This is a genomic window from Streptomyces lasiicapitis, from assembly GCF_014646335.1.
GTDB lineage: Bacteria > Actinomycetota > Actinomycetes > Streptomycetales > Streptomycetaceae > Streptomyces > Streptomyces lasiicapitis.
Genome location: NZ_BMNG01000029.1, coordinates 1 through 57,671 on the forward strand (window position 1 = coordinate 1; position 57,671 = coordinate 57,671).

Annotated in this window: 46 protein-coding genes, 6 tRNA genes and 1 riboswitch (1 of these 53 running past the window's edge); of the genes, 17 read left to right on the forward strand and 35 right to left on the reverse strand. The window is 71.9% G+C overall.

Annotated elements, in window-relative coordinates; all coding sequences use genetic code 11:
• Positions 1-434: 434 nt before the first annotated feature.
• Positions 435-983 (reverse strand): MarR family winged helix-turn-helix transcriptional regulator, encoded by a 549-nt coding sequence (locus IEY91_RS40150; protein WP_164323356.1) that lies wholly within the window; start codon positions 981-983, stop codon positions 435-437.
• A gap of 115 nt (positions 984-1,098) precedes the next feature.
• Between IEY91_RS40150 and IEY91_RS40155 the strand changes: the two genes are divergently transcribed.
• On the forward strand, positions 1,099-2,376 hold the full coding sequence (locus IEY91_RS40155; RefSeq protein ID WP_189177773.1) for an MFS transporter: 1,278 nt from the start codon (positions 1,099-1,101) through the stop codon (positions 2,374-2,376).
• Between the two features lie 21 nt (positions 2,377-2,397).
• Here the strand turns inward: IEY91_RS40155 and IEY91_RS40160 are convergent, their stop codons facing one another.
• Entirely contained in the window at positions 2,398-4,056 is a 1,659-nt protein-coding gene (locus IEY91_RS40160; protein WP_164323355.1) for an ATP-binding SpoIIE family protein phosphatase, read from the reverse strand.
• Positions 4,057-4,299: 243 nt separating this feature from the next.
• Complete coding sequence (locus tag IEY91_RS40165; protein WP_189177735.1) at positions 4,300-5,655, reverse strand: NAD(P)/FAD-dependent oxidoreductase; 1,356 nt, start codon at positions 5,653-5,655, stop codon at positions 4,300-4,302.
• A gap of 373 nt (positions 5,656-6,028) precedes the next feature.
• Here IEY91_RS40165 and IEY91_RS40170 point away from each other — a divergent pair, with 373 nt between their 5' ends.
• The gene (locus tag IEY91_RS40170) at positions 6,029-6,838 is read left to right on the forward strand and encodes a TetR/AcrR family transcriptional regulator (protein WP_189177736.1); all 810 of its coding nucleotides are present in this window, start codon (positions 6,029-6,031) and stop codon (positions 6,836-6,838) included.
• 219 nt (positions 6,839-7,057) lie between these two features.
• A complete protein-coding gene (locus IEY91_RS40175) occupies positions 7,058-9,082 on the forward strand; it encodes a sigma-70 family RNA polymerase sigma factor (protein ID WP_189177737.1) in 2,025 nt (674 codons plus the stop codon).
• A gap of 129 nt (positions 9,083-9,211) precedes the next feature.
• On the opposite strand, the gene IEY91_RS40180 is transcribed toward IEY91_RS40175, so the two are convergent.
• Both IEY91_RS40180 and IEY91_RS40185 read right to left on the reverse strand, forming a co-directional pair.
• The gene (locus IEY91_RS40180; protein WP_189177738.1) at positions 9,212-12,655 is read right to left on the reverse strand and encodes an AfsR/SARP family transcriptional regulator; all 3,444 of its coding nucleotides are present in this window, start codon (positions 12,653-12,655) and stop codon (positions 9,212-9,214) included.
• A gap of 677 nt (positions 12,656-13,332) precedes the next feature.
• Positions 13,333-15,432, reverse strand: coding sequence for an asparagine synthase-related protein (locus IEY91_RS40185; RefSeq protein WP_189177739.1), 2,100 nt, complete (start codon positions 15,430-15,432; stop codon positions 13,333-13,335).
• Between the two features lie 732 nt (positions 15,433-16,164).
• Here IEY91_RS40185 and IEY91_RS40190 point away from each other — a divergent pair.
• The 4 genes from IEY91_RS40190 to IEY91_RS40205 all read left to right on the forward strand — a co-directional run bounded on the left by IEY91_RS40190 (position 16,165) and on the right by IEY91_RS40205 (position 21,469).
• A complete protein-coding gene (locus IEY91_RS40190) occupies positions 16,165-17,610 on the forward strand; it encodes an NsdA family TPR-like regulatory protein (RefSeq protein WP_164323343.1) in 1,446 nt (481 codons plus the stop codon).
• A 225-nt stretch (positions 17,611-17,835) separates the two neighbouring features.
• Positions 17,836-19,041 carry an L-2-hydroxyglutarate dehydrogenase gene (lhgD, locus tag IEY91_RS40195; RefSeq protein WP_189177740.1) on the forward strand — a complete coding sequence of 402 codons (1,206 nt, stop codon included), beginning with the start codon at positions 17,836-17,838 and terminating at the stop codon, positions 19,039-19,041.
• Positions 19,042-19,212: 171 nt separating this feature from the next.
• Positions 19,213-20,034 (forward strand): tRNA (guanosine(46)-N7)-methyltransferase TrmB, encoded by an 822-nt coding sequence (trmB, locus tag IEY91_RS40200; protein WP_229697724.1) that lies wholly within the window; start codon positions 19,213-19,215, stop codon positions 20,032-20,034.
• 43 nt (positions 20,035-20,077) lie between these two features.
• A complete protein-coding gene (locus tag IEY91_RS40205) occupies positions 20,078-21,469 on the forward strand; it encodes a PrsW family intramembrane metalloprotease (RefSeq protein ID WP_164323338.1) in 1,392 nt (463 codons plus the stop codon).
• A 13-nt stretch (positions 21,470-21,482) separates the two neighbouring features.
• Here the strand turns inward: IEY91_RS40205 and IEY91_RS40210 are convergent, their stop codons facing one another.
• The 8 genes from IEY91_RS40210 to IEY91_RS40245 form a co-directional block, all read right to left on the reverse strand.
• Entirely contained in the window at positions 21,483-22,427 is a 945-nt protein-coding gene (locus IEY91_RS40210) for an aldo/keto reductase (protein ID WP_164323337.1), read from the reverse strand.
• Between the two features lie 117 nt (positions 22,428-22,544).
• On the reverse strand, positions 22,545-23,660 hold the full coding sequence (locus IEY91_RS40215) for a M23 family metallopeptidase (protein WP_189177742.1): 1,116 nt from the start codon (positions 23,658-23,660) through the stop codon (positions 22,545-22,547).
• An 11-nt stretch (positions 23,661-23,671) separates the two neighbouring features.
• A riboswitch (cyclic di-AMP (ydaO/yuaA leader) is annotated at positions 23,672-23,807 on the reverse strand.
• A gap of 230 nt (positions 23,808-24,037) precedes the next feature.
• Positions 24,038-25,168, reverse strand: coding sequence for a PP2C family protein-serine/threonine phosphatase (locus IEY91_RS40220; protein ID WP_229697725.1), 1,131 nt, complete (start codon positions 25,166-25,168; stop codon positions 24,038-24,040).
• Between the two features lie 469 nt (positions 25,169-25,637).
• Positions 25,638-26,906 carry an MFS transporter gene (locus tag IEY91_RS40225; protein ID WP_164323333.1) on the reverse strand — a complete coding sequence of 423 codons (1,269 nt, stop codon included), beginning with the start codon at positions 26,904-26,906 and terminating at the stop codon, positions 25,638-25,640.
• A complete protein-coding gene (locus IEY91_RS40230) occupies positions 26,903-28,087 on the reverse strand; it encodes a PLP-dependent cysteine synthase family protein (RefSeq protein ID WP_229697727.1) in 1,185 nt (394 codons plus the stop codon). The genes IEY91_RS40225 and IEY91_RS40230 overlap by 4 nt, the downstream gene beginning before the upstream one ends.
• 74 nt (positions 28,088-28,161) lie before the next feature.
• Positions 28,162-28,539 carry a hypothetical protein gene (locus tag IEY91_RS40235; RefSeq protein WP_164323330.1) on the reverse strand — a complete coding sequence of 126 codons (378 nt, stop codon included), beginning with the start codon at positions 28,537-28,539 and terminating at the stop codon, positions 28,162-28,164.
• 151 nt (positions 28,540-28,690) lie between these two features.
• Positions 28,691-28,764: transfer RNA gene (locus IEY91_RS40240), tRNA-Met, on the reverse strand.
• 47 nt (positions 28,765-28,811) lie between these two features.
• Complete coding sequence (locus tag IEY91_RS40245; protein WP_189177743.1) at positions 28,812-30,071, reverse strand: alginate lyase family protein; 1,260 nt, start codon at positions 30,069-30,071, stop codon at positions 28,812-28,814.
• A 140-nt stretch (positions 30,072-30,211) separates the two neighbouring features.
• Here IEY91_RS40245 and IEY91_RS40250 point away from each other — a divergent pair, with 140 nt between their 5' ends.
• Entirely contained in the window at positions 30,212-30,685 is a 474-nt protein-coding gene (locus IEY91_RS40250; RefSeq protein ID WP_164323328.1) for an SSI family serine proteinase inhibitor, read from the forward strand.
• Positions 30,686-30,715: 30 nt separating this feature from the next.
• Here the strand turns inward: IEY91_RS40250 and IEY91_RS40255 are convergent, their stop codons facing one another.
• The 10 genes from IEY91_RS40255 to IEY91_RS40300 form a co-directional block, all read right to left on the reverse strand.
• On the reverse strand, positions 30,716-31,141 hold the full coding sequence (locus IEY91_RS40255; RefSeq protein WP_189177744.1) for an ATP-binding protein: 426 nt from the start codon (positions 31,139-31,141) through the stop codon (positions 30,716-30,718).
• Positions 31,141-32,022, reverse strand: a complete 882-nt coding sequence (locus tag IEY91_RS40260) for an MEDS and STAS domain-containing protein (RefSeq protein WP_189177745.1) — start codon at positions 32,020-32,022, stop codon at positions 31,141-31,143. The genes IEY91_RS40255 and IEY91_RS40260 overlap by 1 nt, the downstream gene beginning before the upstream one ends.
• Before the next feature lie 216 nt (positions 32,023-32,238).
• Positions 32,239-32,544 (reverse strand): cupin domain-containing protein, encoded by a 306-nt coding sequence (locus IEY91_RS40265; RefSeq protein WP_189177746.1) that lies wholly within the window; start codon positions 32,542-32,544, stop codon positions 32,239-32,241.
• 243 nt (positions 32,545-32,787) lie between these two features.
• Positions 32,788-32,860 (reverse strand) — tRNA-Lys (locus IEY91_RS40270).
• Positions 32,861-33,005: 145 nt separating this feature from the next.
• Complete coding sequence (locus tag IEY91_RS40275) at positions 33,006-33,521, reverse strand: SRPBCC family protein (RefSeq protein ID WP_189177747.1); 516 nt, start codon at positions 33,519-33,521, stop codon at positions 33,006-33,008.
• Positions 33,518-33,919 (reverse strand): ArsR/SmtB family transcription factor, encoded by a 402-nt coding sequence (locus IEY91_RS40280; protein ID WP_373288128.1) that lies wholly within the window; start codon positions 33,917-33,919, stop codon positions 33,518-33,520. Before IEY91_RS40280 ends, IEY91_RS40275 begins: the two co-directional genes overlap by 4 nt.
• A complete protein-coding gene (locus IEY91_RS40285) occupies positions 33,916-34,389 on the reverse strand; it encodes an SRPBCC domain-containing protein (RefSeq protein ID WP_164323318.1) in 474 nt (157 codons plus the stop codon). Before IEY91_RS40285 ends, IEY91_RS40280 begins: the two co-directional genes overlap by 4 nt.
• A gap of 180 nt (positions 34,390-34,569) precedes the next feature.
• Positions 34,570-36,984 carry a DEAD/DEAH box helicase gene (locus IEY91_RS40290; RefSeq protein WP_189177748.1) on the reverse strand — a complete coding sequence of 805 codons (2,415 nt, stop codon included), beginning with the start codon at positions 36,982-36,984 and terminating at the stop codon, positions 34,570-34,572.
• 304 nt (positions 36,985-37,288) lie between these two features.
• Positions 37,289-37,858 carry a hypothetical protein gene (locus tag IEY91_RS40295; protein ID WP_189177749.1) on the reverse strand — a complete coding sequence of 190 codons (570 nt, stop codon included), beginning with the start codon at positions 37,856-37,858 and terminating at the stop codon, positions 37,289-37,291.
• A 152-nt stretch (positions 37,859-38,010) separates the two neighbouring features.
• The gene (locus tag IEY91_RS40300) at positions 38,011-38,361 is read right to left on the reverse strand and encodes a metallopeptidase family protein (RefSeq protein WP_189177750.1); all 351 of its coding nucleotides are present in this window, start codon (positions 38,359-38,361) and stop codon (positions 38,011-38,013) included.
• Between the two features lie 81 nt (positions 38,362-38,442).
• Here IEY91_RS40300 and IEY91_RS40305 point away from each other — a divergent pair, with 81 nt between their 5' ends.
• From IEY91_RS40305 to IEY91_RS40320, 4 genes are all read left to right on the forward strand, one after another.
• The gene (locus tag IEY91_RS40305) at positions 38,443-40,002 is read left to right on the forward strand and encodes a metallophosphoesterase family protein (protein WP_189177751.1); all 1,560 of its coding nucleotides are present in this window, start codon (positions 38,443-38,445) and stop codon (positions 40,000-40,002) included.
• A gap of 82 nt (positions 40,003-40,084) precedes the next feature.
• Positions 40,085-40,157: transfer RNA gene (locus IEY91_RS40310), tRNA-Glu, on the forward strand.
• Between the two features lie 38 nt (positions 40,158-40,195).
• Positions 40,196-40,270: transfer RNA gene (locus IEY91_RS40315), tRNA-Asp, on the forward strand.
• Between the two features lie 28 nt (positions 40,271-40,298).
• A tRNA-Phe gene (locus IEY91_RS40320) sits at positions 40,299-40,372 on the forward strand.
• A 46-nt stretch (positions 40,373-40,418) separates the two neighbouring features.
• Here the strand turns inward: IEY91_RS40320 and IEY91_RS40325 are convergent.
• Genes IEY91_RS40325 through IEY91_RS40335 form a run of 3 tightly spaced genes read right to left on the reverse strand, consistent with a single transcriptional unit; the run spans position 40,419 to position 42,596 of the window.
• Positions 40,419-41,267 carry a cytochrome c biogenesis CcdA family protein gene (locus IEY91_RS40325; RefSeq protein WP_189177752.1) on the reverse strand — a complete coding sequence of 283 codons (849 nt, stop codon included), beginning with the start codon at positions 41,265-41,267 and terminating at the stop codon, positions 40,419-40,421.
• Positions 41,264-42,103 carry a DsbA family protein gene (locus IEY91_RS40330; RefSeq protein WP_189177753.1) on the reverse strand — a complete coding sequence of 280 codons (840 nt, stop codon included), beginning with the start codon at positions 42,101-42,103 and terminating at the stop codon, positions 41,264-41,266. Before IEY91_RS40330 ends, IEY91_RS40325 begins: the two co-directional genes overlap by 4 nt.
• A gap of 58 nt (positions 42,104-42,161) precedes the next feature.
• The gene (locus tag IEY91_RS40335; RefSeq protein ID WP_189177754.1) at positions 42,162-42,596 is read right to left on the reverse strand and encodes a hypothetical protein; all 435 of its coding nucleotides are present in this window, start codon (positions 42,594-42,596) and stop codon (positions 42,162-42,164) included.
• Between the two features lie 83 nt (positions 42,597-42,679).
• Between IEY91_RS40335 and hrpA the strand changes: the two genes are divergently transcribed.
• The 3 genes from hrpA (at position 42,680) to IEY91_RS40350 (ending at position 47,244) form a co-directional block, all read left to right on the forward strand.
• Positions 42,680-46,624 (forward strand): ATP-dependent RNA helicase HrpA, encoded by a 3,945-nt coding sequence (gene hrpA / locus IEY91_RS40340; RefSeq protein WP_189177755.1) that lies wholly within the window; start codon positions 42,680-42,682, stop codon positions 46,622-46,624.
• Between the two features lie 109 nt (positions 46,625-46,733).
• Positions 46,734-46,808, forward strand: a tRNA-Asp gene (locus IEY91_RS40345).
• 208 nt (positions 46,809-47,016) lie between these two features.
• Positions 47,017-47,244, forward strand: coding sequence for a DUF6274 family protein (locus tag IEY91_RS40350; protein ID WP_189177756.1), 228 nt, complete (start codon positions 47,017-47,019; stop codon positions 47,242-47,244).
• Between the two features lie 560 nt (positions 47,245-47,804).
• Here IEY91_RS40350 and bldC read toward each other — a convergent pair.
• A complete protein-coding gene (bldC, locus tag IEY91_RS40355; protein WP_003949541.1) occupies positions 47,805-48,011 on the reverse strand; it encodes a developmental transcriptional regulator BldC in 207 nt (68 codons plus the stop codon).
• A gap of 528 nt (positions 48,012-48,539) precedes the next feature.
• Complete coding sequence (locus IEY91_RS40360) at positions 48,540-49,466, reverse strand: DUF8083 family protein (protein ID WP_164323300.1); 927 nt, start codon at positions 49,464-49,466, stop codon at positions 48,540-48,542.
• 249 nt (positions 49,467-49,715) lie between these two features.
• Between IEY91_RS40360 and IEY91_RS40365 the strand changes: the two genes are divergently transcribed.
• Together IEY91_RS40365 and IEY91_RS40370 are read left to right on the forward strand one after the other, a co-directional pair.
• Positions 49,716-50,798, forward strand: a complete 1,083-nt coding sequence (locus IEY91_RS40365; protein ID WP_189177757.1) for a Leu/Phe/Val dehydrogenase — start codon at positions 49,716-49,718, stop codon at positions 50,796-50,798.
• Between the two features lie 300 nt (positions 50,799-51,098).
• Entirely contained in the window at positions 51,099-51,353 is a 255-nt protein-coding gene (locus tag IEY91_RS40370; protein WP_189177758.1) for a DUF3073 domain-containing protein, read from the forward strand.
• Between the two features lie 141 nt (positions 51,354-51,494).
• Here IEY91_RS40370 and purM read toward each other — a convergent pair whose 3' ends face one another.
• The 7 genes from purM to IEY91_RS40405 form a co-directional block, all read right to left on the reverse strand.
• Positions 51,495-52,568 carry a phosphoribosylformylglycinamidine cyclo-ligase gene (gene purM / locus IEY91_RS40375; RefSeq protein WP_189177759.1) on the reverse strand — a complete coding sequence of 358 codons (1,074 nt, stop codon included), beginning with the start codon at positions 52,566-52,568 and terminating at the stop codon, positions 51,495-51,497.
• 31 nt (positions 52,569-52,599) lie between these two features.
• Positions 52,600-54,126, reverse strand: a complete 1,527-nt coding sequence (purF, locus tag IEY91_RS40380; protein ID WP_189177760.1) for an amidophosphoribosyltransferase — start codon at positions 54,124-54,126, stop codon at positions 52,600-52,602.
• Between the two features lie 172 nt (positions 54,127-54,298).
• Positions 54,299-55,111: an META domain-containing protein gene (locus IEY91_RS40385; protein WP_229697728.1), complete on the reverse strand. Its 813-nt coding sequence runs from the start codon at positions 55,109-55,111 to the stop codon at positions 54,299-54,301.
• A 57-nt stretch (positions 55,112-55,168) separates the two neighbouring features.
• Positions 55,169-55,966 carry a maleylpyruvate isomerase family mycothiol-dependent enzyme gene (locus IEY91_RS40390; RefSeq protein WP_189177762.1) on the reverse strand — a complete coding sequence of 266 codons (798 nt, stop codon included), beginning with the start codon at positions 55,964-55,966 and terminating at the stop codon, positions 55,169-55,171.
• Positions 55,967-55,975: 9 nt separating this feature from the next.
• A complete protein-coding gene (locus IEY91_RS40395; protein WP_189177763.1) occupies positions 55,976-56,665 on the reverse strand; it encodes a TetR/AcrR family transcriptional regulator in 690 nt (229 codons plus the stop codon).
• A 41-nt stretch (positions 56,666-56,706) separates the two neighbouring features.
• Positions 56,707-57,582: a M23 family metallopeptidase gene (locus IEY91_RS40400; protein WP_229697730.1), complete on the reverse strand. Its 876-nt coding sequence runs from the start codon at positions 57,580-57,582 to the stop codon at positions 56,707-56,709.
• Between the two features lie 24 nt (positions 57,583-57,606).
• Positions 57,607-57,671: the 3' portion of an ArsR/SmtB family transcription factor gene (locus IEY91_RS40405; protein ID WP_189177764.1), read on the reverse strand. It continues 481 nt past the right edge of the window; only the last 65 of its 546 coding nucleotides appear in the window; the start codon falls outside the window, past its right edge; its stop codon occupies positions 57,607-57,609.

The window sequence follows — 57,671 nt, forward strand, 5'->3', positions numbered from 1 at the left end:
TTCTTTTGTTCTTGCGTTTCCGACTCTATCAGACTCTTTCCGGCTTCCCGGTCCGTTCCGATTTCCTCGGTGCTTTCCGGCCTTTCGGCCTTCCGGCGGTGTTGACTCTACCAGATCCTTTCGGGCCTGATTCCCAGTCAACCGGGGTGTCTTCCGGGCTGTTGGGCCCTTCCGACGTCTCAAACTTTAGCGGATTCTCCCGGCAGTTCCTAATCGGCCGTTTCCGGTCGCGACAAGATCACGGAAATGAATTCGGGCGTGCCGAAATCAATCCCAGTGGGAGTTCGTGCAGGTGGTTTGAGTGGCCGCCTGAGCGGCGGGAGTTGTTGTCGCAGAACCGTTACGGCTCGGCGGCAACCCGGAGAACCTTACGGATCGGGCAGGTGACTGTCAACCCCCGCCTGTCGGCGGAGGTGAGGCGGCCGGCGGCCCCGTCAGTCGAGGTCGGTGAGGCGGCCGCCCGCGTCCGGCTGGGCGTGCTCCACACGGCGTAGAAGACGAGTGAGCACCTCGCCGAGGACACCGCGCTCCGCCGGAGTGAGGTCCTGGAGCAGATCGTCCTCGAAGACCGTGGCGAGGCGCATCGCCTCCAGCCACTTCTCGCGGCCCTCCGCCGTGAGCTCGACGATGACGCGGACGCGGTTGGACTCGTCGCGGTCACGGGTGACGAGGCCCTCGCTGACCATGCGGTCGATGCGGTGCGTCATCGCGGCGGGCGTGAGGCCGAGGCGCTTGGCCAGGTCGCCGGGGCCCATTTGGTACGGAGGGCCGGACAGCACGAGGGCCTTGAGGACCTCCCACTCCGCGTTGCTGATGCCGAGCGTCGCGGTCTGGCGGCCGTAGGCGACGTGCATCCGGCGGTTGAGCCGGCCCAGGGCCGAGACGATCTTCTCGACCTGGGGGTCGAGGTCCTGGAACTCCCGCTGGTAGGCGGCGATCTGCTCTTCGAGGGTCGGCTCCGAGGGGCCGGGGGTATCGCCCATGGCCGCAGTATGGCACGGGTGGGGTTGCCCTTGAAGTCCTTCGATGTGTATTGTTTAGATCCTAACTTTAGCTTCGAAGTCTTCACTCCTAAGGCAGGTGAAAGTGACCAAGGCGATGGGCGCTGCGACGATGCGCCGGATCCACGTGGGCAACGCGCTGAGTGCGTTCGGTCTGGGCTTCACCGTCCCCTTCTTGTACGTGTACGTGGCGCAGGTGCGAGACCTGGGCGCCGTGACGGCGGGCCTCGTGCTCGCCGCGTTCGCCGTGGCCGCGCTCATCGTGCTGCCGTTCTCGGGCCGGGCCATCGACCGGCGCGGGCCCCTTCCCGTACTCATGGCCGCGCTGCTCACCGCCGCCGTCGGCGCGCTGAGCCTGGGCTTCTCGTCGAGCGCGCCGTTCGTGCTGCTCTCCGCCGGGGCGCTCGGCGCCGGTCAGGCCGTGATGCAGCCCGCGCTCGCCACGATGATCGTGGAGTGCTCCACGCCGGGCACCCGCTCGCGCGCCTTCGCCACCCAGTTCTTCCTGCAGAACCTGGGCCTCGGCGTCGGCGGGCTCATCGGCGGCCAGATCGTGAAGCACGAGCGGCCGAGCGACTTCACGCTGCTCTTCGCCATCGAGACCGTGATCTTCCTGGTGCTCATCGGGGTCATGCTGACGGCACGGATACCCCGCTCGCCGCGCATCACCGACGCCACCCCGCAGTCCGGCGGCACCATCAGGGACGTATTCCGCAACCGCGTGATGCTGCAGCTCTGTGTCCTCGGGTTCGTGCTGTTCTTCGCCTGCTACGGCCAGTTCGAGTCGGGCCTTTCGGCGTACGGCGTCGAGGCCGCCGGGATCTCCCCGTCGACGCTCGGCATCGCCCTGGCCGCCAACACCGGCGCCATCGTGATCGCGCAGTTCGCGGTCCTGCGGTTCGTCGAGCGCCGCAAGCGCTCGCAGGTCATCGCCGCCGTCGGCCTCATCTGGGCCGTGGCGTGGATAGCCGCCGGGTACGCGGGCCTCGGGCACGGCAGCCAGGCCATGGCGACCGCCGCGTTCATCTCGACGTACGCGCTCTTCGGGCTCGGCGAGACGATGCTCGCGCCGACCGTCGCGCCGCTGGTCGCCGATCTGGCCCCGGAGTCCATGGTCGGGCGCTACAACTCGGCCTTCGCGCTGGTCAAGCAGCTCGCCCTCGCGGTCGGCCCGGCCGTGGGCGGGCCGATGGGCGCCACGCTGCACGCTCCGTACATCGTGACGTTCCTGCTCTTCTCGCTCGGCATCACGGTGCTCGCGCTGCGTCTCGGCAAGCACCTCAGCCCGGCGCAGAACCACCCGCACCTGCAGAAGAGCCGCGTGGTGGCCCAGGGGACACCGGACTCCACGGAGCCCGTGACCGCACACTCCTGAGCGCGCGTAGTCGTTGACGCACTACGCGCGCGGGAGCGCGAACTCGCACCAGACCGCCTTGCCGCCCCCGGGCGTGCGCCGGGAGCCCCAGTTCGAGGCGATCGTGGCGACGATGGCGATGCCCCGGCCCGCCTCGTCGGCGGGCTCGGCGCGGCGGCGCCGGGGCAGGTGGTCGTCGCCGTCGGTGACCTCGATGATCAGGCGGCGGTCGGTGCGGCGCAGTCGCAGCCGCATCGGCGGGGTGCCGTGCTGCAGGGAGTTGGCGACCAGCTCGCTGGCGGCGAGGACGCCCAGGTCGTGCAGCTCGGGCGGAAAGCGCCAGCTCGCGAGGACGCCGGTGGCGAAGGCACGCGCGCGCGGCGCGGCCTCCACGCCGCCGAGCAGCTCCAGGGCCGCGTTGCGGAACAGGTCCGCGTGCACGCCCGTGCGGGACGGCTGCTGGAGGACAAGGACGGCGACGTCGTCGTCGTGGTCGGCGGTGACGCCCAGGGCCCGGATGAGGCGGTCGCAGACCACTTGGGGCGTGCCGGTGGCCCCGGCGAGGGCACGCTCCAGGGCGGCGACGCCTTCGTCGATGTCCTCGCTGCGGCGCTCGACCAGGCCGTCGGTGTAGAGCACGGCGGTGGAGCCGGGGCCGAGCGGGACGGAGCCGGAGGCGTGCAGCCAGCCGCCGGTGCCGAGCGGCGGGCCCGTGGGCTCCTCCGCGCGGTGGATGGTGCCGTTCTCGTCGCGTACGAGGATCGGCAGGTGGCCCGCCGACGCGTACACGAGGCTGCCCTCGTTCGGGTCGTGCACCGCGTACGCACAAGTGGCGATCTGGCTGGCGTCGATCTCCGCGGCGAGGCCGTCGAGGAGCTGCAGGACCTCGTGCGGCGGCAGGTCGAGGCGGGCGTACGCGCGCACGGCCGTGCGCAGCTGGCCCATGACCGCGGCCGCGCGGACGCCCCGCCCCATGACGTCGCCGATGACCAGGGCGGTGCGGCCGCCGCCGAGGGTGATCACGTCGTACCAGTCGCCGCCGACCGCGGCGTCCGTGCCGCCCGGTTGGTACGTGGCGGCGATGCGCAGGTCGTCGGGCTGCTCCAACTCCTGGGGCAGGAGTGAGCGTTGGAGGGTGACGGCCGTCTCGCGCAGGGTGCGCTCGCTGGCGCGCAGGCGCTCGGCGGCTTCGGCGTGGTCGGTGACGTCGGCGGCGAAGACGAGCACGCCGCCGCCGGGAGTGTCCCCCACAGGGCCGCCGAGGGGCAGCGAGACGGGCGTGCACGTGAAGGTGTACGAGCGGCCGCCGGGCGCCTTGCGGGACTTGACCGTGCGCGGCTTGGAGCTGCGCAGGACCTGGTCCAGGAGCGGCAGCAGGCCGACCTCGCCCAGCTCGGGCAGCGCCTCGCGCGCGGGGGCGCCGAGGGGGCGGGTGCCGAACGCGGTGGTGTACGCGTCGTTGACGTACGCGATGCGGTGGTCGGGGCCGTGCACGAGCGCGACGAGGGCCGGGATGCGGTCGAGCACCTCGCGGGCCGGCAGTTCGTCGACGCCGGCGGCAGGCGTGTCCGCGAGGCGCTCGGCGCGGGCCGCGGGGACGGAGCTCTCGCCCCGCTGTGCCGGGGATCCGCCGGTCTCGGTGCGCGCCGCTGCGCGGCGCTGTGTTCCGGGGAGCCGGGCGCTCCAGCGCGTGAAGTTCACTGCGGTAGGCCTCGTGGTGTCGCTTCTGGATCGGGCGGGGGTGTGCGGCCGGGGGTCCGGCCGGTGGCGCGGCGGCTGTGGCGCCGCCTCCCGGGAAGACACAGCATGGCGTGGAGCGGACTTCTCTCTTGGGTGTGCCCGTCTTGGGTGTGCCCGCCCATCATGGTCACACGACCAGTCTGGCCGACAGGACTGACATCCGTCAGACGCCGGACCCGCCCGGGGAGTTCCGGCCGGAGGTCATCAGGACTCCTTCGGGCGCTCGCCTCCGGCTGCGAGTTCGAACTCCGCGCGGGGGTGTTCGAGCGACCCCAGGGAGACGATCTCGCGTTTGAACAGGCCGGACAGGATCCATTCGGCGAGCACACGGGACTTGCGGTTGACGGTGGGCACCCGGCTGAGGTGGTAGACGCGGTGCATGAACCAGGCAGGGTAGCCCTTCAGCTTGCGTCCGTAGACGTGCGCGACACCTTTGTGCAGTCCCAGGGACGCCACGGAGCCGACGTATTTGTGCGCGTACTTCTGGAGGGGCTGTTTCCGGACGGTCGCGGCGATGTTGTCCCCGAGAACCTTGGCCTGGCGCACGGCGTGCTGGGCGTTGGGCGCGCACTCCTTGCCGGGTTCTTCGGCGGTGACGTCGGGGACGGCGGCCGCGTCGCCCGCTCCCCACGCGTGCGGGGCGCCGTAGACGGAGAGTTCGGCGGTGCACTTCAGGCGGCCGCGTTCGTTCAGGGGCAGGCCGGTGGCGGCGAGCAGGGGGTGCGGCTTGACGCCGGCGGTCCAGACGACCGTGCGGGTGGGGAAGCGGGCGCCGTCGCTGAGGACCGCCACCCGGTCCTCGCAGGAGTCGAGGCGGGTCTCCAGGCGTACGTCGATGTTGCGTTTGCGGAGCTGGCTGACGGTGTACTTGCCCATCTCCTCGCCGACCTCGGGCAGGATCCGCCCGGAGGCCTCGACGAGGATCCACTTCATGTCGTCGGCCTTGACGTTGTGGTAGTACCGCGAGGCGTAGCGGGCCATGTCCTCCAACTCGCCGAGTGCCTCCACGCCCGCGTAACCGCCGCCTACGAAGACGAAGGTCAGGGCGGCGTCGCGGACGGCCGGGTCGCGGGTGGAGGAGGCGATGTCCATCTGCTCGATGACGTGGTTGCGCAGCCCGATGGCTTCCTCGACGGTCTTGAAGCCGATGCCGTGGTCGGCGAGACCGGGGACGGGCAGGGTGCGGGAGATGGAGCCGGGTGCCAGGACCAGTTCGTCGTACGTGATGTCGAGGGCGCCGGTGTTCTCCTCCACGGTGGCGAGGGTGGTGAACTTCGCGGTGCGCTTGGCGTGGTCGACCGACCGGACCTCGCCGACGATCACCCGGCAGTGCTCGAGCACGCGGCGCAGCGGTACGACGACGTGGCGCGGGGAGATCGAGCCGGCCGCGGCTTCGGGCAGGAACGGCTGATAGGTCATATACGGATCGGGTGAGATCACCACGATCTCCACCTCGCCCCGCTTCAGCTCCGGCTTGAGTTTCCGCTGGAGGCGCAGCGCGGTGTACATCCCGACGTAGCCACCACCGACAACGAGAATGCGCACAGGTTCCGTCACCATCCCATGACGCACCCGCACTTCGTGTTTGTCCACAGGCTCGACAATTTGTATGACAGGAAGTGAGTGGTGCCGCCGTGCCGTGCCGAAAACAGGCAGGGCAGAATGTACGCAGGTCAGAGGGGGGTGGCGGGGTGCTGCCGTGGGGTGCAATCGGGTGGGAACCGGTGCGTACTCCGATCGGGGGGCGCTCCGTGCGGAACCCACCTCTTCTGAATTGACTCTGGCTCAACTATGTTCGTGTGACGTCGGGGTGTCGGGGGATGCGCTCGTCGAGTCCGGTTTGCCGGACTCGTGCAGGGGCTCGCTCTCGCACGCCGGTCATCGATGGCGGGGAGTGTCTCCGGGGGGAGACGTCATTACCGGGGGAACGTATATGCACATTCAGGACTCTCACTGGACATCCGCGACCGCGTCGGCATCCGCCGTCGCAACGGGCGGAAACGGCCGCGAGATGGTGGACGGACCGCGTTCGGCACCGCTGCGCGTGGACGCGCAGCGCAATCTCGAACACGTCCTTCGCGCGGCCCGTGAGGTATTCGGAGAGCTGGGGTACGGCGCGCCGATGGAGGACGTGGCACGGCGCGCCCGCGTCGGGGTCGGCACGGTCTACCGCCGCTTCCCCAGCAAGGACGTACTGGTGCGGCGGATAGCCGAGGAGGAGACCTCCCGGCTGACGGAACAGGCACGTGCGGCGCTCGGCCAGGAGGACGAGCCGTGGTCGGCGCTCTCGCGCTTCCTGCGGACGTCCGTGGCCTCGGGCGCGGGGCGGCTGCTGCCGCCGCAGGTACTGCGCGTGCGGGCCGAAGGGGCCGACGAGGACGGGCCGGCGGGCGCGGAGGAGGCACGGGTGCCGCAGCAGCGGCAGGTGTCTCCGGTGGCCGCCGTGGCCTCCGTGCACGCGGTGTCTCCGCTGTCCTCGCCCGAGCTGCGGCTCGTCGAGCAGCGGACGGCGCCGGCGGAGGAGAGCGACGACGCGGGTGCCGCGGCGCTGCTCGAAGTCGTGGGGCGGCTCGTGGAGCGGGCGCGGGCGGCCGGTGAGCTGCGCGCGGACGTGACGGTGTCGGACGTGCTGCTCGTGATAGCCACGGCGGCTCCCTCGCTGCCGGACGCCGCGCAGCAGGCGGCGGCCTCGTCGCGGCTGCTCGACATCCTCCTCGAGGGGCTCCGCTCGCGGCCCGCGTAACCACGCACACCGCTCACCTGGGTCTTTCGGGATCTTCATGCTCAACTCCCGTGGAATCCACGGGAGTTGAGCATTCCCCGAATGAGTGAACGGTAGTGCTCGATTACGGGAACTCGCCCCGGACGAGTGGTTGCCTGTCGTGACTATTCGGCGGAGCGCGGCTGTGTGGCACTCTTGCCCGGTGTTCGGGTCCGAGTGTGCGTGCGGAGGCTTCCCGCGATGAGTGTTGACGGGCGGGACGAGCCCACCCCCACCGGGGGTGAGTCGAGCGGGCATCCTCCCCGGCAGGTGCCGAACCAAGGCGGTCCGGGGGGCAGCAGCGGGGCCGCGGGGTCCGGTGCCTCGGGAAGTCCCGCGAGCGGCGGGGCCGGTGCGACCGGTCCCGATCCCAGCGTGCCGACGCAGCGCGAGCGCGGCGCTGCCGGTGGCTCCCTCTCGGGTGCGGCCGGCGTGGAAGCCGGGGTGCCCGGTGCCCGGACCGGTTCCGGTGACGGCCCGCCGTCCGACGCCGACCTGATCGAGCGCATGCGCGCGGGCGACGACACCGCGTACGAAGAGCTCTACCGCAGACATGCCGAATCGGTACGCCGCTACGCCCGCACCTGCTGCCGCGACGCCCACACCGCCGACGACCTCACCGCAGAGGTCTTCGCCCGGATGCTCGGAGCCGTACGGTCCGGGCACGGGCCCGAGCACGCGGTGCGCGCCTATCTGCTGACCACGGTGCGGCGCGTCGCCGCCGGCTGGACGAAGTCGGCGAAGCGGGAGCAACTGGTCGACGACTTCGCGGTGTTCGCCGCGCAGGCCGCCCGCGGCTCCGAGGTCTCCGACGACGACACGTTGGACCTGGGCGCGGACGTACGCGCCATGCACGAGGCCGAGCAGTCCCTCGCCATGCAGGCCTTCCGCAGCCTGCCCGAGCGCTGGCAGGCCGTGCTGTGGCACACGGAGGTCGAGGACGAGTCCCCGAGCGACGTCGCCACGCTGTTCGGCCTGGACGCCAACGGCACCCGGGTGCTCGCGAGCCGCGCCCGCGAAGGCCTCAAGCAGGCCTACCTCCAGGCGCATGTGAGCACCACGCTCACCGAGAGCGAGGAGTGCGCGCGCTACGCCGACCGGCTCGGCGCCTACGCCCGCGGCGGCCTGCGCACCCGCGCCGAGCGCGGACTGCGCAAGCACCTGGAGGAGTGCGCCAACTGCCGCCTCGCAGCAGGTCAGATCAAGGAAGTCGCGAGCGGCATCCCCGCGGTCGTGCCGGTGGCCGTCATCGGCTGGTTCGGTGCCGCCGGGTACGCGAAGGTGGCCGCGCTCCTCGGCGGCGGCGTCGCGGGCGCGGGTGCGGCAGGGGCCGCCGGGGCCGCTGCGGGCAGCGGTGGCGCCGCGGGTGCCGGGGCCGGGGGCGCTGCCGCGTCCGAGGGGCTCGGCGCGCCCGCGAAGGCCGGTATCGCGGCGGGCATCGTCGCCGCGGGTGTGGTCGCCGCGGCGATCGCCCTCACCGGGGGCGGCGACAAGAAGGACGAGCCGCCGAAGGCCCAGCCGCCGGTCGCCGAGTCCTTCGTACCGCGCAAGCCGCCGCCCTCCAAGCCCGAGCCGAAACCGGAGCCGCCGGCTCCAAGACCCGAGCCCACCCCCACCCCCACGCCGAAACCGACGCCGAAGCCCACCCCCAAGCCGACGCCGAAGCCCAAGCCGCCACCGGCGAAGCCGCCGGAGAAGCCCAAGCCCAAACCGCCGTCCCCGCCGCCGCCGAAGCCGACACCCACCCCGCCCAAGCCGACGCCGAAGCCGCCGCCCCCGCCGCCGCCCGCGCCCAAGGTCTTCCAGTGGAACCAGCTGGAGTACGGCCTCACCGGCGACGGCACCAAGCCCGAGATGCGGCTCGGCGAGAGCAGTTGGGTGTGGCAGCGCTGGGGCATGTCCATCGACGACAAGCGCTACGGCCACGGCGTGACCGTGCACGGCAGGTCCTCGGTCACCATCGACCTCAACCGCGAGTGCTCCTCCTACGAAGCGCTCGTCGGCGTCGACGACATGACGATGGGGCTCGGCAAGGTGCGGTTCTCCGTGTACGCCGACGGGGCGCGGCTGTGGCGGTCCCCGCTGATCAAGGGCGGCGACTCGGTGGTTCCCGTACGCGTCGGTCTTACCGGCCGCAAGACGATCCGCCTTGTCGTCGAGCCGCACACGCCGTTCGCCTCGACGGCTCTCGCGGACTGGGCGCAGTCGCGGCTTTCCTGCATCTGAGCGCTGCATCTGAGCGGGTGCGGGGGCTCCGCTGAGCGGGTGCGGGGGCTCCGCGTGGGGCCGGGCGGGTCTGCGTGGGGCCGTGTGGGGTCGCCACTCGCCCGGGGCCGGTCGGGCTGACGCGGCCGGTCAGCGGGCCGCGTCCGCCAGTTCCTCCAGGACCTCGTCCATGGTCAGCCCGTCGCCCGCCGCGCGCTGCCGCTCGTACTCACCCTCGCCGAGCGCCGCGCGTGCCTCCTTCACCACGTCTTCGGCCTCGGCCCGCCCCGGCATGGGGCGTTCGTGGCCGGCGCGCCAGCGGGTGGCGAAGGCGAGCAGGCGGCTCGCGCGGGCGTGGTCGCCGGTCTCGCCCATGAGCGTGGCGGCCGCGTCCACCAGGCCCGCGACGACCGTCTCCGAACAGTGGGTGCGCAGCGCCTCCGGCAGCACCTCGGTCAGAACGGCGAGCCCGGCCAGGGGACCGGACTCGGCGGCCGTGACGCGCGCCTCCACATTGCCGAGGCCGGCGGCGAACTGCGGCGGCGGCGTCCCGCGCTCGGCTTCCGCGCGGGCCGCGTCGCACAGGACCCTGGCCCCCACCACGTCACCGTCGTCAAGGACCAGGACGGCGCTCATGAGGTGGACGAAGGCACGGGAGTCCGTGACGCCGTAGCGCTCGGCCTTGGCTCCGGCCTCCTCCAGGCCCTTCGCGGCGAGCTCGCGGTCGCCCTCGCGGAAGGAGATCTCGGCGAGGCGGGCGATGAGGAAGGGGGCTTCGGCGTGCGCGCCCACTTCGTAGGCGAGGCGCAGCGCCTCCTCGTACTCCCGCCGGGCCTCGTCGTGTTGGCTGCGGGCCATCGCCGCCTCGCCCGCCGCGCTGCACACCTGCGCGCGCAGCCACCGGTCGCCCACCCGTCTGCTCAGCACGCGCAGCTCCGCCAGGTCGTCGTCGACCCCGGAGAGGTTGCCCGGCCGGTCGACCGCGGCGTGCACATGGAACATCAGCGTGATCGCGGTCTCCCAGTCGCCTCCGAAGCGGCGGCAGTTGCTGACGGCCAGGTCCAGGTGGGGCATCACGTCCTCGACCCAGTCGGCGAAGTACAGCGTGAACGGCCAGACCAGGCCCGGGAACCGGCCGCTCGCGGGCACAGGACGGGCGAACACGTCCCGCATCCGCACGATGTACTCCCGGTCCAGGCCGTCGCCCACCACTGCCGTGGGCCGGGCCTCCACCGTCAGGAACATGTGCACCATGCGCAGTTGCATGCGCGGCCAGAACGACGGGGCGTCCTCGTCGGCGAGATCCGCGTCCAGGCCCGCGCCCGCCAGGGAGAACACCGACGGACCCGCCTCGGCCGCGGCGGCCACGTCCGGCGGCACCGTGAGGGTCAGCGCCCGGTCGACCCAGTCCGTGCCCTCCCCGCGGTAGTTGCGCAGCCACCAGAACCAGCCCAGGGCCAGGACGAACGCCGTGGCGAGCGGTTCGTCGCGGGACTCCACGGCGCGGTGCAGGGCCGCGCGGAGGTTGTCGAGGTCGGCCTCCAGGCGGTGGATCCACGGCAGTTGCTCGGCCGAGCGGAGCAGGGGCTCGGCCGTCTGAGCGAGCGCGAGGAAGTACGCGGTGTGCCTGCGCTGTGCCTCGGCGCGCGGGCCGGGGGTCTCGGCGGCGCGCTCCGTGGCGTACTCGTGGATGGTCTCCAGCATGCGATAGCGCATCCCTGCGCTCGCGCCGCCGGAACCTGCCCCACCGGGGCTCCGCATGCCCTCCTCCGTGATCTCCATGTCGTACGGAGTGGCGACGACCAGGGACTTGTCGACGAGGGCGCCGACGAGGTCCGCCGCCGGGCCCGTGCAGACGGCCTCGGCGGCCTCCAGGTCCCAGCCGCCCGCGAAGACGGACACCTCGCGCAGGACCGCGCGCTCGGCGTCGTCGAGCAGGTCCCAGGACCAGTCGACCACCGCGCGCAGGGTCTGCTGGCGGGGCAGGACCGTGCGGGCACCGCTGGTGAGCAGGCGGAAGCGGTCGTCCAGGCGGTCGGCGATCTGCCGGGGCGAGAGCAGCCGCAGGCGGGCGGCGGCCAGCTCGATGGCCAGGGGCAGGCCGTCGAGGCGGCGGCAGATCTCCGCGACCGACTCCGCGTCCCGGTACGGGTCGAAGCCGGGGCGCACGGCCTCGGCCCGCTCGGCGAACAGGCGATGTGCCGGGTCCGGTGGGAGGGGCTCGACCGGGCGCACGGCCTCGCCCGGCACGCCCAGGGGTTCGCGGCTGGTCGCGACGATCGTGAGACCCGGGCAGCGGGTGAGGAGGGTCTCCGCCAGCTGGGCGGCGGCATCGATGACGTGTTCACAATTGTCAAGGACCAGGAGCAGGCTGCGCGGAGCGCAGTACTCGACGAGCAGGGCCAGCGGGTCGCTCTGCGGTGCCGTCAGCTCGCTCGTCATCAACACGGTCTCGCGCAGGCCGAGCGCGCTGACGACCGCGCCCGGGACCGCCTCCGGCCGGTCGAGCGGGGCGAGCTCGGCCAGCCATGCGCTCGGATGCCCGGCGGCGGCTTCCTCGGCGAGGCGGGTCTTGCCGGAGCCGCCCGGTCCGGTGAGGGTGACCAGGCGTGCTCTCTGTATGTCCGAACGGATGGCGGCGAGTTCGGGTTCCCGCCCGACGAAGGAAGTCAGCCGGGGACGGAGGTTGCCCTGGCGGGGGGCTGGGCGGGTTCTGGCCGGGGGCGGGGTGTGAGGGCTGGGCGCATTGTCTGTACGGGACTTCGTCGCCGGGGCGGGCTGAGGGTGGTGGGCCGGGGCCCTTCCTGCCGACTTCGGCCCGCTTGCCCGCGCCGGTCCGCCCGGCGTCGCCGAACCCGTAGACACCCCCGACTCCCCCGGCTCCCCCAGCAACTCCGCGTGCAGGGCGCGCAGTTCCGGACCCGGGTCGGTGCCGAGTCCCTCGGCGAGGGTGCGGCGGGCGTCCTCGTACGCGGCGAGGGCGTCCGCGCCGCGACCCGCGTCGCGCAGGGCGCGGATGAGGAGGGCGCGCAGGGCCTCGTCGTACGGCTGGTCGGCGGTGAGCTCCTTCAACTCCGGTACGACGTCGGGGGCCTGGCCGAGGATGAGTTCGGCCTCGACCCGCGCGCGGGTGGCTTCCTGGCGGCGGGCCTCCGGGCGGGTGGCGGCGGTGCGGTCGGGGAGGTCGGCGAGGGCGGGGCCGTGCCACAGGGAGAGGGCCTCGCGCAGGACGCGGGCGGCTGTCGCCGGGTCGTGGCGGTCCAGGGCGGCGGTGCCCTCGCGGGTGAGGTGCTCGAAGCGGTGGAGGTCGACTTCTTCGGGGGCGGCGTTGAGGCGGTAGCCGCCGGGCTCGGAGGCGATGGCGTGTCTGCCGAGTACGCGGCGGAGGCGGCCCACGAGGGCCTGCAGGGCAGCGGGGGCGTCGGCCGGCGGGTCGTCCGCCCAGATGTCGTCGATGAGGGTGTCCACCGCGGTCGTACGGTTCGCTCTCAGCGCCAGCGCCGCGAGGAGCGCCCGCAGGCGGGGGCCTCCTACGGGCAGGGGTGCCCCTTGGTCGTCGTGCGCCTGCGTGGCGCCCAGGATCTGGTACCGCACGGGGTCATTCTGGCCGGTGGGGGCGATTGCGTCGCGGGGTTTCCGCCCGGGGGCGCGGCACCCCCGCCGAACCGGCCCGCGTCCGCGCACGCCCACGCTTCACGTCACGGTGGGCCTGGGGTGTGCCCCTCCCCCCACATTCCGACGCCGTCGACTGGGCTGCCTTTAGGGTCGGGAGCCGCCTCTGGTGGCCCAGCTGCCAACAGCGGGTGGGGGGCCGTGGGCCGTGGCTAGGCAGACTCACGGGAACCGCAGTGGGTGGGGCAAGGGGACAGGCGCAGGGCTCGGACGGCCGCGGGATCCGCAGCGGGCGTACGCCGGACGGCCTTCCGTGGCACCGGAAGCGCAACCTGCCCACAGGGGCGGAGGGCCAAGGCGCCGACGACGCCGAGGCTGCCGTTCCGGCGAACGGGCGGGAGGCCGTGGGAGCCGCAGTCTGCGGGCGCCGGGCGGCCTTCCGTGGCAGCGGGAGCGTGGGCTGCCCGCAGGGGTGGGGGGCGTGGGGTCGGTGCCGGTGTGGAGGTGTTGTTCCGGTGGATGGGTGGGCGGGTGGGAGAGGACCGGCGCGGAGCGGTGGGGTGTTGAGGGTGCGGGGCCCGGCCCGCCGTGACCCCGTGGCGTACCAGCCCTGTGCCAGCGGCCCCGCGTCGTACCAGCCCCGCGCCAGCGGCCCCGCGCTAGCGGCCCGCCCCCAACGCCCCCCGCTGCGGCGCCACCGACCCCGTGGGTACCGCTCGTTGGCGGGCCGGGGTGCCGGTCCAGCAGGTGCCTCGGCGGGCGAGGAGGCGGCGGAGCCAGATCTCGGTGGAGACGAGGTCGGCGAGGCCGTCCAGGGGGAGGGGTTCGCCGTCGGCCGCCGCACGGAGTGCCTTGCGGACGACGCGGGCTTCCACGAGGCCCGCCTGGGCCAGCAGGGGCGTGTCGAAGAGGCCGATCAGCTCGTTCACGGCGACCCGCAGGCCGGTGCGGCTGGCCGCGGCGGCGGAGGCGTGCGAGGGGGCGCCCCAGCCGGGCGGGAGTTCGGTGACCCCGGCGCCTTCGAGGACCGTACGGAGGATGGCGGCCCGCGCCCCGGGCTGCACCCGCAGGGACTCCGGCAGCGCCCGGCAGGCGCGCACCACCTGGTTGTCGAGGAACGGCGCGTGCAGCCGCTGGAAGCGGACCTCGGCGGCCTGCTCCAGGACGCGGAGGTCGGCGGCGTGCCGGAAGAGCGCGGCCCGCGCGCGGAACTCCCCGGGCCGCTGTCCGGGGCCGGGGCCGGGGCGCGTCGTCGTCTCCTGGAGGCGAACCGATACTTCTGCGAGGGCCTCACCGGTCAGCCAGCGCGCGGCCGGCCCCGGTCTGGCCCAGGCCAGGGCGGCGAGGGAGGCCCCCACGGCCCCGCCGGGCTCCTCGAAGCTGCGGTGCAGCAGCCGGTCGGCGAGCGACTGGACGCCCGCGCGGTGCGCGGTACGGGCGAGCTTCCGCGCGGCGCCGTACACGCGCGCGGGCACCATGACGGAGCCCTCGGCCTTGGCGAGGGCGGTCACGGGCCGCACCATGTGCCGTCGCTTGCGGTCCATCAGGAGGTCGGCGAGGCGGGCGGGATGGGCGTCGAGGACCTGCCGCGCGCCGTAGCCGGTGAAGTGGTCGGCGCTGCCCGAGGCGAGCCGCGCGCGGTGGCGCTGGGCGGTGACGATGACGGCGCTCGGCTCGTCGGTCAGCGGCCCGTCGAGGTCGGCGTACGGAAGCGCCTCCTCGCCGGCCGCGACGACGACGTGGTGCAGCCGCGGGTTGGCGGCGATGGCGCCCGCGCGCTCCAGTTCGGCCTCGCGGCCGCCCGAGACCAGGTCGTTGAAGGTGACGGCGACAAGGCGCTCCCCCGCGCCGGTGCCGTGCCCGAGGACGGTACCGGGCATCCCCGGCAGACCGGCGGCAAGGAGAGCGAGGGTTCCCGAAGCGGGCCCTCCGGAGAGGTCGGCTCCGATGCCGGGCACCGGCATGCCCCGCGCGGCACGCCGTTCGGCCGGCCCCATGCCGGGCACGGGCCCGGGGTCGATGTCCGTCCCCGGTACGTGGCGTGGTGCGCGCAGCCGCGCGCGTACCGCTTCGACGAGGGCGTCCCTGACCCCGTCCAGCGCACCGGCCTCGTCGGCCGCGGGCGCCGCGACGGCGAGCGAGGCGACGGGTTCGTATCCGGCGATTTCCCGTGCGCCCGCGCGGAGGATGAGCGCATGCCCCGGGGGCACACGGCGCACGTCCTGGTACGGGGTCGAGTCGTGCAGCGCCTCCGGGACGTCGGGGGCCGCGAGCAGCGCCGCGAGGTGCCCGATGTCCAGGTGGGCCTCGATGAGGTCGGCCAGCGGCAGCGCGGCCGTCGCGTACGCCGTGCCGCCCGCCCAGGGGGTGTAGAACACGGGCCGCGCGCCCGCGAGATCGCCGGCGATCATCACGCGGCGCCCGACCTGGACGACCGCCGTGTAGCTCCCGGGCCAGGCCGTCAGGTGCCGCAGGGCGCCGCCGCGCGAGGCGAACAGGCTGACCCGCAGCTCCTCGTCGCTGGCCCCGCAGGTGCCGAGCACGGCGATGCGGGTCTGGTCGTCGGCCTTCACCGTGCGCACCTCGTCGGCACGCCAGTCGCCGACCGCCCACAGCGGATCCGGGTCGCCCCAAAGGAGTTGGGACCCCACAGGGGTCAGTGTCTCGCCGTCGTCACCGGTGGCACCCGCCGTGCCGACAGCGGCAGCGCCCACAGAGGGCCTCGTGGTGGTACTGCTCCACCCCACCAACCACCGCATCGCCGCCTCCACAGGCTGTGGACAGCCAGTGCACCATGACTGACTGAGGGATTCGGGTCCCATGCTGCCACGAAGGAGGCGCGCGAGAGGGCTCGCGAGGGCGCTCACACCGGCGCGAACGCGCCCTGGGTGATCGGTTGTTGATGCCGCAACGGCGTCAACAAGGGGACGTGGAACGGCTGAAGCACGCTTTCGTGGGGTCGATTTTCGGCCAATTCAGCCGTGGCCGAACACGCGCGACCGCCCCTTGACGCCCCGCGGCACCCACGCACAGCCCGGGAGGCGGCATACGCCTCCCGGACCGGTCCGCCGCCCGCGGGGATGGAGGCGGCGGTGTCCCCCAGCCCGCTGACTCCAGCGCAGCGGGCCGACCCACGCTCAACCATGGAAGCGCCCCCCACATGGCCGGAGAAGAGCGCACGCACAGGCGCACGGCCACACACCGGGAGCACGCCGCGGCACCGCCGTACTCCCGTACGGACAACAATCTCGCCATCCGGAACTGCGCCTCTTAACGCTTGGGATCCGTCGAACTACGCTGGGTGTGCTGATGTTTTCGCGGAGGCATATACCTGGGGGCTCGGCCAAGTGCTCTTGCGGCCGGGGATCGGGGCCGCGGCGCGCGACACGCCGACGGACCGAGCACCCAGCCGCTGTCCCCGGGGGAACACAGCACGAATGCCGCGCGGTCAAGCCACTGCCCGGCAGCCGTCTGTGTCCGAGGGGTGGCGCATGTCCAGGGAGCTACGCGGGCCGAACGAAAAACTCGGCACCGTTCTCGCCCTCGCGGGAATCAGCAACGCGGGACTCGCACGGCGGGTCAACGACCTCGGCGCTCAACGCGGGTTGACGCTTCGGTACGACAAGACCTCGGTGGCCCGGTGGGTCTCCAAGGGCATGGTGCCCCAGGGCGCCGCGCCGCACCTCATCGCGGCCGCCATCGGGCAGAAGCTCGGCCGCCCGGTGCCCCTGCACGAAATCGGCCTCGCCGACGCGGATCCGGCGCCCGAGGTGGGCCTCGCCTTCCCGCGCGACGTGGGGGCGGCCGTGAAGTCGGCCACCGAGCTGTACCGCCTGGATCTGGCGGGCCGCCGCACCGGCGGCGGCATCTGGCAGTCCCTGGCAGGCTCCTTCGCGGTCAGCGCGTACGCCACGCCTGCGTCCCGCTGGCTCATAACCCCGGCCGACAGCTCCGTCGCGCGCGACGCCTCGCACGACGGGCCGCGCGACGTGGCCCACCAGGACGACGGCGGACCGCCGATGAAGGTCGGCCACAGCGACGTGCTGAAACTGCGGGAGGCGGCCGAGGACGCGCGCCGCTGGGACTCCAAGTACGGCGGCGGGGACTGGCGTTCGTCCATGGTCCCCGAATGTCTGCGGGTCGAGGCGGCGCCGCTGCTCCTCGGTTCGTACTCCGACGAGGTCGGGCGCGCCCTCTTCGGAGCCAGCGCCGAACTGACCCGGCTCGCCGGGTGGATGGCCTTCGACACCGGCCAGCAGGAGGCCGCGCAGCGGTACTACATCCAGGCCCTGCGGCTCGCCCGCGCGGCCGCCGACGTGCCTCTGGGGGGGTACGTCCTCGCGTCGATGTCCCTCCAGGCCACCTACCGCGGCTTCGGGGACGAGGGCGTGGACCTGGCCCAGGCGGCGCTCGAACGCAACCGGGGCCTGGCCACGGCGCGCACGATGAGCTTCTTCCGGCTCGTCGAGGCACGCGCGCACGCGCGCGCCAACGACGCGCCCGCCGCCGGTGCGGCGCTGCGGGCCGCCGAGGGCTGGCTGGAGCGGGCCCGTGAGGGCGACCACGACCCGTCGTGGCTCGGCTTCTACGGCTACGACCGCTTCGCCGCGGACGCCGCCGAGTGCTACCGCGACCTGAAGGCGCCCCGCCAGGTGCGGCGCTTCACCGAGCAGGCGCTGTCCCGGCCCACCGAGGAGTTCGTGCGGTCCCACGGCTTACGGCTCGTGGTGTCGGCGGTCGCCGAGCTGGAGTCCGGGAACCTCGACGCGGCGTGCGAGCAGGGGGTGCGGGCCGTGGAGGTCGCCGGACGGATCTCGTCCGCGCGGACCACGGAGTACGTGAAGGACCTCCTGCACCGCCTCGAGCCCTACGGGGACGAGCCTCGGGTCGTCGAGCTGCGGGAGCGGGCGCGGCCGTTGCTGGTCGCCCCGGCGTAGCGGTGCCCGCGGCGGCGCCGCCGGACCGGCCTGTGCCCACGGCGGTGGCCGGCGGGCACCGGTCGCCCCGCGGGCTCCGCTCGAAGGCCGCTCGAAGGCCGCGTAAACCGGTGGGCGGGTGGGAAGCCTGCCGCGGAGCGGCACCGGCGGTTGCCCCGCGGGGAGCGGGCGCACCTCGCGTTGTCAGTGGTGCAGGGCAGTATCGGGGGTGGGAGGTGCGGACTGATGGGTCGGGGTGGAGTGGCGTACGACTGTGACGTGCTCGTGGTCGGCGGGGGGATCGTCGGGCTCGCGGCGGCGTATGCCCTGACCCGTGCCGCGCCCGGCACCCGCGTCACCGTCCTGGAGAAGGAGCCGGGCCCCGCCCGCCACCAGACGGGCCGCAACAGCGGCGTCATCCACAGCGGGATCTACTACCGCCCCGGTTCCCTGAAGGCGCGCTACGCCGTGCGCGGCGCCGCCGAGATGATCAAGTTCTGCGCGGAGTACGGCATCGCGCACGAGGTCACCGGCAAGCTCATCGTCGCCACCGACCGCTCCGAGCTGCCCCGCCTGCACGGCCTCGTCCAGCGCGGCCGGGAGAACGGCATTCCGGTCCGCGAGCTCGGCCCCGCCCAGATGGCGGAGTACGAGCCGTGCGTGCAGGGCCTCGCCGCCATCCACGTCGGCAGCACCGGCATCTGTGACTACGGCGCGGTGGCCGGTCAGCTCGCCCAGGCCTCGGGCGTCGAGGTGCGGTACGGGGCCGAGGTGGTGGCGGTCGACCGGCGGGCGGATCTCGGGGTCGCCGTACGTACGGCCGCCGGGGATGTCGTGCGCGGCAAGGTCCTGGTGAACTGTGCCGGGCTGCACTGTGACCGGGTCGCGCGGCTGACCGGGGACGACCCCGGCATGCGGATCGTGCCGTTCCGGGGGGAGTACTTCACGCTGGCGCGGCCCGGACTCGTGCGCGGCCTGGTGTATCCCGTGCCGGATCCCGCCTTCCCCTTCCTCGGTGTGCACCTCACCCGGGGGGTCGACGGGGGGGTGCACGTCGGGCCCAACGCCGTGCCCGCGCTGGCCCGCGAGGGGTACGACTGGTCGGTGGTCCGTCCACGCGAGCTCGCGGGGACGCTGGCGTGGCCCGGGTCCTGGCAGATAGCCCGGCGGCACTGGCGGTACGGGGCCGGGGAGCTGCGGCGTTCGCTGTCCAAGGGGGCGTTCACCGACGCGGTGCGGAGGCTGCTGCCGGCTGTGCGGGCGGAGGATCTGCTTCCTGCGGCTGCCGGGGTGCGGGCGCAGGCCGTTCTGCGGGACGGGACTCTTGTCGACGACTTCCTCATCCGGGAGGGGGCGCGGGCCGTCCACGTCCTGAACGCGCCCTCGCCTGCGGCGACGGCTTCGCTGCCCATTGGGCGGGAGGTGGCTCGGCGGGTTCTGGGGGTGCTGTGAGGGGCCCTCGCGGGTGGCGCCCCAGGCCCGCCCCTTCCCGTAACCAGGGGCTGCCGCCCCTGGACCCCGCTATCGGCGCTCCGCGCCTCGTCCTCAATCGCCGGACGGGCTGATAGTGCCGACTGCGTGCCGTCGTACAAGTTGGGGCGGGTGACTAAAATCGGGGGCACTGTGTCTGAGAACTCCCGCCCGAAGGGCACCCCCCGCTTCCCCGAAGGTCCCGCCCCCGACCCCGCCGGGTCGAGGTTCGAGCGGCGGATCCGCAGCTTCCAGCCCCGGCGCAGCCGGGTCACCACCGCCCAGGGCGACGCGCTGCGCAGGCTGTGGCCCCAGTGGGGCCTGGACATCGACGGCAAGGAGGTCCTCGACCTCGGCGAACTCTTCGGCCCCGAAGCAGCACCCGGCACCGAAGCCGCAGCCGCCCCCACCCGCGTAGTCCTGGAAATCGGCTTCGGCATGGGCGAAGCCACCGCCCAGATGGCCGCAGCCGACCCGGACACCGGCATCCTCGCCGTGGACGTGCACACCCCGGGCCAGGGCAACCTCCTCGGTCTCGCGGAGCGGAACGGACTGTCCAACATCCGGGTGGCCAACGGCGACGCCATCATCCTGCTGCGCGAAATGCTCACCCCGGAGTCCCTGGACGGCGTCCGCGTGTACTTCCCGGACCCGTGGCCCAAGGCCAGGCACCACAAGCGCCGCCTGATCCAGGCGGAGTTCCTGACCCTCCTCGCCCCCTGCCTCAGGCCGGGCGCGGTGCTGCACTGTGCCACGGACTGGGAGCCGTACGCCGAGCACATGCTGGAGGTCCTGAGCGCGCACCCGGACTTCGAGAACACCCAGGAGGACGGCGGATACGCGCCGCGTCCCGACTTCCGCCCGCTCACCCGCTTCGAGGGCCAGGGCCTCGACAAGGGCCACGTCGTCCACGACCTGCTCTTCCGCCGCGCCGCCACCCTGGCGGAGCGGCCCGAGGACCCGTCGCACCCCTGAGGCACCGTCGCGGTCCGTCCCAACCCTCGTTACTGTCAAAGCCGTGGCCACCAGTCCCGCGTACCCGAACTACCCGGCACCGCCCGCCGGGTCAGCCGGGGCACCCGGGTCCCGGCATCCGCACTGGTGGCAGCGGAAGGCCATCCGGGCGGCCGCGCTGGTCACCCTGCTTGCCCTGTCCGGCCTGGTGATCCTGGCCCTGGTGCGGCAGCAGACCGGCACCGAGGGGTTCCTGGTGGGCCTCGGGCTCGCGACGCTCCCCGTGCCGCTGCTCGTCTCGGCGTTCCGCTGGCTGGACCGGGTGGCGCCGGGCCCCTGGCGGAACCTGCTGTTCGCGTTCGCGTGGGGCGCCTGCGCGGCCGCGCTGATAGCGATCGTGGCGAACAGCTTCGCGACCCGCTGGATAGCCACCGCGACCGCCGACCCGACCAGCGCCGACACGCTCGGCGCGACCGTCATCGCCCCGATCGTCGAGGAGAGCGCGAAGGCGGCGGCCGTCCTGCTCGTCTTCCTCTTCCGCAGAGGCGACTTCACCGGTGTCGTCGACGGCTTCGTCATAGCGGGCGTCACCGCGACCGGCTTCGCCTTCACCGAGAACATCCTCTATCTCGGCAACGCCTTCGGCACCGACCAGCTCAGCGGCGAGAGCGGCCTCGCGTCGGTGACGGCGGCCACCTTCTTCGTACGCGTCGTCATGTCGCCGTTCGCGCATCCCCTGTTCACCGTGCTCACCGGCATCGGCTTCGGCATCGCCGCCCTCAGCGGCGAGCGGCACACGGTGCGGCGCGTGCTCCTGCCGGTCACCGGACTGCTGCTCGCGATGGGCCTGCACGCCTTCTGGAACGGCTCGGCGAGCTTCGGCGAGTACGGCTTCTTCGTCGTGTACGCGACCTTCATGCTGCCGGCGTTCGGACTGCTCACCTGGCTCGCCGTCTGGCTGCGCCAGCGCGAACTGCGCCTGGTCCGTGCCGAACTGCCCGCCTATGTGTCGACCGGCTGGCTCACGGCCGCCGAGCCGTTCGCGCTCGGCTCGATGCACGCGCGGACCCTCGCCCGCGACTACGCCGCCTACCACCTGGGCAAACCGGCGGGCCGGAGCGTGGTCGCGTACGAGACGTACGCGACCAGCCTCGCGCTGCTGCGGCACCGGGCCCGCCGGGGCCGGGCCCGCGCCGACTTCGCCGTCAGGGAGCGGGAGCTGCTCGACGCGCTGTGGGAGCGCCGCGAGGTGGCACGGCCGGCGCTCGCGTACGCGGCGCGGGCGACGGCGCCGGTCGTGGTGCCGCTGCCGTACGCGGCGTACGGCCCGTACACCCCGTACAGCGCGTATGTGCCGCCCTACGCCCACCCGGCGGCGTACGCGCCCCGGCCCACGACCGGCCCCGGCACTCCGGGAACCCCCGCCTACCCCTCGTACAACCCCTACCGCACGTAGAACACGGCCCGCGTCACGCCGAAGCGGCCGTCAGGCGCGCCACCTCGGCGTCCGTCAGCTCCAGGTCCGCCACCGCGAGCAGCGCCGGAAGCTGTTCCACCGTGCGCGCGGAGGCGAGCGGCGCGGCCACCGTCGGCTGGGCGGCGAGCCAGGCGAGGGCGACCGTCGCGACCTCGGCGTCGTGCGCGGCGGCGATCTCGTCGAGGGCGGCGAGGACGCGCTGCCCGCGCTCGGTGCCCAGGTGCGCGCTCGCGCCGCCCGCCCGCGCGCTGTCGACGTCGACACCCGGGCGGTACTTGCCCGTCAGGAAGCCGGTGGCGAGCGCGTAGTACGGGATGGCCGCGAGGCCGGAGCGGGAGGCGACCTGCTGGAGCGGGCCCTCGTAGGTGTCGCGGGAGACGAGGTTGTAGTGCGGCTGGAGCGCCACGTACCGCACGAGGCCCTCGCGGTCGGAGAAGTCCAGGGACTCCTGGAGGCGTTCGGCGGTGATGTTGGACGCGGCGATCGCGCGGACCTTGCCGGAGCGCACCAGCTCGTCGAGGGCGGTGACGAACTCCTCGACGGGCACGGACGGGTCGTCGTAGTGCGTGTAGTACAGGTCTATGTAGTCGGTGCCGAGGCGGCGCAGCGACTCCTCGACACCGGACTTGATGGTGTTCGCCGCGAGGCCCTTGTAGTCGGGGTGGGCGCCGACCTTCGTGGCGATGACGAGGTCGGAGCGGTTGCCGCGGGCGGCGAGCCAGCGGCCGAGGACGGTCTCGGACTCGCCGCCCTTGTTGCCGGGCGCCCACGCCGAGTAGACGTCCGCGGTGTCGACGAAGTTGCCGCCGGCGGCGGTGTACGCGTCGAGGACGGCGAAGGACTGCGCCTCGTCGGCGGTCCAGCCGAAGACATTGCCGCCGAGCGCGAGCGGGAAGACTTCGAGGTCGGAGGAGCCCAGCGGGCGAAGAATGGTCATAAGGGGCTCAACGCGCGCACGGAGGAAGGAATTCCGGCAGCCCTGACGTCGGGGGGTTGTCGCCAGGACCGCCGGAGCAAAAGGGGCGGCCCGTCCTGCGGGACAGCGCCCTGTGGACTACGGGTTGAGGCCCTTGCCCTGCAGCCAGGCCAGCGGGTCGACGTTCGCCCCGCCGCTGGTGTGCACCTCCATGTGGAGGTGCGCTCCCGTGACGTTGCCGGTCGCGCCGACGCGGCCGATGACCTCGCCCGTGGTGACCTTCTGGCCCGCGCTGACGCTGACCGAGGACTGGTGGGCGTACCAGATCTCCGTGCCGTCCTCGAGTTCGAGGATGGTGCGGTAGCCGTACGCGCCCGCCCAGCCGGACTCCTTGACGGTGCCGGAGTGCACGGCCTTCAGCGGCGTGCCGGAGGGGGCGGCGAAGTCCAGGCCGGTGTGCTGGCCGGAGGACCACATGGAGCCGGAGTCGCCGAAGTGCGAGGTGAGGGTGTACGAGGAGACGGGCAGCGAGAAGCTCTTGGCGAGCTTGGCGAGGCGCTCGGCCTCGGCCTTCTTGCGCGCGGCCTCCTCCTTCTTGCGCTTCTCCTCGGCGGCCTTGGCCTTCGCGGCAGCCGTGGCCTTGTCCTGCTGGGCCTTGGCCTGCGCGGCGGCCTTCTTCACGGCCGCGTCCTCGGCCGCCTTGCGGACGGCGTCGTCCGCCTGGTGCTGCTGGTTCTCGGCCTGCTGCATGATGCGGGCGCGCAGGGCCTCGCCGGCGCCGGTGGAGCCCTGCTCGGCGTCGGCCGTGGTGATGCCGGCGGAGCTGAGGGGGGCCGCGGCCGCGGCGGTCGTGGTGTCGTCGCCCGAGCCGCCTGAGCCGTCTGAGTCGTCGGCTATCAGCGAGCCCACGCCCGGCAGCGACTCGGCTTCCGGGAGCTTGTCCGTGACCGCCGACATGTCCGGCATGGAGATGGAGACCGGCGGCTTGCCGCCCTGCGCGGTGGCGATGCCGCCCGCGCCCACGGCCGCGATGACGCCGACGCCGAGGACGGTGGAGCTGCGCGCGAGCCCGCCGCCGCCCTTCTTGTGGACGCGGTGCCGGCCTCGCACCGGGCGCACGGACTCCGCGGTGGGGTTCCACTCCTCCCACGGCTCCTGGGTGGCGTACGCGGCGAACCCCGGGGAACCGTCAGGTCCTTCGGCGGAGTCGTTCGGTACGTAGAGCGCTTCGGGGGCAGGCCGGTTGGACGCCACGGGGGCGCACTCCTTTCCTTCCTTCTCGCCTACCGGGTTAGCTGACGGGTTCGGAGCAGGAAGGTCTCCTACGGGCGTGCTGCGTGCCCGATTCACCCCAATGTGGTGGTTCCCCGGCTCCCTTGCGGGATTAGGCGTGTGCGCACGGAGCCGACTCGAGTGCCGGCTGGGACGACCGCGCTGCGTTATCGAACGTTAATAGACAGCGGTGCCGTATTCCAAGCCGTTCCGGTTGATCGTTAACGCTTACGCTACGAACACAAGGGACATCGGGGGCTGGAACAGGGCGAGTTGAGCGGGCGCCATGACGCACTGCAGCGAAGTGGATCTTCACCATTGCCTGACGGTGTGTCAGTTGTTATGCGGAGGGGTGTGGTTCAGTCACGCGGTGTGAGGGGGCGGCGTACGGCGAGCAGCGCCATGTCGTCCGTGGCGCCGCCGCCGGTGTGCCGGCGGACCTCGTCCACGAGGGTGGCGAGGAGCGCGTCGGGGCCGCTGGGTCCGGGGAAGATCCGGCCGCCGAGCCGGGTGGCGGGGTCGTAGAACTCACCGTGTTCGTCGCGGGCCTCGGAGAGCCCGTCCGTGTGCAGCAGCAGGGTGGTGCCGGGCGGGAACGGGGTCTCGTCGGCGCGGTCCGGCCAGGTGCCGAGGTCGCCCATGCCGAGCGGCAGCGCGTGCTCGGACGGCGTGAGCACGCACAGCCGCCCGTCGCCGCGCAGGAGCAGCGGCTCGGGGTGCCCGCGATTGATGATCCGTACGATGCCGTCGGCGCCGCGCGGGATCTCCGCGAGGACCGCCGTGGTGAACCCCTCGAAGGCGTCGAGCCCGTCGCGCCGCATGCCCTCGCGCGCGAGCGCCCGCTCCAGGCGCTGCGCCACCGCCTCCAGCGAGGCCTCCTGCTCGGCGGCCTCCCGGAAGGCACCGATCACGACGGCGACGGCGGACACCGCGCCCATTCCCTTTCCGCGTACGTCACCGACGACGAGCCGCACGCCGTGCGGGGTGTCCTGCACCGCGTACAGATCCCCGCCGATGAAGGCGTCGGCCTGCGCGGCCTCGTACCGCGCGGCGATGTCGAGGCCGCCGATGCGGGGGTCGGGCTGGGGCAGCACGGCCCGCTGGGTGGCCTCGGCGATGGAGCGCGCGGAGGCGAGGCGGGCGTCGCCGCGGCGCACCACGCGGTTGATGACGACGGCCAGGACGCCGACGGTCAGCATGGTCAGGAGCTCGGTGACGACCTGCACGTCGGCGCCGCCCACGCGGTGGGTCATCCGCAGGGTGAGCACGGCGGCACAGGACGCGGCGGCGACCGCCACGGTCGTACGCAGCCGGAAGAACGGCGCCGCGATCAGCGGGGCGGCGGCGAACAGCGGCGCCGCGGTGAACTCGGGCGGCGTGAGCGCGTCGAAGCAGACGCCTCCGATGAGGAGGAGCGGGGGCAGGACGCGGATCAGGGCACGTTCTCGGGGGAGGGTGCGTTCTCTGGGTACGGGGGATTGCTCGCGCACGAGGGCCCGCGACTCACCGCCCGGATCCCCGTCCCCGTGCGCACCACCCGGCCCCCCACCACGCACAGCAACCACCACCGCTCCATTCGCCCCGCAGTCCCGTCGCACCGCGGTCCCGCCGCGGCCCGGCCGCGGTCCAGCCACGATCCGGCCGCGACCGGGCCGTAGCTCCGCCGCATCCGTGCCACGTCCGGCCGCGGTGCTCCCGCATCCGTGCCGCGTCGCCCACCCAGGCTTCCCGCAGCGGGGCCCCGGGGCGACCTGATGTGGGCCGAGTGGGTGAGCGATGGGCGCGCTGGGCCGCGCCCGGGTGCGTGGGGCCGCGCGGACCGGACGGCCGACGCCCCGGGCGCGAGCGGATTCACCGCACACGCGCCGGGGCGCCGACCGGGAGCGGTCAAGGAGCGGTCAGGCAGCCGCGTACAACACAGCGCCCCACCGCCCCCACTCACACCTCACACCTCACACCTCACCCAGCCCCACCCCCCACCACAGCCACCCGCCCCGCAAGCCGTCCCGACCTGCCCAGCGAGCGCAGCGCCACCGCGCAGCCCGCGCCGAGCACGGCGAGGACGAGCCACGGCACCGCGGGCAGCCCCCGGCTCTCCCCCACGTCGAGCAGCGCGCCCATCGCGAGGTTCCCCGCGGTGATGCCGATGCCGCAGACCGTGTTGTAGAGGCCGTAGTGCGTGGCCACCCACCGCTCGCCCGCGAGCGAGACGACGGTGTCCATCTCGAAGGGGTAGAGCACGGCGTTCGCAGCGGCCAGCGCCGCCGCGCACAGCAGCAGCGCCGTGACACCCGCGTACCCAGGACCGCCCAGCGCGGGCGGCAGGAACGCGGCGCCCATCAGACCGAGCCCGGCGACCAGGCACTGCTCCCGCGTCCACGTCCGCCTGCACCAGTCGGTGATCCGCAACTGCCCGACGAGCGCGACGAGCCCCGACACCACGAACAGCCCGCTGGTCGCGACGGTCGTCGCCGTCCCTTCCCCGAGCAGCCGCTCCACCTCAAGGGGCAGCGCGAGGTACACCTGGAACGACAGGACGTACGACCCGGTCATGGCGAGCGAGAACAGCCAGAACGGCCGGTTGCCGAACACGGCCCGCCACTGCCCGCGCCCCGCGCCCCCGGCGTCCCCGGCATCCGCGTCCTTGCTCCGCCGCACCGGCAGCCGCAGCACCTGCACCACCGAAAGGACCGCGAACAGGGCCGCCGCCACCGCGCAGGTGAGCTTGAAGTCCACGCCGGTCAGGGCGAGTCCGACGAGCGGGCCGACCAGGATGCCGGTCTGGTAGAAGACGTTGAACAGTGCGAACGCCTCCACCCGGCGCTCCGGCGTGCCCGCCTCCTCGGCGACGTACGCGCGTACCGCCGGATTGAACAGCGCCCCCGCGAGCCCGGTCGCCGCCGACGCCACGATCAGCACCGGCAGCGTCTGCGCGAAGGCGAGCGCCGCGAAGCCGCCGGTGCGCAGGGCGCAGCCGGCCACGATCATCGGCTTGTACCCGAGCCGGTCGGCGAGCGCGCCGCCGACCAGGAACATCCCCTGCTGGGAGAGGTTGCGTACGCCGAGCACCAGGCCCACCGCCCAGGCGGCGAGCCCGAGTTGGCCGGAGAGGTGTGCCGCGAGGTACGGCATCAGCATGTAGAAGCCGAGGTTGATGCTGAACTGGTTGACGAAGAGGAGCTGGACGGCGGGTTCGAAGGTGCGCGCGCGGGCCCAGACGCCGGTCACTGGACGGCGCCTTCGACGGGGGCGGCAACGGGGGCAACGACGGGAGCGGCGACGCCTGCGACAGGGGTGACCGTGTCTTCGACGGGAGCGGGGTGACCACCCGCGCCCACCGCGTCCCACCCCACCGAGAGCCCACGCCGCCCGGTCCGCCACCGGCTCCACTCCACGACCCCGTCGCCCGGCCCGGCCACCTCCCCAGGCTCGTCGGGAATCGCGCCGGCCCGCCCGAGCAGCCCGTGCGCACCGCAGTACTCGTCGTTGAACACCGTGTCGAAGTACCGCTGCGGCCCGTCCGGGAACACCGCCGCGATGCGCGTCCCGCGCGGCCGCGTGCGGGCCAGCCACTGCGAGACGAGCGCGACCGCGCCGACGCTCCAGCCGCCGGTGGCGAACTGCCGTTCCGCGAGCCGCCGCGCGGTGCGCACCGCCTCGGCGGGCCCCACCCAGTGGACCTCGTCGAACGCGGCGTGGTCGACGTTGCGCGGGTGGATCGACGAGCCGAGCCCGCGCATGAGCCGGGGCCCGGCGGCGAGCCCGAAGATGGTCGAGGCGACGCTGTCGACGCCGACGAGTTCGAGTCCGGGCAGGGCGGTCGCACGCAGCGTCCGCGCGATCCCGGCGGAGTGCCCGCCCGTTCCGACCGCGCACACGAGCACGTCGAACTGCCCGATCTGCCGGACGAGTTCGGCTGCCAGGGGTTCGTACGCGGTCACGTTGTCGGGGTTGTGGTACTGGTTCGGGCACCACGCGCCCGCGAATTCCGGGCGCCGCATCAGCGCGGCGACCCGGTCCACGCGGGCCTGCTGCCAGCCGCCCACGGTCCCGGGTTCGCGGACGCGGTGGACGCGGGCGCCGTGCGCGGTCAGCATCCGCTCCACGATGGGTTCGAGGCCGGGGTCGGTGACAATGTGCACGGGGTGGCCGTAGTGCACCCCGGCAAGCGCGAGGCCGAGGCCGAGGGTGCCGGAGGTCGACTCGACGATGGGCGCGCCGGGCCGCAACTCCCCGCGGGCGCGGGCGCGTTCGACCATGTGCAGGGCGGCACGGTCCTTGATGCCGCCGAAGTTGAAGCCTTCGAGCTTGGCCCAGTAGCCGCGGCCGCCCTCGGGCGAGGGAGCGTCGATCCAGAGCACGGGAGTGTTGCCCACGGCGGCCGCCGCGGGCTGAAGGTTGCCGATCATGCGGAGATGTCCTTCGGGTGCGTACGTGGATGGGGGGGTGGCATGGGAGTCCGCACCGGGACTCCGAGGCACCCTCAGTTCCGGTCCACCCCGATGGCGACGAGGAGTAGTTGGCCCGATGCTCCGCAACAGGGCCCGGCTCTCGGCGGCGCACACCCGCCGACCACGTCCGTCCCGGCGCCGGACGCCGGCCCGTCGGCCCATTCGCCGCCGCCCTTGCCGCCCGCCCCGTCGGGCCGCTCCCGGTCGACGGGCTGCGCGGCGAGCGCCGCGGGGTGCGCCGTTCCGGCGTGTTCGCCGTGGGCGGGGCCGGGGCAGCCGTGGTGGTGGACGGGCGGGGCGGCGGTGACGGAGTTCGCGGCGGCGAGCCCGTGCGGCCCGTGGCACACACCGGCGAACAACGCGCAGGTGGTGAGCAGCACCACCGACAGCACGTACCGCAGCCGACTCATAGTGATCACAAAGCTACGCAGGGCACGGGAGGCAGCGCAACAACATCTCAGACAGCCTCCGACGAACGTCCGAGAAACGTCCGAGAAACGCCTGAGGCCCGGAATCATCAAGTGATTCCGGGCCTCAGGGTTACTGCGACTACTTCTTCAGTAGCGGGGACAGGATTTGAACCTGCGACCTCTGGGTTATGAGCCCAGCGAGCTACCGAGCTGCTCCACCCCGCGTCGGTAAACTGAACAGTACGCCATGCGGGGCGCAGAAGGCGAATCGGTTAAACACTGTCCGCGTGGGTGAGCGTCTCCCAGGCGACGAACAGGTCGTCGGTGCCCTCGGGCCGCAGGTCGGCGGTGAGCCGCTGGGTCTCGGGCAACTGCATCCCGAGCCGCCCGCGCAGATGGTTGAAGGCGACTTCGGTGTCGGGCCCCAGGTCGCGCTGCACCTTGCCGCCGCAGAGCCAGCCGGGCACGGCGCTCCCCGACTGGTACCGGGAGTGGAACTCCAGGGCGGCCCGCAGCCGGTCCTTCTCCTCGCCGTACAGGTCGACGCCCTGATGCCAGGCGGTCTCCGCGATGTGCGCGGCGGCGGCGAGGGAGTAGCCGGCGTGCTTGAAGTTGCGGCAGGTCTCCTGGGAGAGCCCGTCGGCGAAGGTCTTCTGCCCGAACCAGTACTTCTGGAGCTGCGCGGCGGTGGTGATGTCGCTGCCCGCGGGCGACACCGGCAACTCCCCGTCCGACTCCATATAGAAATAGGCGGGCACGCGTGCACGGAAATGCCGCACGGCCCGCTCGAACGCCTCGTGATCGTCGAGAAACACCGCCATCGCGATCGTGGCGTCGGCCATCACCAGGTCCCAGTTGCCGTTGGAGTCGGTTGATCCGTCCCGGACTTGGGGCAGATAGGCGTTGCGCAGCATCCGCGAGAACCGCAGCAGCTCGCCGTCGCTCCACCCGTCGTACGTGTACCGCACGGCCTCCGCGGCGCGCGCCCAGGAAGAGGCGGCCCAGGCGGTCTGGAGCCCGGCGTTGGCCTCCGTGTGCCGGGTGAGGACGCGGGCCCAGGCGTCCATGATCTGCAGCGCCTTCACGGCGTGGGCGCGGTCGCCGGTGATGTTGTAGAGCAGTGCCTGCGTGTACGCGGCCAGCGCGTCCTCGCGCTCCTCCACGCAGCCCTTCCCGGCCGCCGTGCCGGCCGGACAGGCGACGACGGCGGAGGGCTTGGCGACGTAGTCGTACGAGGCGTACTTGCTGCCCTGCATCTGCCGGAACGCCGCGAACCACGGCTCCTCACGCGCGGCGACGTGCTTACGCGCCCGCACGAGCTGCTCCTTGCTGACGAGCACGCCGGGATGTGTGAACGGCAGATCGGACGCCCGCGCCCGCTTGGCCGCCCGGTCGTCCCCACCGCCCCCACCACACCCGACGGCGCCGAACCCCAGCGCGAGCACGAGCACCAGGGCGACCACTGGCGCGAACACCGGGCGGCCCACGCCACGTACGGAAACTCCCCCACGCCCACCGGCCCCAGCTGCCATGCCGCACCTCCACTGGCAGCGTGCGGGCACCCCGCCGCGGCCGCAGGCTCAACTGGTCCGATCGGGTGACCCCACCGACGTCGCCCGCCCCTCACACAGACCCTCGTACCCCGAACCCACTCCCCTTCGTTGAACCACCCATGAAGCCCACGAAGACCGTCGCGAAGATCGCAGCCACCCTGCTGGCCCTCGGCACGACCGCCGTCCTGACGGGCACCGCGCAGGCATCCGCCCCCACCACCCCGGAACAATCACGAGCCACTCCGGAACAAGCACGGGCCACCCCGGAACAAGCACGCGCGGCCGCGGGCCGCACCGACCTGCGCCTGACCCTGACCCACCCGGAGACCGACACCACCCCCGCCCGCACGACGACCCTCAAGTGCGGCCCCACAGGCGGCACCCACCCGTCCGCCCGCTCCGCGTGCGCGGAACTGGCCGCCCGCCGGGGCACCATCGAACAACCGCCCGCAGGCGGGGTCTGCACCATGGTCTACGCCCCGGTGCTCGCCGAGGCGACCGGCACGTACGACGGCCGCCGGGTCAGCTTCAAGAAGCAGTACGGCAACGACTGCGAACTGCACCAGCACACCGGGGTGGTCTTCGAGTTCTGACGCGCGAACGCCCGGACCCTGCGGCGGTGCTCAGTGAGGCAGGCGCATCGTGAGGGCGACGGTCGTGCCGTTGGTGTCCGCGGAGATGGTGAGGTGGTCGGTGATGAGGGTGGCGATCCACAGGCCGTGCCCTGCCGTGTGGTCGTCGATGCCGGGGGCCAGGGGCGGGATGGCGTCGGCGGTGAAGCCGGGTCCTGAGTCGTGGATGTGGCATTCCAGGTGGCCGTCGGCGCGCTGGAGGGTCAGGGTGCCGCCGCCGCCCGCGTGCTCGATGGCGTTGGTGGCGACCGCGTCGACGGCCACGACGAACTCGCCGCGGCGTGGTTCGGGCAGCCCCTCGCGGTGGGCGTACTGGTCGACGAGCATGCGCAGTCGGGGCAGGTCGCCCTGGGTGAAGGGGCATTCGAGGAGGGGGGCGGCGGGCTGGTCGCCGGAGGCGGAGGCGGGGGCCGGCATCAGCGGCTCACCTCGCTGACACGCAGGCCGGGCAGGGGGCCGACGTCGACCCGGCGCAGTATGCGCGCCACCGTCGGCTGGCAGCGCACCTCGATCCGGTCGTGCGTGGCGGACCCGGCGAGCCGGAGCAGGTCCATCGTGCAGGCGACGCTGAGGAAGCTGAGCCGGGACAGGTCCACCGTCAGCCGCCCGGCGTCCGCGCTGCGTGCGAGACCTTCGCGCAGGGCGGCGACGAACTGCTCCCGGGTGGAGATGTCCGCCTCGCCGGCCAGCCGCACGGCGTCGTCCGTGTGCTCCGTGTGCAGGGCTCCGAGGTGCGGCAGCAGCCGGCACGGGTGCGCCCGGTGCATGGCGGTGAGGACCTCGGGGGCGAACCAGCGGCTGTCGTACGCGCAGATCTCGGTGTACGGGCGGCCGCTGAACAGGTGCTCGGCGTGGGACTCCCGGTACATCATCGTCGCGACATCGGCGTCCAGGTCCGCGACCCAGTGCATGTCGATGTACGTGCGCAGCCCCCGGTAGCCATCTGCCAGGGCCCGGTCGGTCTCCTCCTCGATGCGCTGCCACTGCCGTTCGGGAGTGAAGGTGCGCGCGGGATGGATCAGCGCGCGCATGCTGCTGACCACCAGCTGCCCGCGATCACGGGCGGCGCCGAGGAGCGGCCCCGGCACGTCGAGCCGGTCCCACACCTCGTCCTCGGCCAGCTGCGGGGCGGCGAAGACCATCACCCGCTCGCGCTTGGCCAGCCCCGCCCACGCGAACCCGGCCACCACGTCGCGGCCCGCGTCGTCATCGTCGTACCCGACGAAGGCGTGGTCACCCGCCCGCAGTTGCTGCACCGGGATCGTCCCGGCGGATGCCGCGTCGTCAGCAGCGGCCATCACTCACCCCCATGGCACGTGGGCCGTCCACGGCCCCACACGCTAGCGATCCGCCCCGCGCGGCGAGGGCTCCTGCCGATAGCCGCACTCAGGCGCCCGGATCGCCACCGGTAATGACCGGCCGAGCCCGAAGATGCACGAACTCCGCCCACCGCCCGGCCCCGTGAACTCCCCGCTCGGGCTCGTCAACTCCCTGCTCGGGCTCGTGAACTTCCCTCACCCCTCACGCACTTCCACGATCACCAGAGTGCCCGCGCTGCCCGCCCTGACGGCATGCCGCGCCCCCGCCGGCACCACGGCCATCTCCCCCGCCCCCACCGACACCTCGGCACCGTCCACGGTCAGCTCCATCCGGCCGTCGAGGACGAGCAGCGCCTCAGCGGCCCCGTGCGCCTCCTCCTCGACCGGCATCTCGTCCATCCGGAGCACCTTGACGCAGGCCGTCCCCACCTCACCCAACACCCGCGAACTCCAAGCCTCCGGCAGCCCGGCCGCCGCCCGGAACAGGTCGACCACAGTCATGGCACGCCTCCCGACGGACCCCTCCAGACATGCCGAAGGAGGGCCCGTACATCGCGATCAATGGATGCCCGAAAGCTATCTGGCCTGGGGAAACAAGTGGTCGACCGTTGGGTAAAGCCTCACGGCGAGCGAGCGGCACTCAGACACCCGTCCGGCCCGCCAACGCGACAGCGCCCCACCCGGCCGAACCGAGTGGGGCGCTGAAGAGCAGGTCAGCGAGACTTTCCGCCAACCTGCCGGAGGTAGACCGTGTGGGACTCGAACCCACAACCAATGGATTAAAAGTCCACTGCTCTGCCAATTGAGCTAACGGTCCTCGCCGACACGGCGTCGGCGCACCCATGAGCATAGCCCGCCGGGCCCCGGCTTCCGATCGGGTATCGGATCCGGGTCCGTTCGCGGCCCGGCGGGCTGTGGAGTGGGCGGTGGAGCAGGTGGTGGAGCGGACGGTGGGAGCGGGGCTATCCCTCGTGCGCGTTGTGGCCCGGGTCGGGCAGTGGCCGGCCCGTTTCCAGGAGGGTCTTGAGGCTGGAGACGAGCAGGGGCCAGGCCTGGCTGCACATGCCGTGCAGTGCTCCTTCGGGGGTGAAGTCGTCGTGGACGACGGTCAGCCGGGTCAGCGGCCCCTGCGGGTCGATCGTGAAGGAGACCTTCGTACGCGGCTCGGCAGCGATCCGCGCGCGCACGTCTTCCGGTACGTCGACCGCCCGCGCCCACTCCGGGGTGAAGGTGTGCCAGGTGTAGGCGAGCCGGCGCTGCGGCACGCTCTCCAGGACGACCTGCTCCGGTTCCTCGATCCGCGCTTCGCCCTGCCGCCAGGTCATGGGCGAACCCGGCTTCCAGTCGGAGCCGAAGGTGACACCCCACCAGCGGTCGGTCTGGTCCGGGGCGGTCAGGGCCCGCCAGACCTGCTCGGGGTCGGCTGCCACGTACGTCGTGTAGGCGATGGCCGTGTGGGCTGTGGCTGTGCTGTTCATGGCTGACGGCTTTCCTTCGGTGGGGGCGGAGTCGGTACGGCTTCCGCGCGGCGCTTGAGGTTGTGCAGGCGGCGGTCCCACGTGGACGCCAGCTCGGCCAGATGCCGCGCGCAGGCGTCGAGCGGCCCGGGGCGGACCTCGAAGAGGACGGCCCGTCCGGCCCGCCCGGACGTCACCAGGCCCGCATCGCCCAGGACCTTGAGGTGTTTGAGTACGGCCTGGCGCGACACCGGCAGGCCCTCCGCCAGCTCGGTGGCGCTGGCCCGCCCCGCTGCGGCAAGGCGCTCCAGGAGCAGACGGCGCGTGGGGTCCGACAGGGCGGTGAGAACCGCACCGAGGTCGGTCTCGGGCTCGGGCTCCCCGGCCGCACCCGGGCTGGACTCCCCGCCCACGCTCACGCGCCCTCACGCTCCGCCCGCCGCCGAGCCAGCGACAACTGCTGCGTCCATCCCTCGACGTTGCCCTCGAAGGACCGCTTCCGCTCGTCGAACGGCGCCTTCAGGGAAGCGAATCCGCTCTCGACGACCCGCAGCACCACACCGCCCTCGCCCCGCGCGCTGAGCCGGAACTCCACCCGCGTCGAGTTCCCCTCCACCGGCGCCTGACCGGGATAGCCGCTGGCCCACTCGAAGGCGATGTACGCGGGCGGCTCGGCGGCCACGGTCCGCACCGGGAAGCGCCCGTACTTCGGGTCCACTACGACATCGAGGCCATTCTCCGTACGCACGTCCCGCGCACCGGCCGTGTCTTCGTCGTCTCCGTCGTTCACCCACCAGCCCGGCCTGCTGACCAGCTCCCACACCCGCTCCAGCGGCGCGTGAATGACGATCTCCTGCTCGATCCGATCCGCGAAGTCCGTCGCGTTCATGGTTTGCCTCTCCTTCGTCGCCTCATCCCTGAAGTGCTACCTCTAGGTTGCACCTCGAAGCCCTGTTGTGCAACCCCAGAGTTGCTCCTCATGCATCCGGAAACGACAAAGGCCCGTACGACGCGTGCGTGCGTCGTACGGGCCTTGTCTCAGCAGCTGCTAGCTACGCGAATACTCGCGTCAGCCGTTGCGCTTCCAGCGCGGCTTGTCGTCGCGGCGGCCGAAGGAGCCGCTGCCCGAGCCGGAGCCGGAGCCGCGGTTGTAGGACGGGCGGTCGTGGCCGCCGGCGCGGTGGCCACCGGCCGGGCGGTCGTCGCGGCGGTCACGGTTGAACGGGCGGTCGCTGCCCCGGTGGCCCCCGGTCGGACGGTCGTCACGGCGGAAGCCGCTGCCGCCACGGTCGTCACGGCGCTCGAAGGGACGGCCACCGCGGTCGTCGCGCGCCGGACGGTCGTCACGGCGGAACCCGCTGCCACCGCGGTCGTCACGGTTGAAGGGACGGCCACCGCGGTCGTCGCGACGGTCGTCACGGCGGAAGCCGCTGCCACCGCGGTCGTCACGGTTGAAGGGACGGCCGCCGCGGTCGTCACGGTTGAAGCCGCTGCCACCACGGTCGTCACGGTTGAAGGAACGGCCACCGCGGTCGTCACGGTTGAAGCCGCCACGGTCGTCACGGCGGTCACGGTTGAAGCCGCTGCCGCCACGGTCGTCACGGTTGAAGGGACGGCCACCGCGGTCGTCGCGACGGTCGTCACGGCGGAAGCCGCCACGGTCACCGCGGTCGTCACGGTTGAAGGAGCGGCGCTCCTTCTCGTAGTTGCCACGCTCGTCACGGGCCGGACGACGGTCGTACGACGGACGCTCCTCGCGGGCCGGACGGTCGTCGCGGGCGGGGCGGTCCTCACGGACCGGGCGCTCGGCGCGCTCGGGCGCCTGCTGCTCCGGCACCACGGCGATGGCCTCGGTGCCGGCGTCGGCAGCGGGGGCCTCCGCGGCGGCGGCGGTGGCCTCGGCGACCGCGACAGCCGGGTCCTCGCCACGCTCACGGGCGGCGCGGGCGGTGAGGCGGTCGGCCTCGTCGCGCAGCTCGGCGGCGCGACGCTGGGCGCGCTCCAGCTCCTTGGTGAGGTCGCGGACCTCACGCTCGGCCTGGGTGGCCGCGTTGCCCGCGGAGTCGGCCTGCACCTCGGTCATCGAACGGGCGCCGGTGATCTCGGCGACCTCCGGCTCGAAGGTGCCGCCGCCGTTGATGATGTGGCGCGAGGCGTCGACGCCCGCGTCCTCCATGAGGCGGAAGATCTGGCGGCGCTGGTGCGGCAGGGACAGCGAGACGACCGTGCCGGAGCGGCCCGCGCGAGCGGTACGGCCGGAGCGGTGCAGGTAGTCCTTGTGGTCGCCGGCCGGGTCCACGTTCAGGACCAGGTCGATGCCGTCGACGTGGATGCCGCGGGCGGCGACGTCGGTGGCGACGAGCGCGTTGACGTAGCCGTCCTTGAAGTCGGCGAGGGTCCGCGTACGCGCGCCCTGCGTCATGCCGCCGTGCAGCGCGTCGGCCTTCACACCGGCGTCGCGCAGCTGCTCCGCGATGCGGTCGGCGCCGAGCTGGGTGCGTACGAAGATGATGGTGCGGCCCTTGCGCGCGGCGATCGCGGCGGTGACCGGCGCCTTGTCGCGGGGCTTCACGATCAGGATGTGGTGCGTCATCGTCGTGACGTTGCCCTGGGCGCTGTCGACCTCGTGCGTCACCGGGTTGGTCAGGTAGCGCTTGACCAGCGTGGAGATCTCGTTCTCCATCGTGGCGGAGAACAGCATGCGCTGGCCGCCGGCCGGAACCTGGTCGAGCAGCTCGGTGACCTCGGGCAGGAAGCCCAGGTCGGACATCTGGTCGGCCTCGTCGAGGACGGCGACCTCGACGTTCTCCAGGGAGCAGGCGCCGCGGTTGATGATGTCGCGCAGGCGGCCCGGGGTGGCGACGAGGACGTCGACGCCGCGCTCGAGCGCGTAGATCTGGTTGCCCATCGACGTACCGCCGCAGACGACCTTCATCTTCAGGCCGAGGACGTCGCCGTAGGGCTGGAGGGCGTCGGCCACCTGCATCGCCAGCTCGCGGGTCGGGGTCAGGATGACCGCGCGGGGCTTCTTCTTCTCGGTGTACCCGTCGGCGAGGCGCGCCAGGGCCGGCAGACCGAAGGAGAGGGTCTTGCCGGAGCCGGTGCGGCCGCGGCCGAGGATGTCCTTGCCGGCCAGGGCGTCCGGGATGGTCGCGGCCTGGATCGGGAAGGGGGTGTGCACGCCGTTGCGGGCGAGCTTGCGGACGACGCCGTCGGGGAGGCCGAGGTCGGCGAAGGTGATGCCGCCCTCTTCCTCGGTGGCGTCGGTGACGTCGGCGTCGATGGTGTCGGTGGTGTCTTCGGAGGCGGAGGCCTGGGGGGCCTCGACGGCCTCGGGGGCCTGCTCGGTCGAGTCGACGGCCTCGGCGGCCGGGGTCTCGGCGACGGCGTCGGCCGCCTCGGTCACGGCAGCGGCCGTGGCCTCGACGATCTCGGTCTCGTCCTGGATCTGGGCAGGCTGAACATCAAAACTGGAAACGGACATGCGAAATGCGAAACCTTCCGGAGTCTCGGCACGCGCCCATAACTCCGTGATTTCGCAATGGACCGCCTCTATGCGGTCAGCCACGGCAAGGGAGAGTACGCGCCACGCGGCGCTCTCTTTGGCGGCGCCGGGCAAATGGGATCAAACGATCTACCACCATACGCACCCCCCACCCCAATTGGCAAACGCCCACCATATTGGGGCTGTGCACCCCGCCGGCCACCCCCGCCGACCAGCCCCGGAAGCAGCCCCGGAACAGGCCCCGGAGTCGGCTCCGGAACCAGCCGGACGCCTCCCCGCCCCCCTACGCGGGCCCAGCCTGAGGCGACGGCTCCCCCCGCCCCGCCGGCTCCCCCACCCCGCCGTGCGCGGACGACGACGGCTCGGGCGAGGACGGCTCCGGCGGCGTGGGCGTGGGGGTCGCGGTGGTCGGGTCCGGCGCGGGGGTGGTCCGGGTCGGCCGGGGCCCCGGCCGCGTACGGGTCGGCGTCGGCCGCCCGCCGTCGCTGGTGGGCGAGACGGTCGAGCCGCCGCCCCCGGACCCGCCCGCGGAGGGCTCGCCCCCCGGGGCGGCACCCTTCCCGCGCCCGGCGGCCGCCTGCTTGCCGCCGTCCTTCTTGCCGCCCTTGTGGCCCTTGCCGTCCTTGCCGTCCTCGTCGTCGGCGCCCCGGCGGCCGCCGTCCTGCCGTTCGCCGCGGGCACCGCCGGGCGTGACACTTCCCCCGTCCGGGGCGGCGGCCCCGCTCCGGTCGCCGGCGGACCGCGCGGGGGCGGGCGAGCCGCTCCCGTCGTCGCCGATGCTCATGCAGCCCGCGGTCGCCGCGACGGCCACTACAGCCGCGGCCCACCGGACGGAAACGTACAACTGGCGCACGGCCGAGCACCTCCGAAGGCGCTGGGGGAAGAGACGCCCTGCCCAACTCCCGCGCCCCGCAAGAGGACACGGACCGGCGGCACCCGCACCCGACCCGTGACCCGAGCGCCCCGGAACGCGCCGCCGCCGACCGCGCGGTCAGCAGCCGCCGCTCAGCCGTAGCCCAACGCGTGCAACCGCTCGTCGTCGATCCCGAAGTGATGCGCCACCTCGTGCACCACGGTGATCTCGGTCTCGGCGACGACGTCCTCACGCGACTCGCACATCCGCAGCGTGGGCCCCCGGTAGATGGTGATGCGATCGGGCAGCACCCCCGCGTACCACTCACCGCGATCGGTGAGCGGGGTCCCTTCGTAGAGCCCGAGCAGCTCGGGGTCATCGCTCGCCGGTTCGTCCTCGACGAACACCGCCACGTTGTCCATGAGCCGCGTCAGCTCGGGAGGAATCCGGTCGAGCGCCTCGGCCACCAGTTCCTCGAACTCCTCACGCGTCATCTCCAGCACAAGCCCATTGTCGACCACGTCCCGCCCCGAGGGACTGTCCGCACGGGCATAGCCACGGCCCCGCATGGGCATACGCGCCCAATGGGGCGCGACGTGACGGTCGTTCTGCGGAACCTGCGCGGTCTGCGCAGGACGCCCGCGGCTCTCGTACGCCGCTACCGCGCAGGCCACCCGCCCCCGACCACGGACCTCACAAGAACCCCGCACCCGTTCGGCCGTGCGGTGGGTCTGGTGGCGGTGGTGCTGCTCGGCGCCTGGCTGGGGCTGCTGGTCGTCGGCAGCGTACGTACGTCCGTCGGGCCCATGGACACGCGCATGCAGCTGCGCCCCTCCCTCACCGGCGGCACGAAGATCGACGTGTCGCCGCTCGGCGCCCTGGAGCTGAACTCGCACGTGGCGCCGATCCGCCTGGACGTGGAGGTGGACCGCCTGGACCCGGTGCGCTCGGAGGCGCTCGTCGACCGTCCGGAGCGGATCTCGGGCATGCAGGAGGAGGTGGCGCAGGACGTCGTCAACGGCACGTTCAATCTGGCGGTACGTTCCTGCGCCGCCGTGGTCGCGGGCGCCACGGCACTGGGCCTGGCCGTCTACCGCCGCCCGCGCCGGGCCCTGGCGGCGGGCGGCCTGGCGCTTGCCCTGCTCGCGGCGTCGGGCACGGCGGCGTACGCGACGTGGAACCCCAAATCGGTCCTGGAGCCGAAGTTCTCAGGGCTGCTCAGCAGCGCGCCCTCCGTCGTCGGCAACGCCCGCAACATCGTCAGCGAATTCGACGTCTACCAGCGGGAGTTGGCCCGCCTGGTCACCAATGTGACGAAGCTCTACGACGTGACGTCGACCCTCCCCGCGTACGAACCGGACCCCTCCACCATCCGCCTCCTGCACGTCTCGGACATCCACCTCAACCCGGCGAGCTGGAAGATCATCGCTTCGCTCGTCGAGCAGTACGAGATCGACGTCATCGTCGACTCCGGCGACACGATGGACCACGGCACCACCGCCGAGAACGCGTTCCTGGACCCGATCGAAGACCTGGGGGCGCCGTACGTGTGGGTGCGCGGCAACCACGACTCGTTCGCGACGCAGCGCTACCTGAAGAAGCTCAAGAACACCCACGTGCTCGACGGCGGAAAGCCGGCCGACATCGCTGGCCTGCGCTTCGCCGGCATCGGGGACCCCCAGTTCACACCGGACCGCTCGGTGAAGCAGGAGGGCAACCCGGTGGAGGAGATGGCGGGCATCGACCTCGCCACGTCCCTGCGCGAGCAGGCCGCCAGGGGCACACCGGTCGACATCGCCGTCACCCACAACCCCACGGCCGCACGGCAGACGGACGGAACGGTGCCACTGGTCCTCGCGGGCCACGTCCACCACCAGGAGATGGAGGTCATGGACAAGGGCACGCGGCTGCGCGTCGAGGGCTCCACGGGCGGCAGCGGGCTGCGCGCGGTCGAGGGCGAGCACCCCGACCCGGTGGAGACGTCCGTCCTCTACCTGGACCGCGCCACCAAACGCCTGCAGGCCTGGGACGAGATCAAACTGGGCGGGCTCGGCCTCACGAAGGCCGAGGTCAGCCGCCATCTGCCCAAGGAGAACCAGCCCGGCGCAGAGCCCTCCACACCCCCACCGGCCCCGTCCCGGTAAACCGTTTTGGCGATCCCTCCCCCCATCCCATATGCTTCTCACGTCCCCGACGCGCTGCAAAGCGCCCACGGCGGGCCTCTTAGCCCTCATCGTCTAGTGGCCCAGGACGCCGCCCTTTCAAGGCGGTAGCACGGGTTCGAATCCCGTTGGGGGCACGCAACACTTGTGCGAGACTTGTGCTCGCACAAAGCTTGGTCCTGTGGAGCAGTTTGGAGTGCTCGCCACCCTGTCAAGGTGGAGGCCGCGGGTTCAAATCCCGTCAGGACCGCTTGCGATCTCCGCTCGCGGAATCGCGTGGCTGGGTAGCTCAGTTGGTACGAGCGATCGCCTGAAAAGCGATAGGTCGCCGGTTCGATCCCGGCCCCAGCCACCTCACCGAAGGCCCCGTCCATGTGGACGGGGCCTTCGCCGTGTACCTAAGAGGCGTCGGCCTCGGGTTCCGACGGCGTCGTCGCGGTGCGGCGGCGGGCCAGGAACACCGCGCCCGCCACCACCACGACCCCCACCAGCAGCACCCAGTCCGGCACAGAGTCCGCGACCTGCCCGGCCCACTCCTGCACAGCGAACGAGTCGTCCTCGTTCAGGAGTCCAGGCAGCGCCGCAGCCCCGTCGTACGCCAGGAAAAGCGCCCCGAGCAGCACGAAGAACAACCCCGACAGCACCGACGTCGTATGCAGCTCAAAGCGCCCCACCCGGAACACCCGCCCCCGCAGCCACCGCCGCCGCCCCAGATCGAACCGCTCCCACAACACGGCGAGCACGAACAGCGGCACGGCCATCCCCAGGGCGTACACGGCAAGAAGAGCGCCCCCGTACACGGGGCTGCCGCTCACCGCGGCCACCGTCAGCACACTCCCGAGAATCGGCCCCGCGCAGAACCCCGCGAGCCCGTACACCGCCCCGAGCGCGTACACGGACACCGCCGTGGTCGGCCGGATCCGCCCGGACAGCTCGGCCATGCGCCGCGAGGCGAACCCGAGCCCCACCACCTGCGCGACGCCAAGCGCGATGATCACCCAGCCGGCCCAGAAGACGAGCTGCTCCCGGTGTCCGAAGAAGAACCGCCCGGCCACGGACCCGGCGGCCCCCAGCGGCACCAACGTCGTGGCGAGCCCGGCGTAGAAAATCCCGGTACGGGCGAGCAGCCGCGACTTCGAGTCGATCGAGTAGGCGAAGAAGGCGGGCAGCAGCAACGCGCTACAGGGACTGACGAGAGCGAGCAGTCCCGCCAGAAAGGCAGCGAAGTAACCGACGTCGGGGCTCACTTGCCACCACCCGAGCCACCCTTGCCACCCTTGCCACCGCCGGACCCGCCCTTGCCGCCAGCGGCAGCCGCGGCCTCGATGGCCTGCTCGAACACAGCATCAGGCTGCGCCCCCGCGATGGGCTGCCCATTGATCACGAACGACGGCGTGGACGTGGCCCCGAGCTTGTACCCCTCGTCCTGATCCTTCTTCACGGCGGCCTTCGCCGCGTCACTGCCCGCGTCGTCCATGAACCGCCCGACGTCCCCGACCCCGGCCTCGCGGGCAAGCTCCTTCAGGCGCCCGTCGCCGAACCCCTTCTCCTTGGCGCCGTCGGCGTACGCGGCCTCGTGGAACTGCCAGAACTTCCCCTGCTTCCCGGCGGCCCAGGCCCCGCGGGCGGCCCGCTCGGAGTCCTCGCCGAAGATGGGGAAGTTCCGCCACTCGATGCGCAGCGTCCCGTCGTCGACGTACTTCTTCACCAGCTTCGGCTCGGTGTCCCGGGCGAACTTCCCGCAGAACCCGCACTTGAAGTCGGCGTACTCGACCATGACGACGGGCGCGTCCGCCTTGCCCTGGGCGAGGGGATCCTTGGCGTCGCGCCGGGCGAGCGCCTCCAGCTCGGGGTAGACGCCCGCGCGCGGGGCGGCGGAGGAGGCCCCGTCCCCGGACCCCTTCTCGGCGCGGGCGACGGACGGCTCCTCGGGCTTGGTGGCGGTGTACGAGGCGACACCGAGCAGCGCGGCGACGACGGCCACTCCGGCGACGAGGGCGAGGTTCTTCTTCTTTTTGCTCGCGGACGCGTTCTTGCTCGCGGACGTGCTCTTGTTTGAGGACGTGTTCTTGCCTGCGGACATGCTGATGCACTTCTCCTGTTGCGTACGTATGTGAAGGGACCCCTGGGACAGGGGTCTCCTACACGCGCAGAACGGAGAGATCTATCGGCGAGGGCGGCACAAGCGCGGGCGGCGCGCGGCCGGGCGAGAGGGTGAGGACGGCCTGGTCGGCGATCCAGGAGCAGCCGGAGGCGGCGCGGGTGTCGTAGAGGGCGGGCAGCAGCTCGTACGAGGTGGGGGACCGCGGCGGCGCGGCGGGCCGCTGCCCGTCGCCGTCCTGGCCGCCCTTGCCGCAGCCGGGCACACCCGGCGCGTCGGCGGCCTGCACGAAGAACCCGCCCCCGTCGGCGGCAACCGACGCCTCGACCGACCCGACGGCCCGCGTCCCGGCGGCGTCAGCAACCTGAACCCCGGCCACCCGCGCCGCGGCGGACCCACACAGCACACCGACCCCGAGCACGACGACCAGCACCCCCACCAGGGAGCACCACGCAAGCCGGGCACGGGACCACATGCCCGGAATCGTACGTGCTTCCCCACGCCCCACGGGAAATCGGTTGGCCGTTCCCGAGCGGCGGGTGAGATCCTGGGCCGCGTATGTCTACGCAGCCCGCCCTCACCCTCGACGCCCTCGCCCCCCGCCTGACGGAGCTCTCGCTGCGCGATGAGCACCGCATCGGCAGGCGGCTCGAAGGCGCGCGCCGGATCCGCAAGCCCGAGGCCCGCGCCGCCGTCCTCGCGGAGATCGCGGAGGACGTGGAGAAGGCGGCGGCCAGGATGGCGGGCCGCGCTTCCGGCGTGCCCGCGATCACGTATCCCGAGCAGCTCCCGGTCAGCCAGAAGAAGGACGACATCCTGGAGGCGATCCGCGACCACCAGGTCGTGATCGTCGCGGGTGAGACCGGCTCCGGCAAGACCACCCAGATCCCGAAGATCTGTCTGGAACTGGGCCGGGGCGTGCGCGGCCTGATCGGCCACACCCAGCCCCGCCGCATCGCGGCCCGCACGGTCGCCGAGCGCGTGGCCGAGGAGATGAACACGCCGCTGGGCGAGGCCGTCGGCTGGAAGGTCCGCTTCACCGACCAGGTGAGCCAGAGCGGCACCTACGTGAAGCTGATGACGGACGGCATCCTGCTGGCCGAGATCCAGACGGACCGCGAGCTGCGCGCGTACGACACGATCATCATCGACGAGGCGCACGAGCGCTCCCTCAACATCGACTTCCTGCTGGGCTATCTCGCCCAGCTGCTTCCCAAGCGCCCGGACCTGAAGGTCGTGATCACCTCCGCGACCATCGACCCGGAGCGTTTCTCGCGCCACTTCGGGGACGCCCCGATCGTCGAGGTCAGCGGACGGACGTATCCCGTGGAGGTCCGCTACCGCCCCCTCCTCGAAGACGACACCGACGATCCGGACCGCGACCAGATCACCGCGATCACGGACGCCGTCGAGGAGCTCCAGGGCGAGGGCAAGGGCGACATCCTCGTCTTCCTCTCCGGCGAGCGCGAGATCCGGGACACGGCGGACGCGCTGAACAAGAAGAACTACAAGTTCACCGAGGTCCTGCCCCTGTACGCGCGCCTTTCGCACGCCGAGCAGCACCGCGTCTTCCAGCAGCACACGGGACGAAGAATCGTCCTGGCGACCAACGTCGCCGAGACGTCCCTGACGGTCCCGGGCATCAAGTACGTCATCGACCCGGGCACCGCCCGCATCTCCCGCTACAGCCACCGCACCAAGGTGCAGCGCCTGCCCATCGAGGCGGTCTCGCAGGCCAGCGCCAACCAGCGCAAGGGCCGCTGCGGCCGTACGTCGGACGGCATCTGCATCCGGCTGTACTCCGAGGACGACTTCCTCGCCCGCCCGGAGTTCACGGACGCCGAGATCCTGCGTACGAATCTTGCTTCCGTCATCCTCCAGATGACCGCGGCCGGCCTCGGCGACATCGAGAAGTTCCCGTTCATCGACCCACCGGACCACCGCAACATCCGGGACGGCGTCCAGCTCCTCCAGGAACTGGGCGCGCTCGACCCGGCGCAGAAGGACCCGAAGAAGCGCCTGACGCAGCAGGGCCGCAAGCTCGCCCAGCTCCCCGTGGACCCGCGCCTTGCCCGCATGGTCCTGGAGGCCGACAAGAACGGCTGTGTGCGCGAGGTCATGGTGATCGCCGCCGCGCTCTCCATCCAGGACCCGCGCGAGCGCCCCGCCGACAAGCAGACGCAGGCCGACCAGCAGCACGCCCGCTTCAAGGACGAGACGTCCGACTTCCTGGCGTATCTGAACCTGTGGCGGTACGTGCGCGAGCAGCAGAAGGAGCTCGGCTCCTCCGCGTTCCGCCGCATGTGCAAACGCGAGTATCTGAACTTCCTGCGCATCCGCGAGTGGCAGGACATCTACACGCAGCTGCGTACGGTCGCGAAGCAGATGGACATCCACCTCAACGAGGACGACGCGGCCGAGCAGCACGTGCACGTCTCACTGCTCGCGGGACTTCTCTCCCACGTGGGCATGAAGGACGTGAAGGACGGCGCGAAGAACGAGTATCTGGGCGCCCGCAGCGCCAAGTTCGCGGTCTTCCCGGGCTCCGCTCTCTTCAAGAAGCCCCCGCGCTTCATCATGTCGGCCGAGCTCGTCGAGACGTCCCGCCTGTGGGCCCGCGTCAACGCCAGAATCGAGCCGGAGTGGGTCGAGCCGCTGGCCCAGCACCTGCTGAAGCGCACGTACAGCGAGCCGCACTGGGAGAAGGACCAGGCGGCCGTGATGGCGTACGAGAAGGTGACGCTGTACGGCGTCCCGATCATCAGCGACCGCAAGGTGAACTACGGCCGCATCGACCCCGAGACGAGCCGCGACCTTTTCATTCGCAACGCACTCGTCGAGGGCGACTGGCGTACGCATCACAAGTTCTTCGCCGACAACCGCCGGCTCCTCACCGAGGTCGAGGAGCTGGAGCACCGCGCCCGGCGTCGCGACATCCTCGTCGACGACGAGACGCTGTTCGACTTCTACGACCAGCGGGTGCCCGAAGACGTCGTGTCGGGCGCGCACTTCGACTCGTGGTGGAAGAAGAAGCAGCGTGAGGAGCCCGAGCTGCTCGACTTCGAGCGGTCGATGCTCATCAACGAGCGCGCGGGCGACGTGTCGAAGGACGACTATCCCGACTCGTGGCGCCAGGGGCCGCTGAAGTTCAGGGTGACCTACCAGTTCGAGCCCGGCGCGGACGCGGACGGCGTGACCGTCCACATCCCGCTCCAGGTGCTCAACCAGGTGTCGGCCGACGGCTTCGACTGGCAGATCCCGGGCCTGCGCGAGGAGGTCGTGACCGAGCTGATCCGCTCCCTGCCGAAGCCGATCCGCCGCCACTACGTCCCTGCGCCCAACTACGCCAAGGAGTTCCTGAAGCGGGCCACGCCCCTCCAGGAGCCGCTGCACGTCACGCTGGGGCGCGAGCTGCAGAAGATGGTCGGCGTGCCGCTGGGCGCCGACGACTTCGACCTGAGCCGCGTCCCCGACCACCTGAAGATCACCTTCCGGGTCACCGACGAGCGGCGCCGCAAGCTGGCCGAGGACAAGGACCTGGAGGTCCTGAAGCTCCAGCTCAAGCCGAAGGCCCGCAAGGCCCTGTCGCAGGCCGCCGCCGCGACCGCCGAGCGCTCCGGCGGCGAGTCCGTGGAACGCGCGGGGCTCACCGACTGGACCATCGGCACGCTCTCCCGCGTCTTCGAGACCCGCCGGGCGGGCCAGCCCGTGAAGGCCTACCCCGCCCTCGTCGACGACGGCGACACTGTCTCCGTACGCCTCTTCGACACCGAGGCCGAGCAGACGCAGGCGATGTGGCGCGGCACCCGCCGCCTGATCCTGCGCAACATCCCGGTCAATCCGGCCAAGTTCGCCCAGGACAAGCTCACCAACGCCCAGAAGCTCGCCCTGTCCGCGAACCCGCACGGCTCCATGCAGGCCCTCTTCGACGACTGCGCGCGCGCCGCCGCGGACAAGCTCATCGCGGACTTCGGCGGGCCCGCGTGGGACGAGGAGTCGTACCGCAAGCTGTACGAGAAGGTGCGCGCCGAGATCGTCGACACGACCGTGCACGCCGTCGCGCAGGTCCAGCAGGTCCTCGCCGCCTGGCAGGCCTGTGAGCGGCGCCTGAAGTCCAGCAGGAGCCCCGCGCTCCTGGCGAACCTCACGGACGTCCGCGAGCAGCTCGACGCCCTCATCAAGCCCGGCTTCGTCACGGAGACGGGGCTGCGCCGGCTGCCCGACCTGATGCGCTACATGGTCGCCGCCGACCGCCGGCTCCAGCAGATGCCGACGAACGTCCAGCGGGACACCACGCGCATGGAGAAGGTCCGCGAGATGCGCGACGAGTACGCGTGGCTCCTCGAGCAGTTGCCCCAGGGGCGGCCCGTGCCGCGCGAGGTCCTGGACATCCGCTGGATGATCGAGGAGCTCCGTGTCAGCTACTTCGCGCACGCCCTCGGCACGGCGTACCCGGTCTCGGACAAGCGCATCGTGAAGGCCGTCGACGCCGCGGCTCCCTAGCCGGGAAGGCTGTAACTGTCCGCTCACGCAGCGCGAGTTCGACCAGGGAGCCGACCTCCTGTACAGTCTTTTCTCGCAGCCCAGAGCAACAATCGGAGCTGCGAAACCTGGTCCTGTGGAGCAGTTTGGAGTGCTCGCCACCCTGTCAAGGTGGAGGCCGCGGGTTCAAATCCCGTCAGGACCGCAGTGAAGAGAGCGGGCCGCATCCGATGAGGATGCGGCCCGCTTTCGCGTGCGCTCCGCCAGGAGGCGTGAGGCCCGCACCCGCGAGGGTGCGGGCCTCACTGCGTCGGCGGGCCACGTACCCGCCCCACGCTCCAGGGTTGACGCCGTCACATTCCGCCGGTACCCCAGAAAAGGGAGCGAGCCGCGCGCTCCCGAGGAGGTGGCGCATGCCCACGTACCCCGCATCCGCCCGGCACGAGACGCGCGCCCTGCTGCGCGCCCACCTCGCGGCGGCCACCAGCTACCGCCACCTGACCCGGCACTGCCCCATCTGCCACCAGCTCCTGCGTCTGGCCATGGAGCCCTCCGGCGACGCCCATGAGGCCACAGAGGGCCCGGAGGCGCCCGAGACGGCCCCAGAGCAATGCGAGGACGAAAGTCCCCCCAAGGCATGACCAAAGCCGAGGCGCGGGGCACCCACCCGGTGGGAAGCTGAAGGGTGAGCGGGGGTGTTCTCCCGGTACCGCAGCGCTTCGCCTCCTCTAGCGCACGGGCATCGAGGGCAACAAGCCGCGGCTCGTGTGACGGTAGTCACCGAACAAGTTTCAAGAACCTCGGAACTTACCCCTGCCCTACAACGGGTCAATCTAATATGTGCAATTGCACCACCTGACGCGCCGCCTTGACTCCGCGCGTCGGGGTCCCCGAACGGCTCACGCACAGTCCACCCGACAGGCCCCGACAGGCTCCCCCAGGGATCAACAAGACGGCTCACAGGGGACCCCAACAGCGCGCACCGGCGTGCGCGGGCACAAAAAAATCGCGCTGGACCCGGCGGAGTCCAGCGCGATCAACGACGCACCCAAGTGGCACAGGCGTGGGGCCCGTTGGGGCGGGTCCCGTGTCGTGTGTAGCTATATGTCGGACGTTACGGCCAGGTTGGGGGACCCGGCAGCGGTCGTGCTCATCGTCCGATGTGTACTGCTTACTGCTGCTTAATGCACAAACGCCGTGCTCAGGCCTCGCTGCGCTGCTGCGGGATACCCGCAAGCAGAGCGCGGACCTCAGCCTCGCGGTATCGGCGGTGTCCGCCGAGCGTGCGAATCGACGTGAGCTTGCCAGCCTTGGCCCAGCGCGTGACCGTCTTGGGGTCGACGCGGAACATCGTGGCGACCTCAGCCGGGGTCAGCAGCGGCTCGGCATCAGGGGTGCGAGCGGTCATGAGCGGCCTCCTCGGGAGAACCGAACCTTCTCGGTTCATTCCTCTAAATTCTGCACCTTGACCCGCGTTGCCCGAAATGGCGGACGCGAGTCGAGTCGGTTATAGGACGAACGGCTTGTCCTCGGCACTACAACTACACCATCCGTCCAGCCGCGTCGGCCAAACCGATGGAATTGCCCTCCCAGGTGTCCATCCGCGACGGAAGCCGATGGACCATGCCATAGCGGACAGTCACGCCACCGTGACGATCAGTCACAGAGCGATCAGGAGTCAACAGACCCCCCATAGCGTGCAATGCAGAGCATTCCGCCCATAGTTGGACGGAAGGAGCCCTGTCCGGACTCCTTGTCCTATTTTGGCATGAGGAAGGCCGATCGGCGCAAGGGTCAGTTAAGTGCGGTCCATCACGCTTGAGGCAAAGGCCCGGATCGGGACCTACGTCCCGGCACCGGGACAAGGACTCGGGGCAAGGACTCCGGACAAGGAAGAGAACAGGATGCCTCACCCGGTGGGGGGCCCGTTGCGCCGTCAGTTCGAGAACTGACGCTCCCGGACCGCGCGCCACCGCTCCACGAGCCTCGCATAGGCCTCGCCGGCCCCCGCCCCGTCGCCGTCCCGCAGCGCCGCGATGCCCGCCGCCACGTCCGCCGCCGAGTGGTCCTCGTCGAGCAGCTCCTCCGGCAGCGCGTGCACCAGGCCGCCGTAGTCCAGCTCCACGACCGAACGCGGGTGGAACTCCTCCAGCCACCGCCCGACGTCCGTGAGGCCGTCGATGAGCGCCCCCTCGTCCATCGCATCCCGCAGCGCCTTGAGGCCCCGCGCCACACGGCGCCTCGCCTGCACCATCGGCGTCCGGTACCGCAGCACCGGCGGGCCCACCCCGGACGGCTCCACGGCGGCCTCGGCGCCCGCGCCCGCCTCGACCGCGTCATCGGCGCCGTCGGCCTCGCTCTCGGCTCCGTCTCCGTACCCGCGCTCGAAGCACCGCTCCTCGTCCGACACCAGGACGAACCAGTTCAGCGGCACGTGCCAGGTCGCGGTACGGATCCACGGGCGGGCGTCGGGGTTGCGGGCCAGCCACTGCTCGTAGTCCGAGGCGGCCTGGCGGCGCACCACCGGCGGCAGGACCGCGTCCAGGACCGGCGTCGGCAACTGCCCGGCGAGATCGCCCAGCGCCTGCCAGCCGCGCAGCCGGGTGCGCCAGGGGCACACGCACACCACGCCGTCCGTCTCCAGGACGAACGCGTCGCTGCTCTCGTGCACCGGCACGGGAACGGGCGGCGTGGGCACCAAGTCGGCCAGGGAGCGGCGGAGTTCGTCCTGGTACGAGGGGCGGCCCGGGCGGCGGGCATAGCGCGCCCAGTGGCCCCGCTCGGGCTCGGGGAAGGCCGCGAGGGGCTCATACACACGCAAGTACGACGCGTACGGGACGATCACCGAGGACACCTTGGGCACGGCTCCTCCCCTCCCCCGCGTACCGGCTGGAAAACACTGCAAATCGTGCCATGGCCGAACAGTGCCGCACTCCGTCCTGCACCCCCGGTGCGTGACCCCCTCGTGACCCGGACAGAGTGATGCCGTTCGCCGTACGGCGAACGGGTCCCCTCAGGCTCTACTCTCAGGCTCTACTCTCATGGCAAACGGGGGCCCGCCACCCGCACGGGCACCCGCCCAACCGCCGCTACGTAACCGGGAGTCACCACCGTGACCGATGTAACCGACGGCGTCCTGCACACCCTCTTCCACTCGGATCAGGGGGGCCACGAGCAGGTCGTGCTCTGCCAGGACCGCGCCAGCGGACTCAAGGCCGTCATCGCCATCCACTCCACCGCCCTGGGCCCCGCCCTCGGCGGCACGCGCTTCTACCCCTACGCCACCGAGGAAGAGGCCGTCGCCGACGCGCTGAACCTCGCGCGCGGGATGTCGTACAAGAACGCCATGGCCGGCCTCGACCACGGCGGCGGCAAAGCGGTCATCATCGGTGACCCGGACAAGATCAAGAGCGACGAGCTGCTGCTCGCCTACGGCCGTTTCGTGGCCTCGCTCGGCGGCCGCTACGTGACGGCCTGTGACGTCGGTACGTACGTCGCCGACATGGACGTGGTCGCGCGCGAGTGCCGCTGGACCACCGGGCGTTCCCCGGAGCACGGCGGCGCCGGCGACTCCTCCGTGCTCACCGCCTTCGGCGTCTTCCAGGGCATGCGGGCCTCCGCCCAGCACCTGTGGGGCGACCCCTCGCTGCGCGGCCGCAAGGTCGGCGTCGCGGGCGTCGGCAAGGTCGGCCACATCCTCGTGGAGCACCTGCTGAAGGACGGCGCCGAGGTCGTCGTCACCGATGTGCGCGAGGACTCGATCCTTCGCATCACCAGCAAGCACCCCGAGGTCACCGCGGTCGCCGACACGGCGGCCCTGATCCGCACCGAGGGCCTGGACGTGTACGCGCCCTGCGCGCTCGGCGGCGCCCTCAGCGACGAGTCCGTGCCGGTGCTCACCGCCAGGGTGGTGTGCGGCGCGGCCAACAACCAGCTGGAGCACCCCGGCGTCGAGAAGGACCTCGCCGACCGCGGGATCCTCTACGCGCCGGACTACGTGGTCAACGCGGGCGGCGTCATCCAGGTCGCCGACGAGCTGCACGGCTTCGACTTCGACCGGTGCAAGGCGAAGGCCTCGAAGATCTTCGACACCACGTTGGCGATATTCGCACGTGCGAAGCGAGATGGGATTCCGCCCGCCGCGGCGGCCGACAGGATCGCCGAGCAGCGGATCGCGGAGGCCCGCCGCCACTGATCGTTCCGCCGCCGGACAGCCGCTGGCTGGAGGCCCGCCGACGCCCTCGGGAGACAAGACTCACCCCCGTCGGCGGGTCGTCCGCCAAGAAGAGGTTAAAATCGCGGTTGACCAGCGAGGAAAGGGCACCTTGCCAGTCGTGCGCCTAGGCGCGTCCTGCGGGCGACGTACCGTATGGCCGCAGGAGCAGGTACCGTGGAAGCCCTACGGACCGGTCTCTCCATGGAGAGTCCGTTCTAGATCATGAACGCGTGTCAAGACTCTGGGGCCATGAAGCCCCGATACCGAGGGGGTCGAGCCATGGGGCGCGGCCGGGCCAAGGCCAAGCAGACAAAGGTCGCCCGCCAGCTGAAGTACAACAGCGGCGGGACTGACCTGTCGCGTCTGGCCAACGAGCTGGGCGCTTCGACTTCGCAGCAGCCGCCGAATGGCGAGCCGTTCGAGGACGAGGACGAGGAAGACGACCCGTACGCGCAGTACGCGGATCTCTACAACGACGACGAGGACGAAGAGGACGACCAGTCCGGTCCTTCGTCGCAGCGCCGCGGCGCTTGACCTCGCGGTACTCGTACATCACAGAGGGTTCGCAGTTCGCGCCTTTCCTGTAGTGACCGCACTTCACCCGGTCCGGGGTGGTAACACCGCCGGACCGGGTTTTGTGCTGTCCACAGGCTGTGTTCAGGCTGCGGGCCGTGCCTACTTCGCGTAGTCGCCCGTGAGTTCGGCGCCGCTCGTGTGCGCGCCGCGGTCGGTGATCTCTCCCGCGATCCAGGCGTCCACGCCGCGGTCGGCGAGGACCGTCAGGGCCACGTCGGCGGACTCCTGCGGGACGACAGCGATCATGCCGACGCCCATGTTCAGGGTCTTCTCCAGCTCCAGGCGCTCGACCTGGCCCGCCTTGCCGACCAGGTCGAAGACCGCGCCCGGCGTCCACGTGGAGCGGTCGACGGTGGCGTGCAGGGTGTCGGGGATCACGCGGGCCAGGTTGGCCGCCAGGCCGCCGCCGGTGACGTGGCTGAAGGCGTGCACCTCGGCGGTGCGGATCAGCGCCAGGCAGTCCAGGGAGTAGATCTTCGTGGGCTCCAGGAGCTCCTCGCCGAGCGTCCGGCCGAACTCCTCGACCTGCGCGTCCAGGCTCATCCTGGCGCGGTCGAGGAGCACGTGCCGCACCAGCGAATACCCGTTGGAGTGAAGACCGGAGGACGCCATGGCGATGACCGCGTCACCCTTACGGATGCGATCGGCGCCGAGCACGAGGTCGGCCTCGACCACGCCGGTGCCCGCGCCCGCCACGTCGAAGTCGTCCGGGCCGAGCAGGCCCGGGTGCTCCGCGGTCTCGCCGCCGACGAGCGAGCAGCCCGCGAGGACACAGCCCTCGGCGATGCCCTTCACGATCGCGGCGACGCGCTCCGGGTGGACCTTGCCGACGCAGATGTAGTCGGTCATGAACAGCGGCTCGGCGCCGCACACGACGATGTCGTCGACGACCATGCCGACGAGGTCGTGGCCGATCGTGTCGTACACCCCGAGCTTGCGCGCGAGGTCGACCTTCGTGCCCACGCCGTCCGTGGCGGAGGCGAGCAGCGGGCGGTCGAAGCGCTTGAGGGCGGAGGCGTCGAAGAGGCCGGCGAAGCCACCGAGCCCGCCGAGGCCCGCGACCTCGGGGCGCTGCGTCTTCTTCACCCACTCCTTCATCAGCTCGACAGCGCGGTCGCCCGCTTCGATGTCGACGCCTGCCGAGGCGTAGGAGGCACCAGTTGTCTCAGACATTGCCTGGGATCTTTCGGGTTGATGAATGGGCTCAGGGACGACGGATCGCGTCGGCCGCGGCCGTGGCCGCCGGTCCCGCGGCGAGCTCCGTCTCCAGGAGCTGCTTGCCGAGGAGTTCCGGGTCGGGCAGGTCCATCGGGTACTCGCCGTCGAAGCAGGCGCGGCAGAGGTTCGGCTTGTCGATGGTGGTGGCCTCGATCATGCCGTCGATGGAGATGTACGAGAGCGAGTCGGCGCCGAGCGACGTGCCGATCTCCTCGATGCTCATGCCGTTGGCGATGAGCTCGGCGCGGGTGGCGAAGTCGATGCCGAAGAAGCATGGCCACTTCACGGGCGGCGAGGAGATCCGGATGTGGACCTCGGCTGCGCCCGCCTCGCGGAGCATCTTCACCAGGGCGCGCTGGGTGTTGCCGCGGACGATCGAGTCGTCGACGACCACCAGCTTCTTGCCCTTGATGACTTCCTTGAGGGGGTTCAGCTTCAGGCGGATGCCGAGCTGGCGGATGGTCTGCGAGGGCTGGATGAAGGTCCGGCCGACGTAGGCGTTCTTGACCAGTCCGGCGCCGAAGGGGATGCCGGACGCCTCCGCGTAGCCGATCGCGGCAGGGGTGCCCGACTCCGGGGTCGCTATGACCAGATCGGCCTCGACCGGGGCCTCGGTGGCCAGTTTCCGGCCCATTTCGACCCGCGAGAGGTATACGTTCCGGCCGGCGATGTCGGTGTCGGGGCGGGCCAGGTAGACGTACTCGAAGACACAGCCCTTGGGCTTCGCTTCAGCGAATCGAGACGTTCGCAGGCCGTTCTCGTCGATGGCGATGAACTCGCCCGGCTCGATCTCGCGGACGTAGGCGGCGCCGCAGATGTCGAGCGCCGCGCTCTCGGAGGCGACGACCCAGCCGCGCTCAAGGCGGCCGAGGACCAGCGGGCGGATGCCCTGGGGGTCACGGGCCGCGTACAGCGTGTGCTCGTCCATGTAGACGAGGCTGAAGGCGCCCTGGACCTTGGGAAGCACCACGCCGGCGGCTTCCTCTATGGTCAGCGGCTTGCCGTCGGCGTCCGTCTGGGCGGCGAGCAGGGCCGTGAGCAGGTCGGTGTCGTTGGTGGCCGCCACGCGCGTGGTGCGGCCCTCCTGCTTGGGCAGGTCGGCGACCATCTCGGCGAGCTGCGCCGTGTTGACCAGGTTGCCGTTGTGGCCGAGGGCGATGGAGCCGTGGGCCGTGGCGCGGAAAGTGGGCTGGGCGTTCTCCCAGACGGAGGCGCCCGTCGTGGAGTAGCGGGCGTGACCGACCGCGATGTGTCCTTGGAGCGAGCTGAGAGAGGTCTCGTCGAAGACCTGGGAAACGAGCCCCATGTCCTTGAAGACGAGGATCTGGGAGCCGTTGCTGACCGCGATTCCCGCGGATTCCTGGCCCCGATGCTGGAGGGCGTAGAGCCCGAAGTACGTGAGCTTTGCGACCTCTTCGCCCGGAGCCCAGACACCGAAGACGCCACAAGCGTCCTGGGGGCCTTTCTCGCCGGGAAGCAGATCGTGATTGAGTCGACCGTCACCACGTGGCACGCCACCGAGTGTAGGCGAGATCGACCACTGGTCCGAATTGAAGAAGATTCTGGCGGGGGCGCCCTGGGCGGTGGGGTGTTTTCGGCCCCATATCGCCCAGGCGCTGTCACCGTGGGGCACCGTTCTGTCGCGCTTCGCGCTCGTCCTCAATCGCCGGACGGGCTAAATCCGGCTACTTCGGGGGCTGCGCCGTCGCCGTCGCGACCGTCTTGCCGTCTGCCGCCGTCAGCGTCAGTGTGCGGTGGTCCAGCTCGTACGACACCTTGCCGCCGAAGAGCTTCAGGAGGGCGCGCTCGGTCGGCATGACGTTGCCGGGGCACATCCTGCGGGTGGCTCCGGGGGCGCCCAGCGCGATCTTGCCGTCGCGGGCGTCGGCGTCGGCGGTGACGTGGTTGCAGCCGAGGTTGCCGGTGACCTTGCCGTCCTTGCCGAAGGTGAGCTTGACCTTGTCGTCGAGGGCCTTGGGCAGGGAGGTCGCGGTCTTGCCGTCGCCGACGGAGGTCACGGTCCACTCAGTGCCCTTGAGCGGCGCGGGGGCCTCGGAGCTGAGGGCAACGCGGTCGCCCTTGTCGGTGGTGAGGGTCAGCCGGCCGCCGTCCACGTCGGCCTTGAGCTTGCCGTCCATGGCGCGGACCAGGCTCTTCTCGAAGTCGAGCGCGTCGCAGGCGATCTCGGTGTGGACGCCCGGTTCGAAGTGGACGGTGTCGCCCTCGACGGACACCTTGGCGCCGTATCCGTTGCAGCCGAAGTTGCCGCCGGTGCCGCCCTTGCCGCCGAGCTTCACGTAGGCGCCGTCGGGGGCCTGCTGTTTCTTGCCGTCGACGGTGAGGCTCTCGACGTTCCAGCGGACACCGGTCAGGGCGGACTCGGAGCCGCCACCCTTGCCGGGTCCCGCCTTGTCGGAACCGCCGTCGCCGGAGCCGGACTCGGAGCCGCAGGCAGCGAGCAGCCCGGCGGCGGCGATGACGGTGAGGGTCTGGGTCACACGCTGCTTGTACATGTCATTGTGACGGGGCGGGTCCGACAGCGGTTCCCTTCGCGGTCACGACATGATCGGCAGGAGCCCGCCCAGGTCGGCCCGTTCGCCGCTCGCGCTGACCTGTGCCACGTCCAGCGCCGCCGCCCATGTCGTACGTCCCGTGGCGAGCCGGATCCAGGTCAGCGGGTCGGTCTCGACGACGTTCGGCGGGGTGCCGCGGGTGTGCCGCGGGCCCTCGACGCACTGGACCACGGCGAACGGCGGGACGCGGACCTCGACCGAGCCGCCGGGCGCCTTCGTCGCGAGCGCGTCGGCGAGCAGCCGGGTGCAGGCGGCCAGGGCCTGGCGGTCGTACGGCACGTCCAGGCCGGGCAGCGCGTCGTTCAAGTCGTCGGTGTGGACGACGAGTTCGACGGTGCGGGTGACCATGAAGTCGGCGAGGGTCATGCCGCCGAAGCGCGAGGGCACGAGGCGGGTGTCGGCGGAGCCGGGGAGGGTTTCCGCGAGCCGGTCGACGGCGTGCGCGAAGAGCGCGTCGAGGTCGGTGCCCGCGTCGACGATGCCGTGCACGTCGTCGTCGACCTGTGCCGCCGCCGACGAGGTGCGGAACGGCCAGTCCTGGAGCGGCACTTCGTGCTTGTCCGGCTCGGGCGCGTCCAGATAGCGGGCGACGGAGCCGAGCACCATCGTGAGGTGGGCGGCCAGTTCGCGCACGGTCCAGTCCCCGAGCCGCGTGGGCGCGGCCAGTTGCTGCGGGGTCAGGCCCGCGACGGCCTCCCGCACGGTGCCGAACTGGGTGAGCACGGCGGTGCGGATCTTCGTCGGGTCGTAGCTGCGCATGCGCTTCTTGGCCGGTGGCATAGGGGGAGCCTAGGCCTTGACCGCGTATCCGCTGAGTCCTTTTTCCACCAGGTCGAAGGCGTCCCGGGCAAGGCGTGCGGCGTCGGCGGCGACATGGTCCAGGGGGTCGCCGGCGGCGCGGCGGCGGTGCACTTCGGCGAACACGGCGTTGCGTACGCCGATCAGTTGGGCCGCGGCGACCTCCGCGAGGACGGCGTCGCCGGTCTCCGCGGCGAGGACGGCGGCGAGGGACTGCTGGCGGCGCAGATGAAAGGAGTGCGCGCGGTGCAGCAGCACCGGCGTCTCCGTGATCAGGCGCAGGACCTGGATCGTGCGGGGGCTGTCGCTCAGGCCGACGGACGCGTCCCGCGCCTCGATCAGGTCGAGCAGCTGCCGGCGCAGCGCCTCGGCGGCGGACTCGCCGGGGGCGCGGTCGCGCACGGCGTCGGCGGCGTCCGCGACGTGCTCCTCCATGGGGCCGAGGAGCACGTCCTCCTTCGTACCGAAGTAGTTGAAGACGGTCATCTTGGAGACGTCCGCGGCGGCCGCGATCTCCGCCACGGACACCTTGTCGAAGCCGCGCTCGACGAACAGCTCCACCGCGGCCTGCCAGATCCGCGTCGCGGTCTGCCGCTTCTTGCGCTCCCGCAGGCCGGGCGCGCGACTGCCCTGCTCAGGGGCTGTGGGCTCGCCCGCCGGTGCGGCTTCTCGTGCTGCCATGGCCGGACTATACCAGGATGAATTTTACACTCAGGCTAAATTTAGTTCTGGATCAAATTCTTGGCAAGTGCCTGTTCCGGTGCCTGTTCCGGTGCCTGTTCCGCCGTGAACACCTCCCGGTTCGCGGGCACCCCGATGCCGCGCCAGCGGAAGGGCACGCCCTTGGCCGTGTTCAGGTCCGGGCCGTCCATCAGCTGGAAGTGCACATGCGGCTCGGTGGAGTTGCCGGAGTTCCCGCAGTTGCCAAGACGCTGCCCGGCGACGACCTTGTCCCCGGCGCGGACCGCGAGCGAGCCCCGCTGGACGTGCGCGTACATGGCGTACGTCCCCTCGCCGAGGTCGAGGACGACGTGGTTGCCGACGATGCGGCGGGTGCCGCCGAGGATCCGGCCGACGCCCTCGATCAGCATGAAGTACACCAGGGCGAGCAGGGAGTTGCGGCTGAGGTGGTCGCGCTGGTCGTCCTCGGCGTGCACGACGGTGGCGTCGGCGACCGCGTGCAGCGGCGCCCCGAAGGCGGGGAAGGCCCGGTTGCGGCGGGCGATCGGCCAGAGCCAGGCGAAGCCGGGGCGGGCGCGGGCCGGATCGTCGGGCTCGGCCGTGATGTCGATGGCGTAGGTCTGGCCGAGGCTGTGCGTGCCGTGGCTCGGCACCTTGTCGGCGGGGCTGTTGAGGGCGGACCAGCGGCCGGTGACCGGGGGCTCGACCTCGACGGGCGCGGGCGGGTCCGTCGCGATCTGCTGCCGGACCGAGCGGGCGGTCACGAGGCTGATGGCTATGGCGCCGAGCCCGGGCAGCCAGCCCAGCCAATAGTTGTACGGCATGTCCACGAAGGCCCCGGCGATCGCCTGGACGAAGAAGATCAGCCAGAGCAGGCGCTTGACCAGCGCGACGAGCTTGCGTTGACGTACGGACACGAGTCCCCCTCGTACGGAAAACGGTCAGGTCATGGGGCGTGCGGCGGTGAGCACCACCAGGAGCGGCACCACCCGGTCCGCGGGCACCG

Excerpts from the sequence above, each read along its gene's own strand:
- IEY91_RS40150 (WP_164323356.1), bottom strand. The coding sequence starts at position 983 with ATGGGCGATACCCCCGGCCCCTCGGAGCCGACCCTCGAAGAGCAGATC.
- IEY91_RS40155 (WP_189177773.1), top strand. The coding sequence starts at position 1,099 with ATGGGCGCTGCGACGATGCGCCGGATCCACGTGGGCAACGCGCTGAGT.
- IEY91_RS40165 (WP_189177735.1), bottom strand. The coding sequence starts at position 5,655 with ATGGTGACGGAACCTGTGCGCATTCTCGTTGTCGGTGGTGGCTACGTC.
- IEY91_RS40170 (WP_189177736.1), top strand. The coding sequence starts at position 6,029 with ATGCACATTCAGGACTCTCACTGGACATCCGCGACCGCGTCGGCATCC.
- IEY91_RS40175 (WP_189177737.1), top strand. The coding sequence starts at position 7,058 with ATGAGTGTTGACGGGCGGGACGAGCCCACCCCCACCGGGGGTGAGTCG.
- IEY91_RS40185 (WP_189177739.1), bottom strand. The coding sequence starts at position 15,432 with ATGCGGTGGTTGGTGGGGTGGAGCAGTACCACCACGAGGCCCTCTGTG.
- IEY91_RS40190 (WP_164323343.1), top strand. The coding sequence starts at position 16,165 with ATGTCCAGGGAGCTACGCGGGCCGAACGAAAAACTCGGCACCGTTCTC.
- lhgD (WP_189177740.1), top strand. The coding sequence starts at position 17,836 with ATGGGTCGGGGTGGAGTGGCGTACGACTGTGACGTGCTCGTGGTCGGC.
- IEY91_RS40210 (WP_164323337.1), bottom strand. The coding sequence starts at position 22,427 with ATGACCATTCTTCGCCCGCTGGGCTCCTCCGACCTCGAAGTCTTCCCG.
- IEY91_RS40230 (WP_229697727.1), bottom strand. The coding sequence starts at position 28,087 with ATGATCGGCAACCTTCAGCCCGCGGCGGCCGCCGTGGGCAACACTCCC.
- IEY91_RS40235 (WP_164323330.1), bottom strand. The coding sequence starts at position 28,539 with ATGAGTCGGCTGCGGTACGTGCTGTCGGTGGTGCTGCTCACCACCTGC.
- IEY91_RS40245 (WP_189177743.1), bottom strand. The coding sequence starts at position 30,071 with ATGGCAGCTGGGGCCGGTGGGCGTGGGGGAGTTTCCGTACGTGGCGTG.
- IEY91_RS40250 (WP_164323328.1), top strand. The coding sequence starts at position 30,212 with ATGAAGCCCACGAAGACCGTCGCGAAGATCGCAGCCACCCTGCTGGCC.
- IEY91_RS40255 (WP_189177744.1), bottom strand. The coding sequence starts at position 31,141 with ATGCCGGCCCCCGCCTCCGCCTCCGGCGACCAGCCCGCCGCCCCCCTC.
- IEY91_RS40260 (WP_189177745.1), bottom strand. The coding sequence starts at position 32,022 with ATGGCCGCTGCTGACGACGCGGCATCCGCCGGGACGATCCCGGTGCAG.
- IEY91_RS40265 (WP_189177746.1), bottom strand. The coding sequence starts at position 32,544 with ATGACTGTGGTCGACCTGTTCCGGGCGGCGGCCGGGCTGCCGGAGGCT.
- IEY91_RS40275 (WP_189177747.1), bottom strand. The coding sequence starts at position 33,521 with ATGAACAGCACAGCCACAGCCCACACGGCCATCGCCTACACGACGTAC.
- IEY91_RS40285 (WP_164323318.1), bottom strand. The coding sequence starts at position 34,389 with ATGAACGCGACGGACTTCGCGGATCGGATCGAGCAGGAGATCGTCATT.
- IEY91_RS40290 (WP_189177748.1), bottom strand. The coding sequence starts at position 36,984 with ATGTCCGTTTCCAGTTTTGATGTTCAGCCTGCCCAGATCCAGGACGAG.
- IEY91_RS40305 (WP_189177751.1), top strand. The coding sequence starts at position 38,443 with ATGGGGCGCGACGTGACGGTCGTTCTGCGGAACCTGCGCGGTCTGCGC.
- IEY91_RS40330 (WP_189177753.1), bottom strand. The coding sequence starts at position 42,103 with ATGTCCGCAGGCAAGAACACGTCCTCAAACAAGAGCACGTCCGCGAGC.
- IEY91_RS40335 (WP_189177754.1), bottom strand. The coding sequence starts at position 42,596 with ATGTGGTCCCGTGCCCGGCTTGCGTGGTGCTCCCTGGTGGGGGTGCTG.
- hrpA (WP_189177755.1), top strand. The coding sequence starts at position 42,680 with ATGTCTACGCAGCCCGCCCTCACCCTCGACGCCCTCGCCCCCCGCCTG.
- IEY91_RS40350 (WP_189177756.1), top strand. The coding sequence starts at position 47,017 with ATGCCCACGTACCCCGCATCCGCCCGGCACGAGACGCGCGCCCTGCTG.
- bldC (WP_003949541.1), bottom strand. The coding sequence starts at position 48,011 with ATGACCGCTCGCACCCCTGATGCCGAGCCGCTGCTGACCCCGGCTGAG.
- IEY91_RS40370 (WP_189177758.1), top strand. The coding sequence starts at position 51,099 with ATGGGGCGCGGCCGGGCCAAGGCCAAGCAGACAAAGGTCGCCCGCCAG.
- purM (WP_189177759.1), bottom strand. The coding sequence starts at position 52,568 with ATGTCTGAGACAACTGGTGCCTCCTACGCCTCGGCAGGCGTCGACATC.
- IEY91_RS40390 (WP_189177762.1), bottom strand. The coding sequence starts at position 55,966 with ATGCCACCGGCCAAGAAGCGCATGCGCAGCTACGACCCGACGAAGATC.
- IEY91_RS40395 (WP_189177763.1), bottom strand. The coding sequence starts at position 56,665 with ATGGCAGCACGAGAAGCCGCACCGGCGGGCGAGCCCACAGCCCCTGAG.